The sequence below is a fragment of the Shewanella canadensis genome (assembly GCF_003966225.1).
Taxonomy (GTDB): Bacteria; Pseudomonadota; Gammaproteobacteria; order Enterobacterales; family Shewanellaceae; genus Shewanella; species Shewanella canadensis.
Genome location: NZ_RXNU01000004.1, coordinates 1 through 57,671 on the forward strand (window position 1 = coordinate 1; position 57,671 = coordinate 57,671).

At 46.9% G+C, this 57,671-nt stretch carries 47 protein-coding genes, 1 tRNA gene and 1 pseudogene (1 of these 49 running past the window's edge); 17 read left to right on the forward strand and 32 right to left on the reverse strand.

From position 1 onward, the window contains the following. Window positions 1-287 precede the first annotated feature (287 nt). The 5 genes from EKG38_RS08510 to rpsU all read right to left on the reverse strand — a co-directional run bounded on the left by EKG38_RS08510 (window position 288) and on the right by rpsU (window position 5,015). A tRNA-Ile gene (locus EKG38_RS08510) sits at window positions 288-364 on the reverse strand. A 205-nt stretch (window positions 365-569) separates the two neighbouring features. Then, a complete protein-coding gene (gene rpoD / locus EKG38_RS08515) occupies window positions 570-2,399 on the reverse strand; it encodes an RNA polymerase sigma factor RpoD (protein ID WP_185826818.1) in 1,830 nt (609 codons plus the stop codon). Window positions 2,400-2,530: 131 nt separating this feature from the next. After that, window positions 2,531-4,252, reverse strand: a complete 1,722-nt coding sequence (gene dnaG / locus EKG38_RS08520; protein ID WP_126519851.1) for a DNA primase — start codon at window positions 4,250-4,252, stop codon at window positions 2,531-2,533. Window positions 4,253-4,349: 97 nt separating this feature from the next. Continuing rightward, complete coding sequence (locus EKG38_RS08525) at window positions 4,350-4,793, reverse strand: GatB/YqeY domain-containing protein (RefSeq protein ID WP_126519852.1); 444 nt, start codon at window positions 4,791-4,793, stop codon at window positions 4,350-4,352. A gap of 6 nt (window positions 4,794-4,799) precedes the next feature. Continuing rightward, entirely contained in the window at window positions 4,800-5,015 is a 216-nt protein-coding gene (rpsU, locus tag EKG38_RS08530; protein WP_012141422.1) for a 30S ribosomal protein S21, read from the reverse strand. Between the two features lie 388 nt (window positions 5,016-5,403). Here rpsU and tsaD point away from each other — a divergent pair, with 388 nt between their 5' ends. Beyond that, window positions 5,404-6,417: a tRNA (adenosine(37)-N6)-threonylcarbamoyltransferase complex transferase subunit TsaD gene (gene tsaD / locus EKG38_RS08535; RefSeq protein ID WP_126520228.1), complete on the forward strand. Its 1,014-nt coding sequence runs from the start codon at window positions 5,404-5,406 to the stop codon at window positions 6,415-6,417. 292 nt (window positions 6,418-6,709) lie between these two features. Here the strand turns inward: tsaD and plsY are convergent, their stop codons facing one another. Continuing rightward, entirely contained in the window at window positions 6,710-7,312 is a 603-nt protein-coding gene (plsY, locus tag EKG38_RS08540) for a glycerol-3-phosphate 1-O-acyltransferase PlsY (RefSeq protein WP_126519853.1), read from the reverse strand. A 308-nt stretch (window positions 7,313-7,620) separates the two neighbouring features. On the opposite strand from plsY, the gene folB reads away from it, so the two are divergent. The 7 genes from folB to EKG38_RS08580 all read left to right on the forward strand — a co-directional run bounded on the left by folB (window position 7,621) and on the right by EKG38_RS08580 (window position 14,404). After that, on the forward strand, window positions 7,621-7,974 hold the full coding sequence (folB, locus tag EKG38_RS08545; RefSeq protein WP_126519854.1) for a dihydroneopterin aldolase: 354 nt from the start codon (window positions 7,621-7,623) through the stop codon (window positions 7,972-7,974). Further along, complete coding sequence (gene folK, locus EKG38_RS08550; protein ID WP_126519855.1) at window positions 7,975-8,472, forward strand: 2-amino-4-hydroxy-6-hydroxymethyldihydropteridine diphosphokinase; 498 nt, start codon at window positions 7,975-7,977, stop codon at window positions 8,470-8,472. Between the two features lie 100 nt (window positions 8,473-8,572). Further along, window positions 8,573-9,373: an undecaprenyl-diphosphate phosphatase gene (locus EKG38_RS08555; RefSeq protein WP_126519856.1), complete on the forward strand. Its 801-nt coding sequence runs from the start codon at window positions 8,573-8,575 to the stop codon at window positions 9,371-9,373. Window positions 9,374-9,424: 51 nt separating this feature from the next. After that, on the forward strand, window positions 9,425-10,321 hold the full coding sequence (locus EKG38_RS08560) for a putative RNA methyltransferase (protein ID WP_126519857.1): 897 nt from the start codon (window positions 9,425-9,427) through the stop codon (window positions 10,319-10,321). Window positions 10,322-10,487: 166 nt separating this feature from the next. Continuing rightward, on the forward strand, window positions 10,488-11,489 hold the full coding sequence (locus EKG38_RS08565) for a L,D-transpeptidase family protein (RefSeq protein ID WP_126519858.1): 1,002 nt from the start codon (window positions 10,488-10,490) through the stop codon (window positions 11,487-11,489). Window positions 11,490-12,012: 523 nt separating this feature from the next. Then, entirely contained in the window at window positions 12,013-12,369 is a 357-nt protein-coding gene (locus tag EKG38_RS08570) for an Arm DNA-binding domain-containing protein (protein ID WP_185826819.1), read from the forward strand. Between the two features lie 1,111 nt (window positions 12,370-13,480). Further along, a complete protein-coding gene (locus EKG38_RS08580) occupies window positions 13,481-14,404 on the forward strand; it encodes a hypothetical protein (RefSeq protein ID WP_148103760.1) in 924 nt (307 codons plus the stop codon). 73 nt (window positions 14,405-14,477) lie between these two features. Here the strand turns inward: EKG38_RS08580 and EKG38_RS08585 are convergent, their stop codons facing one another. The 3 genes from EKG38_RS08585 to EKG38_RS08595 all read right to left on the reverse strand — a co-directional run bounded on the left by EKG38_RS08585 (window position 14,478) and on the right by EKG38_RS08595 (window position 16,808). Then, window positions 14,478-14,687, reverse strand: coding sequence for a hypothetical protein (locus EKG38_RS08585; protein ID WP_126519861.1), 210 nt, complete (start codon window positions 14,685-14,687; stop codon window positions 14,478-14,480). Window positions 14,688-15,089: 402 nt separating this feature from the next. Next, complete coding sequence (locus tag EKG38_RS08590; protein WP_126519862.1) at window positions 15,090-15,356, reverse strand: Lpp/OprI family alanine-zipper lipoprotein; 267 nt, start codon at window positions 15,354-15,356, stop codon at window positions 15,090-15,092. A 210-nt stretch (window positions 15,357-15,566) separates the two neighbouring features. Further along, window positions 15,567-16,808: a multifunctional CCA addition/repair protein gene (locus tag EKG38_RS08595; RefSeq protein WP_126519863.1), complete on the reverse strand. Its 1,242-nt coding sequence runs from the start codon at window positions 16,806-16,808 to the stop codon at window positions 15,567-15,569. Window positions 16,809-17,043: 235 nt separating this feature from the next. On the opposite strand from EKG38_RS08595, the gene EKG38_RS08600 reads away from it, so the two are divergent. Then, window positions 17,044-18,657: an ExeA family protein gene (locus EKG38_RS08600; RefSeq protein WP_126519864.1), complete on the forward strand. Its 1,614-nt coding sequence runs from the start codon at window positions 17,044-17,046 to the stop codon at window positions 18,655-18,657. Beyond that, a complete protein-coding gene (locus EKG38_RS08605; protein ID WP_126519865.1) occupies window positions 18,657-19,673 on the forward strand; it encodes a general secretion pathway protein GspB in 1,017 nt (338 codons plus the stop codon). The genes EKG38_RS08600 and EKG38_RS08605 overlap by 1 nt, the downstream gene beginning before the upstream one ends. A gap of 73 nt (window positions 19,674-19,746) precedes the next feature. Here the strand turns inward: EKG38_RS08605 and nhaD are convergent, their stop codons facing one another. From nhaD to EKG38_RS08620, 3 genes and pseudogenes are all read right to left on the reverse strand, one after another. Then, window positions 19,747-20,994 carry a sodium:proton antiporter NhaD gene (gene nhaD, locus EKG38_RS08610; RefSeq protein ID WP_126519866.1) on the reverse strand — a complete coding sequence of 416 codons (1,248 nt, stop codon included), beginning with the start codon at window positions 20,992-20,994 and terminating at the stop codon, window positions 19,747-19,749. 467 nt (window positions 20,995-21,461) lie between these two features. Then, the gene (hemL, locus tag EKG38_RS08615; RefSeq protein WP_126519867.1) at window positions 21,462-22,748 is read right to left on the reverse strand and encodes a glutamate-1-semialdehyde 2,1-aminomutase; all 1,287 of its coding nucleotides are present in this window, start codon (window positions 22,746-22,748) and stop codon (window positions 21,462-21,464) included. Window positions 22,749-22,775: 27 nt separating this feature from the next. After that, window positions 22,776-23,291, reverse strand: a pseudogene (locus EKG38_RS08620) (aspartate carbamoyltransferase); the annotation flags it as partial. A 332-nt stretch (window positions 23,292-23,623) separates the two neighbouring features. Between EKG38_RS08620 and EKG38_RS08625 the strand changes: the two are divergent. Together EKG38_RS08625 and aspA are read left to right on the forward strand one after the other, a co-directional pair. Next, a complete protein-coding gene (locus EKG38_RS08625) occupies window positions 23,624-24,127 on the forward strand; it encodes a hypothetical protein (protein WP_126519868.1) in 504 nt (167 codons plus the stop codon). 259 nt (window positions 24,128-24,386) lie between these two features. Further along, entirely contained in the window at window positions 24,387-25,844 is a 1,458-nt protein-coding gene (gene aspA / locus EKG38_RS08630) for an aspartate ammonia-lyase (RefSeq protein ID WP_126519869.1), read from the forward strand. Between the two features lie 130 nt (window positions 25,845-25,974). On the opposite strand, the gene EKG38_RS08635 is transcribed toward aspA, so the two are convergent. Both EKG38_RS08635 and EKG38_RS08640 read right to left on the reverse strand, forming a co-directional pair. Next, window positions 25,975-26,535 (reverse strand): NAD(P)H-dependent oxidoreductase, encoded by a 561-nt coding sequence (locus EKG38_RS08635; RefSeq protein WP_126519870.1) that lies wholly within the window; start codon window positions 26,533-26,535, stop codon window positions 25,975-25,977. Between the two features lie 154 nt (window positions 26,536-26,689). After that, entirely contained in the window at window positions 26,690-28,399 is a 1,710-nt protein-coding gene (locus EKG38_RS08640) for a chloride channel protein (RefSeq protein ID WP_126519871.1), read from the reverse strand. Between the two features lie 96 nt (window positions 28,400-28,495). Between EKG38_RS08640 and EKG38_RS08645 the strand changes: the two genes are divergently transcribed. Further along, window positions 28,496-29,344, forward strand: a complete 849-nt coding sequence (locus EKG38_RS08645; RefSeq protein ID WP_126519872.1) for a DUF6776 family protein — start codon at window positions 28,496-28,498, stop codon at window positions 29,342-29,344. Between the two features lie 126 nt (window positions 29,345-29,470). Continuing rightward, the gene (erpA, locus tag EKG38_RS08650; protein ID WP_012141442.1) at window positions 29,471-29,833 is read left to right on the forward strand and encodes an iron-sulfur cluster insertion protein ErpA; all 363 of its coding nucleotides are present in this window, start codon (window positions 29,471-29,473) and stop codon (window positions 29,831-29,833) included. Window positions 29,834-29,923: 90 nt separating this feature from the next. Here erpA and EKG38_RS08655 read toward each other — a convergent pair whose 3' ends face one another. From EKG38_RS08655 to EKG38_RS08675, 5 genes are all read right to left on the reverse strand, one after another. Then, window positions 29,924-30,328 carry a hypothetical protein gene (locus EKG38_RS08655; protein ID WP_185826826.1) on the reverse strand — a complete coding sequence of 135 codons (405 nt, stop codon included), beginning with the start codon at window positions 30,326-30,328 and terminating at the stop codon, window positions 29,924-29,926. Window positions 30,329-30,453: 125 nt separating this feature from the next. Continuing rightward, window positions 30,454-30,825 carry a DUF2750 domain-containing protein gene (locus tag EKG38_RS08660; protein ID WP_126519874.1) on the reverse strand — a complete coding sequence of 124 codons (372 nt, stop codon included), beginning with the start codon at window positions 30,823-30,825 and terminating at the stop codon, window positions 30,454-30,456. 300 nt (window positions 30,826-31,125) lie between these two features. After that, window positions 31,126-32,547 carry an alkaline phosphatase gene (locus tag EKG38_RS08665; protein ID WP_126519875.1) on the reverse strand — a complete coding sequence of 474 codons (1,422 nt, stop codon included), beginning with the start codon at window positions 32,545-32,547 and terminating at the stop codon, window positions 31,126-31,128. A 23-nt stretch (window positions 32,548-32,570) separates the two neighbouring features. Continuing rightward, window positions 32,571-35,174: an alpha/beta hydrolase family protein gene (locus EKG38_RS08670; RefSeq protein ID WP_126519876.1), complete on the reverse strand. Its 2,604-nt coding sequence runs from the start codon at window positions 35,172-35,174 to the stop codon at window positions 32,571-32,573. Between the two features lie 117 nt (window positions 35,175-35,291). Further along, the gene (locus EKG38_RS08675; RefSeq protein WP_126519877.1) at window positions 35,292-38,060 is read right to left on the reverse strand and encodes a TonB-dependent receptor plug domain-containing protein; all 2,769 of its coding nucleotides are present in this window, start codon (window positions 38,058-38,060) and stop codon (window positions 35,292-35,294) included. Between the two features lie 355 nt (window positions 38,061-38,415). Between EKG38_RS08675 and EKG38_RS08680 the strand changes: the two genes are divergently transcribed. Next, window positions 38,416-40,557, forward strand: coding sequence for a winged helix-turn-helix domain-containing protein (locus tag EKG38_RS08680; protein ID WP_126519878.1), 2,142 nt, complete (start codon window positions 38,416-38,418; stop codon window positions 40,555-40,557). A gap of 46 nt (window positions 40,558-40,603) precedes the next feature. On the opposite strand, the gene EKG38_RS08685 is transcribed toward EKG38_RS08680, so the two are convergent. Together EKG38_RS08685 and EKG38_RS08690 are read right to left on the reverse strand one after the other, a co-directional pair. Continuing rightward, complete coding sequence (locus EKG38_RS08685; protein ID WP_126519879.1) at window positions 40,604-41,713, reverse strand: anhydro-N-acetylmuramic acid kinase; 1,110 nt, start codon at window positions 41,711-41,713, stop codon at window positions 40,604-40,606. A gap of 163 nt (window positions 41,714-41,876) precedes the next feature. Continuing rightward, entirely contained in the window at window positions 41,877-43,304 is a 1,428-nt protein-coding gene (locus tag EKG38_RS08690) for a peptidoglycan DD-metalloendopeptidase family protein (RefSeq protein WP_126519880.1), read from the reverse strand. Between the two features lie 140 nt (window positions 43,305-43,444). Here EKG38_RS08690 and tyrS point away from each other — a divergent pair, with 140 nt between their 5' ends. Then, the gene (gene tyrS, locus EKG38_RS08695) at window positions 43,445-44,641 is read left to right on the forward strand and encodes a tyrosine--tRNA ligase (protein WP_126519881.1); all 1,197 of its coding nucleotides are present in this window, start codon (window positions 43,445-43,447) and stop codon (window positions 44,639-44,641) included. A gap of 114 nt (window positions 44,642-44,755) precedes the next feature. Here tyrS and EKG38_RS08700 read toward each other — a convergent pair whose 3' ends face one another. From EKG38_RS08700 to EKG38_RS08725, 6 genes are all read right to left on the reverse strand, one after another. After that, window positions 44,756-46,390: a peptide MFS transporter gene (locus tag EKG38_RS08700; RefSeq protein WP_126519882.1), complete on the reverse strand. Its 1,635-nt coding sequence runs from the start codon at window positions 46,388-46,390 to the stop codon at window positions 44,756-44,758. Between the two features lie 210 nt (window positions 46,391-46,600). Next, the gene (locus tag EKG38_RS08705; protein ID WP_126519883.1) at window positions 46,601-47,080 is read right to left on the reverse strand and encodes a nuclear transport factor 2 family protein; all 480 of its coding nucleotides are present in this window, start codon (window positions 47,078-47,080) and stop codon (window positions 46,601-46,603) included. Next, a complete protein-coding gene (locus tag EKG38_RS08710) occupies window positions 47,077-47,703 on the reverse strand; it encodes a trimeric intracellular cation channel family protein (protein WP_126519884.1) in 627 nt (208 codons plus the stop codon). The genes EKG38_RS08705 and EKG38_RS08710 overlap by 4 nt, the downstream gene beginning before the upstream one ends. Further along, window positions 47,700-48,077, reverse strand: coding sequence for a DUF2721 domain-containing protein (locus EKG38_RS08715; protein ID WP_126520229.1), 378 nt, complete (start codon window positions 48,075-48,077; stop codon window positions 47,700-47,702). The genes EKG38_RS08710 and EKG38_RS08715 overlap by 4 nt, the downstream gene beginning before the upstream one ends. A 129-nt stretch (window positions 48,078-48,206) precedes the next feature. Continuing rightward, complete coding sequence (locus tag EKG38_RS08720; protein WP_126519885.1) at window positions 48,207-49,190, reverse strand: cobalamin biosynthesis protein CobD/CbiB; 984 nt, start codon at window positions 49,188-49,190, stop codon at window positions 48,207-48,209. 27 nt (window positions 49,191-49,217) lie between these two features. Next, on the reverse strand, window positions 49,218-49,910 hold the full coding sequence (locus EKG38_RS08725) for a 5'-methylthioadenosine/adenosylhomocysteine nucleosidase (protein WP_126519886.1): 693 nt from the start codon (window positions 49,908-49,910) through the stop codon (window positions 49,218-49,220). Window positions 49,911-50,264: 354 nt separating this feature from the next. Between EKG38_RS08725 and EKG38_RS08730 the strand changes: the two genes are divergently transcribed. Next, window positions 50,265-51,572, forward strand: coding sequence for a diguanylate cyclase domain-containing protein (locus EKG38_RS08730; protein ID WP_126519887.1), 1,308 nt, complete (start codon window positions 50,265-50,267; stop codon window positions 51,570-51,572). A 241-nt stretch (window positions 51,573-51,813) separates the two neighbouring features. Here EKG38_RS08730 and EKG38_RS08735 read toward each other — a convergent pair whose 3' ends face one another. From EKG38_RS08735 to betI, 5 genes are all read right to left on the reverse strand, one after another. Further along, window positions 51,814-52,518, reverse strand: a complete 705-nt coding sequence (locus tag EKG38_RS08735; RefSeq protein WP_126520230.1) for a TorF family putative porin — start codon at window positions 52,516-52,518, stop codon at window positions 51,814-51,816. Window positions 52,519-52,534: 16 nt separating this feature from the next. Continuing rightward, window positions 52,535-53,752 (reverse strand): BCCT family transporter, encoded by a 1,218-nt coding sequence (locus EKG38_RS08740; RefSeq protein WP_126519888.1) that lies wholly within the window; start codon window positions 53,750-53,752, stop codon window positions 52,535-52,537. A gap of 230 nt (window positions 53,753-53,982) precedes the next feature. After that, window positions 53,983-55,677, reverse strand: a complete 1,695-nt coding sequence (gene betA, locus EKG38_RS08745; protein WP_126519889.1) for a choline dehydrogenase — start codon at window positions 55,675-55,677, stop codon at window positions 53,983-53,985. 9 nt (window positions 55,678-55,686) lie between these two features. After that, window positions 55,687-57,150, reverse strand: a complete 1,464-nt coding sequence (gene betB, locus EKG38_RS08750) for a betaine-aldehyde dehydrogenase (RefSeq protein ID WP_126519890.1) — start codon at window positions 57,148-57,150, stop codon at window positions 55,687-55,689. Continuing rightward, a protein-coding gene (gene betI / locus EKG38_RS08755) for a transcriptional regulator BetI (RefSeq protein ID WP_126519891.1) crosses the window boundary here: on the reverse strand, window positions 57,141-57,671 show its 3' portion. Its footprint extends 75 nt past the window's final position; only the last 531 of its 606 coding nucleotides appear in the window; the start codon falls outside the window, past its right edge; the stop codon is at window positions 57,141-57,143. Before betI ends, betB begins: the two co-directional genes overlap by 10 nt.

Below are 57,671 nucleotides of genomic sequence, written 5' to 3' on the forward strand. Positions count from 1 at the left end.
ATCCGATCATGTATTCCGGAGTTATGCCTAAAATGACCGGATTATCGCGGAATGTGTGATCGGATTAAACCGAAACAGGTGATCGGTTTATCCCGGAATCGGTGATCGGATTACTCCGAAACATGCAGTATAGAGATAGTTAGCAAACTTAAATCAGTGAATCGTTCCAAATTTCCTCTCGTAACAATGTCTATTTTAGTAACCATCATCTGCTACATATTTGCTACACAGAACTCCAGATACGAAAAAACCGTAGTAGGTACTAACCTACTACGGCTTATCTGTATTGGTGGCCCCTCCCAGACTCGAACTGGGGACCTGACGATTATGAGTCGTATGCTCTAACCAACTGAGCTAAGGGGCCTACTTAAGGAAGTCGTCACTACCGAAAGCGAACAGAAGTATACGAGGTTTAAATGCCGTTGTCACCCGTGATCTTATAAGAAATCACAACTTTGAATTCAACTGCTTATCTGTTAATCAATAAGCCTTAGGTTTAGCCGAATTTCAATCAAAAAAAACCTGCCAGTTAGGCAGGTTTCATTATCACGTGATCTAGCAACTAAGAGTTACTCGTCCAGGAAGGACTTCAATATCTCTGAGCGTGAAGGGTGGCGTAATTTACGCAGTGCCTTCGCTTCAATCTGACGAATACGCTCACGAGTAACGTCAAATTGCTTACCAACCTCTTCAAGAGTGTGGTCAGTGTTCATATCGATACCGAAACGCATACGCAGTACCTTAGCTTCACGGGCTGTTAGGCCTGCAAGTACTTCATGAGTCGCGTTTTTCAAGCTTTCGCCCGTCGCCGAATCCAATGGTAGTTCGAGGGTTGTATCCTCGATGAAGTCACCTAAGTGCGAATCTTCGTCATCACCAATCGGCGTCTCCATGGAGATAGGCTCTTTGGCAATCTTCAATACCTTACGGATCTTATCTTCAGGCATCAGCATACGCTCAGCCAACTCTTCAGGTGTAGGTTCGCGACCCATCTCTTGAAGCATTTGACGAGAGATACGGTTAAGCTTGTTGATAGTCTCAATCATATGAACCGGAATACGGATCGTTCTTGCCTGATCGGCAATTGAGCGAGTGATCGCCTGACGAATCCACCAAGTTGCATAGGTCGAGAACTTATAACCACGACGGTATTCAAACTTATCAACCGCTTTCATCAAGCCGATGTTACCTTCTTGGATAAGATCCAGGAACTGTAGACCACGGTTGGTGTATTTCTTAGCGATGGAGATAACCAGACGTAAGTTAGCTTCAACCATCTCTTTCTTCGCACGACGAGCCTTAGCTTCACCGATTGACATACGACGGTTAATATCTTTGATTGAAGCAATCGCAAGCCCGGTTTCCTTTTCAATCGCATCAAGTTTTGCGCGACAACGACGAACATCCGGCTCAACCATCTCTAAACCTTCGACATAAGGCTTCTTAGAGGCGAGTTCTTCGTTAAACCATTCGATGCTACTCTCGTTACTGGTATATACCTTAACGAAATTTTTCTTTGGCATCTTAGCTTGTTCAACACAAAGTTTCATGATGAGACGTTCTTGAACACGTACCTTGTCCATCATAGCGCGCATACTTTTGACTAAGCGGTCGAACTGCTTAGGCATTAAGCGGAACTCTTTAAAAAGCTCGCCAATTTCGAATAGCGCTAAGGTAGACTCTGGATGGCCGCGTCCCTTAAGAGCGATGACCTTCAGCGTATTTTCATGTACTTCTCTTAGCTGAGTGAAGCGTTCTTTAGCTTCTTCAGGATCCGGACCTTTTGGACCTTCCTCTTCTTCATCTTCATCATCTTCTTCGTCTTCATCATCTAACTCTTCATCAGAGAGCTCCGAACCGACGTGAGTTGCCGTAGGGGCTACATCATCGGCATTAGGATCGACAAAGCCTGAGATGATATCAGACAATCTTACTTCTTCAGCTTCATAGCGATCGAATTGATCAAGGATCATGGAGATCGCTTGTGGGTACTCGGCAACTGAGGCTTGAACCGTGTTAATCCCCTCTTCAATACGCTTGGCGATAACAATTTCGCCTTCACGGGTAAGAAGTTCAACGGTACCCATTTCACGCATATACATACGAACCGGGTCAGTTGTACGGCCTAATTCGGCTTCTACCGTGGCAAGTGCAGCGGCAGCTTCTTCGGCAGCATCTTCATCGGTGCTGTCTTCAGACATCATGATTTCATCAGCATCCGGCGCCTGTTCGTAGACGCGAATACCCATGTCATTTATCATCTGGACAATATCTTCGATCTGGTCGGCATCGACCATATCTGCAGGCAAGTGATCGTTCACTTCTGCATAGGTTAAGTAACCTTGCTCTTTACCTTTGGCTAGCAACAATTTAAGTTGCGACTGAGGAGTGTGCTCCATAGATATCATCCAAGTTGGGTAACTGTTAAAACGACGCGCAAAACGTTGCCGCGCAAATCGTCAATTATAGCCTTGTGCGCTTCCTTGTGCCAGTCAAAGAGCTTACTTTTGAGACAGAAACTGCCTTAAATTTAGCCTTTTATGACTGAGATTAGCTTAGTCAGCTGAATCCTTTCTTCTTTAGTATGGTTCTGTTTTAGACTCAACTCCTGATAACGTTGTTCAATATATTGGTTGTTCAACCAAATCAGGGTCTTTCTAAACTCTTGCTGCAAGTTTTCATCCGCCACTTGATGATCCCATTGGGTCAGTTTTTTCAGGGTGCTGAGCTGTTTGTCGCCCCTGAACTGTTCAAGTAGTTGTGCGCTGTGTTTCACTTTCACACGAGTTTCGTCTAACAAGAGGATCAGCAGTTCAATGCCGGCCATCTTTAGGTGTTTAAGCGCTGGCTGTTCTGGCAGTCCTTCACCAAGACTAGGATGTTGTACCAGCAATGCGATGGCTAATCGCAATGGGGTTCCACGTCCTTTTAACGCTTTATTTTGAAGAGGCTTTACTTGTATTTTTGAAGAAAAACCAAGTTTCCGCTTTAGCTCTTCCGCACTGTTCATACCCAGTTTATAGGCTAGGTTTTCGAGCAATATACTTTGTAGAACAGTATCTTGTATCTTCTCTGTCAGAGTAATGGCTTGCTTGGCCAACGTCCCTTTATCTGAGCCATATCGCTTGGCTAAGGTTTCAAAAAGAAACTCGGGTAGTTCCTGCGCCTCATTAACCTGACTTTCGAATACTTCTTTGCCTACCTGACGAACCATAGTATCCGGGTCTTCACCTTCAGGTAGGAACATAAATTTGACTTGGTTACCAGGCTTAAGCAAGGGTAATGCCGTTTCAAGAGCACGCCACGCTGCTTCTACGCCTGCTTTATCTCCGTCATAACAACAGATCACTTCTTTAGCACTGCGCAGTAGTAGCTGAAATTGCTCTGCTGTGGTTGAGGTGCCTAGTGAAGCAACCGCATAGTCGACGCCAAATTGTGCCAGTGCCACCACATCCATATAGCCTTCAACAATGAGTACTTGCTTGGGATCTCTATGGCGTTGTTTTAGCTCATAGAGTCCATATAACTCATTGCCCTTATGAAATATGGGCGTTTCCGGAGAATTCAAGTACTTTGGTGTGCCATCGCCTAAAACTCGGCCACCGAAACCGATAACCCGGCCTCTTCTGTCACGAATGGGGAACATAAGCCTGTCACGAAATCTATCGTAACGTTTGCCATTATCGTTCTCTATCACCATTCCGGCAGTAAGTAACTTGTCTTGTGCATCCTGATTTTGACGGTAACGGCTTAATAAGCCATCCCATCCATCGGGAGCAAATCCAATATTGAAGTGTTCAACCACTTCATTGGATAGTCCGCGATGTGTTAGATAATCGAGGACCTTTTGTTTGTCATTATGTTGTCTTAACTGGTTCTGAAAATAGAGGCTTGCCTCTTCCATTAACTGATAGAGGTCGCGACTTAAACCTTCATCGCGTTTTGGACCAGTACCTTGCTCTCTTGGGACTTCAACACCCAATTGGCCAGCGAGATCTTCAATCGCATCGATAAAATCGAGTCGGTCGTACTCCATGACAAAGTCGATGACATTTCCATGGGCACCACAGCCGAAGCAATGATAAAACTGCTTATCTCGACTAACGGTAAAAGAGGGCGATTTTTCGCTGTGAAACGGACAACAGGCAGAATGATTCTTACCCGCCTTTTTCAGGGGTACTTTTGCGTCGATAAGATCGACAATATCGATTCGAGCTACTAGCTCATTGATAAAATCACGAGGTATCGCCATTAGTTTGGTAAATGCCGCCTTTCGCGAAGATAAAACAGAAACAATATAAACAAACAAGCCGTGCAAGAGCACGGCTTATTCACGCATCAAATTCTAATTACTTAAGTTTAGCTCTGATCATAGCGCCAATTGCCGCCATATCAGCTCTTCCTAAGACCTTAGGTTTTAACGCTCCCATTACTTTACCCATATCCGCCATGGAGGATGCGCCCATTTCAACAATGCTTGCATCAACTAGCGCGACAACTTCCTCTTCGGAAAGAGGCTTAGGCAGGAAGTGTTCAATAACTTGAATCTCCGCTGCTTCAATTGCTGCTAGTTCATCACGTCCGGCTGCACTATATTGTGCAATCGAATCGCGACGCTGTTTAACCATTTTGGTTAAGACCGCTATAGCTTGGTCGTCAGTCAGAGTTTCGCGGGTATCCACTTCAATCTGCTTAACGGCGGCTAGTGCCATACGAATAGTCCCCAAGCGCACCTTTTCTTTGGCACGCATGGCGTCTTTCATTTGGTCTTTTAGCTGATCAACTAGGCTCATAAGAGATTAGTATAAACGTACGCGACGCGCATTTTCGCGAGAAAGCTTCTTAGCAAGACGCTTAATTGCAGCGGCTTTAGCACGTTTACGTGCAGTAGTTGGCTTCTCGTAGAATTCACGAGCGCGAACATCAGCTAAGATACCGGCTTTTTCACAAGAGCGCTTAAAACGACGTAGAGCTACGTCAAATGGTTCGTTATCGCGTACTTTAATTATTGGCATACGCCATCACCCCTTAGGTGTAGTTGTTGGAGTCAATTACTCGACTCTAGTTTATTTAAAAATGGTGCGGAATTCTATACCGAGTTAGACCACTTTGTAAAGCCCATATTTTGATCCAAATTAAGATCTTTCCGGCCTGCTTTTGATCTTATTTAAGACTAGTCGAAGTTTTAAGGAGAATAAACCCTGATTTTATCGGCATTTTGTGGGTGTAACTTGGTATGAATGCTGGTTAAATTATTGAGCCTAGCTCACTATAATATTGCTTTTTAACTAATTAAGCTGTCATTTGGGCTTTTTAAACTAAAAATGTGGCGGGATTATATTGGTATAAGCCTGTAACAGCAGGTAGAATTAGCGCCCTATTTTGACTGCGTGACGGGATATGATGCGGGTTTTAGGTATTGAAACATCTTGCGATGAAACAGGGGTTGCTGTCTATGATGACGAGCAGGGCTTGTTGTCTCATACATTATATAGTCAGGTAAAGCTTCATGCCGATTACGGCGGAGTGGTCCCTGAACTGGCTTCCAGAGATCATGTAAGAAAGATAGTTCCATTGGTTAAGCAAGCGCTGGCCGATGCCAATTGTACCTTAGATGATATTGATGGTGTTGCATATACCAAGGGGCCCGGATTGGTTGGTGCTCTGCTTGTCGGGGCTTGCATGGGAAGAGCGTTAGCCTATTCCTGGGGGAAACCCGCTGTCGGTGTGCATCATATGGAAGGGCACTTGTTAGCCCCAATGCTGGAAGATGATGTGCCTGAGTTTCCTTTCTTAGCACTGCTTGTTTCCGGCGGACACTCGATGCTGGTCGGCGTAGAGGGTATTGGTCGATATGAAGTGCTTGGTGAGTCTGTTGATGACGCTGCCGGCGAAGCATTCGATAAAACAGCAAAATTGATGGGACTCGATTATCCGGGCGGGCCGCGTTTGTCAAAGCTCGCAGCAAAGGGAGAGACAGGCCATTATCGTTTTCCTCGCCCTATGACCGACAGACCCGGACTCGATTTCAGTTTCTCGGGGCTTAAGACATTTGCGGCTAATACCATTGCCAAAGAACCCGATGATGAGCAGACGCGCGCTAACATTGCCCGTGCCTTTGAAGAGGCTGTGGTAGATACCCTGTCCATTAAGTGTCGCCGCGCACTGAAGCAGACGGGTTATAAGCGTTTAGTCGTTGCCGGTGGTGTGAGCGCCAATACTCGTTTACGTACGACCTTAGCCGAGACCATGCAGGCTCAAGGCGGTCAAGTCTACTATCCTCGCGGTGAGTTCTGTACCGATAACGGTGCCATGATTGCTTATGCAGGTTTACAAAGACTTAAGGCCGGTCATATAGAAGACTTAGGCGTAAAAGGTGAACCTCGCTGGCCTCTGGATACGCTTCCACCTGTATAATCCTGAGGAGCTAGGAGCTAGGAGTTAGGAGCTAGGAGCTAGGAGCTAGGAGCTAGGAGCTAGGAGCTAGGAGCTAGGAGTTGTAAGTGATAAGTAAACACCTCATCTTTATCAAGTGGGGTGTTTTTTTATAGCAGTTGGTTTAAAGAGGGAAGAGTGCTTAAATGCCCTGACCGTCATTCTGAACTTGTTTCAGAATCCAGCTATTGGACTGAATTTTATAAAAAGAGTCTTTCGGCTTTCCTTGTCATCTCTTGTACCGCATTCTTTTGGGTCGCAACTCGTTACTAGCTCAACTCTTTCTTTTCCGCGAGACTTTAGACTCTTCGCCTTTGAGCAACCTGTGTATGTTATCCCTGTGACGAATAACTATTAAGGTCGATAGCATGGCGACAGGAATGGTAAATCTCTCGTCTAAAAACCAGGTATAGATGGGGGCGAGTATTGCCGTAGTGATGGCTGCCAGGGACGAATAACGGCTGATGAGTACCATTACTATCCAAGTTACCATCAAGGCCAGCGCAAGTTCATGGCCGATGGGGGCCATGGCACCGAATGCGGTTGCGACCCCTTTTCCGCCCTTAAACTTAAAGAAGATGGGAAAAATATGGCCTAAGCAGGCAGCGATAGCGATAGCACCGAGTGCGACCTGATCTATGCCTAACCTAAATGCGATGTAAGCGGGCAGTGCCCCTTTGAGCATATCAAAAAAGAGCACCATGGCGGCTGAGCTTGCGCCACCTATTCGTAGAACATTCGTGGCGCCAGGGTTGCCGGAGCCCGCTGTTCTGGGGTCGGGTAAGCCACGCAATCGACACACAAGCACTGCACTGGAGATCGAACCTGCCAAATAGGCGGCTAAAATCATTCCCAGAGTGAGTGTTGTTATGGTCAAATTGGTTTCCTTACCCTTCTTAAGGTATCATCGCGCCACAATTATTTTTACCCGATATTTACCGTTTATTACTCGTGAGTAATTCAGGGGATATCCGGGCAGTAAAATCTCTCTATAGCAGCTTATCCTACTTGGGTTTAAGCCTGTTAGAAAGAGAGAACGAACAATATCACTGATTAGATTCGGATTATAACCTCTTTATTCGATTTAGCTTATCTGACCTCAGTGATAAATGACCAATAATCTATGACTTCAATGAAATAAAAAATCAGAAACCGTCATAGACAGAATTCACATTCGGAGAAGTCATGGACAGGGTTTTAATACGACAGTTAAAGATAGAAACTGTTATCGGAGTTTATGAGTGGGAAAAAAAGATCCATCAAAGCTTACTCATCGATCTCGATATGGCTTGGGATAATAAACCCGCTGCGGCGAGTGATGATTACCAACATGCACTCTGCTATGAAACGGTTTCGAATCGACTCACAGCGTTAATCACCGAAAAGCCGATTGAATTGATAGAAACAGTAGCCGAAATGACCGCTAACTGTTTAATGACTGAGTTCGATGTACCTTGGGTAAAAGTGACGGTAATGAAGCCTGGGGCTGTACCTAGCGCCGCTGCGGTGGGTGTCGAAATTGAGCGGGGTCAATATTAAATGTCCGCGCGAGTCTTTATCAGCTTAGGCAGTAATATTGAACCTCAGCGTTACCTTAAGGCTGCCTTAAATGAGCTTAGCTATCATTTTGGGGCGCTCACACTCTCATCAGTTTATGACAGTGAAGCCGTAGGCTTCGATGGCAGTAACTTCTTGAATATGGTTGTCGCTGTCGATACCCATTTGAGTATTGCTGAGGTCGTTACTCTGTTTAAACGAATAGAGCGGGATAATGGTCGTCTGGTTGGGGCCAAAAAGTTTGCACCCAGGACATTAGATCTCGATCTGCTGCTTTATGATGATGTTGTGACTCAGGAACCTGTCGAGCTTCCAAGAGCCGAAATCACCAAAAATGCATTTGTGCTTTGGCCTATGGCTGAGATTGCCCCGGATTTGTTACATCCCCTGTTAGAGCGAAGCTACCAAGCTCTGTGGGATGAATATGATAAATCGGAGCAAAAACTTTGGCTGGTTCCGTTTGCCTGGTCACCGTCTTAAGTCTTAAGTTTCTGCTTAAACTCTGATTTTACTTTTCAGAGGCAGTTTTATTTTTCAGAAGTGTTTTTAACGTTTCAGATAGTATTTTTAAAGGATAACTATGGATACCTTTCAGGTCATCGTCTTGGCCCTTATTCAGGGCTTGACCGAGTTTTTACCGATCTCTAGCTCTGCACATCTCATTTTACCGTCGCAACTTCTGGGCTGGGAAGATCAAGGTTTGTCATTCGATGTGGCGGTTAATACAGGCTCCCTGTTTGCCGTTGTGATGTATTTCAGGCATGAGCTGTGGTCTATGTTCAGAGCCTGGACCGACAGTATTATTACTCGAAAGCAGACCGATGAGAGTAAACTTTCCTGGTGGATCATCTTAGCGACTATACCGGCCGTTATTGTCGGGTTTACCGCGAAAGACTTTATTGAAACTTACTTAAGAAATACCGCTGTCATAGCGACAACGACGATAGTGTTCGGCTTGCTTCTATGGTGGGCGGATAGGATGTTCAGGCCGGGATTTACTGAATTTCAGGTCGGTTGGAAAAAGGCACTGGTGATAGGTTTAGCTCAAGCAATGGCGTTAATTCCCGGAACATCACGTTCGGGAGCAACGATCACCGCCGCTTTAATGTTGGGACTCAGTCGTGAGGCCGCCGCTCGATTTTCATTCTTGATGTCTGTCCCTATAAGTTTAGGTGCAGCCATTTTGGTGACTAAAGATCTGTTATCCAGTGGCCAGGCGATAGATTATCAGGCGCTGTCTTTGGGCATTATCGTGTCGTTCGTGGCGGCTTATATTTGTATTCATCTGTTTTTGAAACTTATCAGCCGCATGGGGATGACCCCCTTTGTTATCTACCGTTTGGCATTAGGTGCAATCCTGTGTGCATTTATGTTTGCGTAAGCTGACTATTCTGCGAAGAGCCCTGTGCTCATCGTCATTGAAAGAGAAATTATGAAAAGTATCTATTTATGCCCGGTGTGTGACCAACCTCTGTTAATTCACGAGGCATCCCAGGGGCTGCATTGCTGTAAGAAACACCACTTTGATAAAAGTGAAAATGGGTATTGGATTTTTAGCCAGGCCAAGAAACCGCAGATCGACTCCAGACAGACAATGCGAGCCAAGCGATTCCTGCTTGAGTCGGGGGTGTTTCAGCCGGTTGTAGACAAGATTGAGGCGATGATCACCGCGGCAGACTTGGTTGAAGGAGAGGTTAATTACCTCGACTATGATTGTGGTGAAGGTTACTACCTACGTGAGATCAAAGCTAAGCTTGCCCAGAGTGTCGAAGGAAAAGATATTGCCAATAGACTGACATCCTATGGGATCACTGAAGCTGAGAATGCGATCTTTTCTGCCGCTAAGATTCAGTCGGAGGCGAGGGCCGGGTTTGATGCTGAAGATGCTGGCGTTGAATGTGATACAGGGTTGGATACGACCTTTATTGTCAGTACCTTGAAAAAGCTACCTCTTGCCAGTGAGAGTTTAGATCTGGTGACTCTGATTGATAAACAACTCAAAGGTAAAGAGTTGCATAGGGTACTAAAGTCTGGGGGCTTTCTGGTTCAGGTGTCACCGGCTCCCCGTCACCTATGGCAGATCAAAGAGTATGTTTATCCTGATATGAAGGAGAAAGCGCTTAATATCCCTCAATCGAGTGAACTGGAGCTACTTCATACCGAGCGAGTCAGCTTTAAACTCGCTATAGATGGTAATCAGGCTTTAGCGCTACTGGAGATGACGCCTTATGCGTGGCGAGCCAATGACAAGGTACGCAAGCAGATAGCGGATAATACCTTTGAGGCCTTAGAGATCGACTTTGTTATCACCCTGTCGAAGAAGAAATAATGACAGTGGGCGTTTTCTCCTAGGCTTTAGCGAGCGCTCAGGTTAATCTTTAAGCTCGGGCAATGCTAAAGACTAGGTCTTGCTTTAACGCTTCATTTCAGTGACGCGTAACCAACGACCCAAGATAGACAAACTTTTTTAAACAGAACAGGAAGTAGAAACACCGATGATGCGAGTAATGATGTGGTTCATCTTAAGCTTAATTCCTGCAGTGACCCTGGCTAATGTGTATCCGCTGCCAGAAAAGGGAAGCCGTCTTATCGGTGAGGTTCAGGAGCATGTGGTAGAGCAGGGCGACTATTTTCAAACCATAGCGAAAGAGTACAACATAGGTATTCTGGAGTTGATGGAGACGAACCCGGGTGTCGATCCGTTTCTTCCGACCGTGGGCTCAAAGCTTGTTATTCCAACTCAGATGTTGCTTCCCGATGTTCCCAGAAAAGGCATAGTGATTAACCTGCCTGAATTGCGTCTCTACTATTTTCCGAGAAATGGCAAAGAGGTACATGTCTTCCCCGTAGGGATTGGGCGTGTCGGTCGTGAAACGCCGGAGATGGTGACTAAGATTAAGTCGAGGATCCCTAATCCTAGCTGGACGCCACCGGCGAGTATACGTCGTGATCACCTCAGAGAGCGTGGGGAGGTGTTACCGCGCGTTGTGCCTGCAGGCCCCGACAATCCGCTAGGTAAATATGCTATGCAGCTCTCTCACGGAGATGGCAGTTACCTCATTCATGGCACCAATAAAGATTTTGGTGTCGGCATGCGTGTCAGCTCCGGCTGTGTTCGTCTGAATCCTGACGATATCGAATGGTTGTTCTACCAGGCTAAATATGGTGACTCGGTGAGAGTGATCAACGAAACCGTTAAGATCTCCTCTGAGCCTGATGGCAGCCAGATCATCGAGGTGCATTCAGCTCTGTCTAAATCTGAGTCAGATGTCGAGCGGGAGAAGGTGGTTTCGATGAAGGCGGGAGTAGTGAAATTTATTAGCCAGGACGGGATTGATAACTTCAAGGCAAATGATGCGCTATTAACTCAAAATGGCCTACCGGTGAATATTCGCTCAATGGATGATTCAGACAGTATCACACTATCTTCAAGTATTGAATCCGCGGCAAGCTCAGAATCTGCAACAAATGAGAGTGAACCCTCAGCCAGCTTATAGTCTTTGTTGATTGTTATTAATAAGCTTACGTGAAGAGAGCGTCCCAAGTGGGCGCTTTTTTATTGGCTTAAAACGGGTAAATATTTGAGGCGACGATCGTCATTCTGAGCTCATTTATTAGAGAGTTGGAACTAGCTTGAGTGCTTAGATTGTAAGCGAGAAGTTTTGAGTGGTAAGAGATACTTGAGAGTTATTGCTTTGGTTGGAAATGCGGTGTTGCAGGTTAGGATTGAGGGAGTAATTAAAGGAGGGGGGGGAGATATCGGCAACACTAATGCATTGCCGATACAGACAAATTACTTCTTGTAAAAAATCCAAAATGATGGTTTTTTAAAGTTTTATGTTGATTCTAATAAACTTTTATAACCCATATTTTTCATGGGCTTACATCATTTTAATGTTCCTTGTTCCTTGTTCCTTGTTCCTTGTTCCTTGTTCCTTGTTCCTTGTTCCTTGTTCCTTGTTGGTTGCATGGATCGCCCTAGGTATACTCAGTTGCGTGTCACTAAAAGGGGGAGTAGTCATGGCAGAGAACAAGCTGACAGCAGCAAAAATTAATAAGTTGAGAAAAGAGATCAAGGGGGAAGCCACGATCAATAGGATAGGTGTTCGCACCACCAGCCCCAAGCAACTAACATTTGGTCGATATCCTGACCTTAGTGTTGCTGAAGCACGCAAAAAGCGAGATAACTGTCGCCAGTGGCTTGCAGAAGGAAGCGATCCAGCAATTGAGTTAAAGCTCGGTGAAGCTAAAACACCCAAGCCGATTAGCCTTTGGGATGCCGTGAATTACTGGATTGAAAATTATGCTATTGATAATCGAAAAAATGTGTTAATTAACGAACAGCAACTCGATAAGTGGATACCTGACAAAGTATAACTACTGCCTGTTGACCGACTCCAAACACACAACATTATAGATATCTTTACTAGAAGCCGCGTAAAAGCCTATCCAGTTGCCGCATTCACCGTGTTATCCAATCTGAAGTTAATCCTTAGGTACTGTGCTAAACGGGGATACGTTAGAGCTAGCATTGAGCTATATGAGATTGATGTTGAAACGATTGGCGCTGGAACTCCGGAGAGTAAAGACAGAACGTTAATACAAGATGGCAATTGGCAAGAGCTGTTAGACCTGATCAGGTGGGTTGAAGCTGGGGGCATTGCTTACCTTATTACCAGCACCTTCTAAAGCTACTTTATACTTTTGGTTGCCGCACAAATGAAGTGAGGTTATCCAGAGTAACTGAGTGGGACTTAGATAAAAGGCTGTGGACAGTGCCAAGGGCAATTAGTAAGACTAAAACAGAAATTAAGCGCAGCATACCAAGAAGATATATTCCCTGGATTAGAGCACTGATCAAAAATGCCCAAGCTCAGGGAAGTGATTACCTGTTAGGCGAGGTAAAAACTGATAAGGCTGTTGCTGTGTGAGGTGGTTCTTTATATAAGAAACTAGGGCATGAACGTAAGTGGAGTCTTCACGATATTCGACGAACCGTTGCTACAGGGTTAGCCGACTTGGGAGTTATGCCGCATGTGATTGAATAACAGCGAGGTCATATCTTGAAGGGAGTGGCAGGGATCTACAATCGAAGTGATTACTTACCCGAAAAAGACACCGCTATCGAACTCTGGTTAGAGTGGCTCGAATATTTGATGCTACAAGAGGGGGAATGTTGTGTCGCTAGATAGGTCTTTAGGTAGCTGAAGAGCCAGCTTTATAACTTAATTATGCCTGCTAACTACTCCAATTAGCTTATCCCCATAATGTCCTTCAGGTAAGTCCAAGAAAATTAGAAGCTTACTACATGGCGGGCATTATAAGCTGCGTTTGCTGTTATATTTGATTTTTAACTACTAAACTTAGCCTTAAGTTCAGTCTTTTATGCTTACCATCTTTATTGTTTCAAAGTAATTAACTAAATATCTGTGGGGCATTTAAAATGCAAAATATCAAAGTAACTAAAGCTTTAAGAGGAGTTGAGTGTATGAATATTAAAGGCATAGTCGTAATGCTGGGTTTAGCTATTTTTTGTACATCTGCTGTTGGTGCTCCAGGAGGAAAAGGAAAAGATAAGAATTGGGCGATAACATTATTTGATGAAGCAAGTATAACTTGTGTAGAAGCTCCCGTTGATGCTGAAGTACCCGCTACAGGAACTATCATTGTCGGTCATACCTTTCCTCAGTGTTACAAGTACTCATTAGCTATTCCTGATGCAGCAAATCCAGGGGATAAAGCATTAGAGCAATTAACCTCCACTTTTAATTTAGATAAAGACGCGGAAAATGAGGTAAATGATTGCTCTATTGATGATTCCGAGGTATGTGATGGGGTCATAAACCATGATCCAGATGAATGTTCGGTCTTTGTTTCGCGTCCTGATAGTGCGGTTAAGCTTAACTCAGGGAATATTCCAGCACATCAGGATGAATTAATAGTTGTATCTGCTGATACGGGGGACGCTTGCACAGTAACCATTTTCGCCATTACCGATGGCGCTCAAGAAGGTGCAGTTCTTGTTGAAGTAGGCGACGGTGTGTTCGAGGTCGATCATTACGAGCTATTCTTACCAACTAAGTGTACGCCATTAAGAGAACATACCCGCTACGATTCCGATGGAGATGGCTCAGCAGATATAGTTGATGATGTATTACTGACCGGAAAGCTAGACGGTATTATTACAAACATCGAAGGCCTACCATTTGTTGAGTATGTTGGTCTCAACACAGGAACTCGAGCTTTCAGAGGTACAGATACGACTATGTATCGTGACACTGGAAATCGTAATGGTTCTGGCGCTTTTGCTATATTCCGGTCATTACAGTTAAAGCCAGATGGTTGTGATACGGACGGTGACACCGTTGAAGATATCGAAGACAACTTCCCGCTAGATCCAACTTTAAATTAGGCTTGAGTGTACAAATATGTAATGAAAATCGGCATTAACTCAGATGAAATCTAAGTCTTATGCCGATTTTTTACTATAACTGTAAATCTATTTTTTGTTGTTCTTCTTCCCAGTCGTTAATTATCTGCCCGTTGATATCATAATACTTTGGCGTTGGCCTGATATTAGGGTTCGATCCTGGCTCAGAAAATAAATTACCGTTATTCTCACAACTAGGATGAGCAAATTTAGGCGCAGCACCGTTGAAGATAGCCTCCTTATCTTCATCAGTGAAAGCCTTCACCTTCACCTTCTGGCTTCGACACTTTAGGCAAACTTCGAATTGTCGAAACGGAAAACGAATGACACGATTATTTTAAATGGTGTTGGTTAACCATTTGTTTTATCTATATAATATTATCTTATAGATAAGGGTGAGTTATCTTTTTTGGATCACAAAATGGATCACTCAATAAAAATGGGCTTTGGGGTTTACCAATAGGATGTGTTCAGCTATCAGTTAGCTCATAGGTGCATTCTTAAGTAGAGCAGAAGCTGGTGGCAGATATGGATAAACGAGATCTTCTAATGCGGAGAAAGTTTAAGGCTTGGTTTGGTGTGTGTCACTATGCGTGTCACATTTAGTCACCTTTAACCAAGCCTTTGGAACTAACTTAGTGGAAACTAAGAGTAATTCCCAGACAAATTACTTCTTGTAAGAAGAAGCAACGTTGTCAAGACGATCGTTTGCGCGCTTAGCTTCTGCTTGTGCGTCCATAGCAGCTGCTTTTGCATCTTTAACGTTTGCAGAAAGAGCACCTTGCTCTGACTTCAAAGAGCTAACTTCAGATGATAGTTGGTCAACTTTGTTGCCAAGGTTAGCTACGCTTTCTTCAAGAGCAGTCGTGTTTGCACAGCCACCTAGAAGGGCAGTCATTGCTACACCAGCAATCATCAGTACTTTTTTGTTCATTGGGAAATCCCTTTATATTAGGTTGGATTGGAATGAAGCAGTCGTAAAATACAACTGCAACTTGTTAATTATGTCATAGCTATTTTATTTTGCTATGAATTTTCACCCTTAGGTTTGAATACATTAGCGAATATTGGCTTAAATGCAAGCTGATCGAGCGTTTTTCGAACATTGACCCGAAGTTTTATGCAAATAAGCCAGAGATTGTATTCAGGGTGAAATCGTTTGATTAAGGTTTTGTTTTATTTCTGCAATAGCTTCAATACGTTTTAACTGCAACTGAGCTTTAATCTCTGCCCCTTTAAAGCCTGCTTCTATGATGGGTTTTACCGCAACCTTGTTCGCAGCCAGAAAACATTGCTTGAAGTAACCGGCTTGTGGGTAGGTTCTATCTTCCAGCCCCAATCTTCCTTTGGCATCGGCTTCACAGGCGATCGTTATCTGTTCTAGTCGTTCGGGTTTGCGCCACAGATCGGCCTTATCGAATAGCCTGACTAAGGTATCGGCTCTCAATTCCTCTATCTGATGAATGTTCTGATGAAGGTCACTGACCAGCAGGCCCAGATCTCTATATTCATTTGGCACTCGTACCCGAGCGCACAACGCCTTAATGGGGGCTAACCCTTTTTGACCATGGCCGTGATGTTTCGGCAGATGCTCTTTAGGGCTTAAGGCCTTACCCAGATCGTGAACCAGGGCGGCAAATCGAACCGAATTATCGTCAGAAAGTTTAGCGACCTGCTCTAACACCATAAGAGTATGAATGCCCGTATCTATCTCGGGGTGCCACTTTTCAGGTTGAGGGACACCGAACAGGGCATGGAGCTCCGGGAATAGTATGGCCAGCGCATCGCATCGATTGAGGACATCGATAAACACATGGGGGCTATCGGTTGCCAGGGCCTTGTCTAATTCCAGAAAAACACGCTCGGCAGTCAGGGCCTCGAGCTCTCCGCTGTGGCTGATTTGAGTCATCAGGGAGAGGGTTTCATCTGCGATGGTGAACCCTTGTTGGTGAAAGCGTGCGGCAAAGCGCGCCACTCTGAGCACTCTTAAGGGATCTTCGATGAAAGCATCGGAGACATGTCTTAATATCTTGTTGTGAATATCATCGACGCCGCCATAGGGATCGTATAACTGCCCCTCCTCATCTTGAGCGATGGCGTTGATGGTGAGATCGCGCCTGATCAGGTCCTCCTCCAGGGTGACTTCCGGGCTTGCGTGGCAGCTGAATCCACCATAGCCTACGCCGGTTTTGCGCTCTGTACGGGCCAGTGCGTATTCCTGTTGAGTCTTGGGGTGTAAGAATACAGGGAAGTCTTTACCGACCTGCCGATACCCCAGCTTGAGCATCTGCTCCGGGGTGGCACCGACGACCATATGATCGCGGTCTTTGACTGTAAGGTTGAGCAGGTTATCGCGAACGGCGCCGCCGACGAGGTAGAATTTCACTTTTGTAATTCACTATTCTTGTACTGGTAAGACTAATTTAAGATTATCACGCATTGTCTATCGAGCCGCAACAAAACCCGATTTAGGGACTCTCATTTATCGCTATTGGTAGAATATGCGTCTATTCCCCTCATATTTTCCTGCATTTTTTGACATGATGGACCGTTAGCTTTAGTTTGAACTGATTTTTTTATTCTCTAGTATTAGCCGGATCGGTATAAGGATAGATAACTGCATGTACAAGGCGTTTTTTGGATTAAGCGATAACCCTTTTTCTATCGCACCTAACCCACATTATCTCTTCCTCAGTGACAGGCATCGCGAGGCGTTGGCACACCTGACTTATGGGCTGGGAGAAACGGGTGGCTTTGTACTCTTGACCGGCGAAGTCGGTACCGGTAAAACAACGGTTTCTCGTTGTCTGCTCAACCAATTACCGGAAAACACCGACACGGCGTTTATTCTCAACCCTTCTCTCACCGAACTCGAGCTTCTGGCCACCCTGTGCGATGAACTCTCTATCGAGTATGAGAAGGATCCCAGCCTGAAGCAGCTGACGGATCGATTGAGTCACTTCCTGCTGGCCAATCACGAGAAAGGACGCAATACCGTTCTGATCATCGATGAAGCGCAGCATCTGCGCGCTGAAGTGCTTGAGCAGCTGCGTCTTCTGACAAATTTAGAAACGGACACGAAGAAATTACTCCAGGTTATCCTCATCGGTCAGCCTGAATTGCAACAGTTGTTAAGGCGACAAGAGCTACGTCAACTGGCGCAGAGGATCACTGCCCGTTATCACCTCCTGCCTCTGACGCTTGAAGAGGTTGGCCTGTATGTACAGCACAGGCTGCAAGTTGCCGGCCGTCATGAGCCCCTGTTCAACAGTCGCTCTATCAAGGCATTGCATAAATACAGTGGTGGTATTCCGAGACTGATTAACCTTCTGTGTGAGCGTGCATTGATGGCGGGTTATGCCCAGTCAAAAGTCCCTATCGATCATAAAATGGTAGCTTCTGCTTCGGCCGAAGTCTTGGGCGAAGATATTAAGGAGACTAACTACCTGCTTCCGTTGGGTGTGGCTACCGCTATTGGCCTGACTTGCGTGCTGGGTTACCTGATATTTAATCAGGTGAGTTTTACTCCAGAGAAAAGAGTCGAAGATCTGCAAGCTTCTCAAACGGCCCAACAGCAGGAGGCTGGTCAGAAAACAAGCCCGGCTAAGCTGAGTTCGAGTCAGCGGGTACTTAACGGTGCGATAGACAGCAGCCGAAGTATAGACTCCGCCTATGCCAGTATCCTTGGTCTGTGGGGCAAGGTGCCCTATATCGGGCTGACAGCCTGTCAGTCGGCTGAGCAGCAGGGATTGTCCTGTTTTCAGCAGCAGGGAAACTGGAATTCATTGATACGGTTAAATTTCCCCGCGGTTGTTTACCTTGTTGACGCTCAACAGCGAGCCTTTTACGGAACGGTCGTATCCAGACAGGGAGAGCAACTGTTATTGCAGCTCAATGAGCAACAACTTTGGGTCGAGCGAGACTGGTTTACCCGCCACTTCAGTGGCACCTTTGAGATCCTTTGGCAGGCGCCTTCGACTCAACCCAGAGAGATTGGTCAGGGATCTAACCCGGTACAAATCCAGTGGCTGGAGAATAGCTTGGCCCATATTGATAATGCGGTTCCCAGACTGGTCAACCGCTTCGACAGCCAATTAGAGGAGCAGCTTAAGCGCTTTCAACGTGAACATGGTTTAAGAGCGGATGCGATTGCCGGCAGCCAAACCTTAGTGCAGCTTAATCTTTATTTGAGCGCTCAAGGCCCAAGGCTGGTAGAAAGTAAGGGGCAATACTGATGTCCATATTACTCGAGGCCGTCACGCGAGCGAAACAACAGGAACTGGAGTCGGAACTCGATCCGGTATTAACGCCCAGGGCTCAGTACGATAATTTTTCTAAACCCAAAAATAACACACTGATGTTGTCGCTCATCGTGATTATATTGAGCCTGTTGGTCGTCATTGTCTGGCTGGCAACGAGTCACTTCTCGTCAGACAATACTCTCTCTGCTCAAGTGTCGAGTGAAGCCCAAGCCCCGGTGACTCGCTCCTCTGCACCGTTAAGCATCGATAGGGCATCTGTGGATGTAAAGACAAGTACGCCTGCCTCAGCTGATAATGACGTTAAATTAGCCGGAAAGGTTGCTCTGCCGTTAGCTATGGCTCTTCCTACCAAGCCTGTGGTCATTGATAATCGTTATCCTAAGGTTGCACCTGTTCAACAAGAGTCGGTGCAGCAAGAAAAGGTTAACGCTCTCGAATCGGTGCAGTTAAGTGTTAATCATAAAAGGGATCCAGCCCCTATGGCTGAAGAGCCGATTATATTAGGCGCGAATAGCAACCACAAAGGGCAAGAGGTGCTCGATGCGCTGAAGTACCAGGTGGATACGGCGGCATCGGAGCTTGGTATGAATAAGGCTTCTTCTCCGGCTGAGGCCGTGGAACAGAAGAACCAGTACCAGAATAAGAATAACTTATTAGCGGCATTTGAAGCCGCGCTTAAAGAGGTTGAGGTCCAAAAGTCTGTAGCAAGCCCGGTGACAGAGCCTAAACTCGACCCTATTCCGACCCCAAAAGCGGATGATTTACCTAAATACGGTCAGTTACCGGCGGGATTACAACTACAAGTGCCAGAATTTAATATTAACGCTCATGTGTATTCGAGCGATCCCATTAATCGTTGGCTTAATGTCGATGGCGCCGAGTTACAACAAGGCGATATGATTGGCGGCAAGTTAGAGGTTATAGAGATACGCCCCAGAGATGTGGTGTTGGCGATTGAGGGAACTCACTTTAAGGTACCCGCTATTTAGAAGCGATTACGAGGTTTGATATCTTAGTTTTAAGTTATCGCACCTCGCACCTCGCACCTAATAACTTGTACACCTATCCATAAAATTTATACGACAGCAGCAGGGTTAAGCCGTAACCTAAGCTATAACATAGCAACAGTGCAGGGACGTATCTAAGGTAGCTGACAAACGTCAGCTCTTTTACCTTACTCATGGCGATAATCCCCGCCGCCGAGCCAATCACCAGCAAAGAGCCGCCAACGCCAACCGAATAGGTCAATCCTAACCACTCAGGTGTATTGAGTATCGGCTCGGCCTTTAATAGTGCAGCGGTCAGAGGCACGTTATCCAGCAGCGCAGAGCCAATACCGGTAACAAAGTTTGAGATATTAGGGTCGAACTGGGCGTAGACCTGAGTCAGGAGATCCAGGGTGCCTATCTCTTTCAGCATACCGACTAGTAAGAGTATTCCGAGGAAGAAGAGCAAGGTGTCGTACTCGACCTGTCGTATGTATTCGAGGATCTGTAACTCCTCCGTATTACTTCGGGAGCTATGGCCAACGAGGAACATCACAGAGAGGCCTGTCAAAAATGTCAGCACCGGGGGAATTCTAAAGAGTACGTTTAATGCCATGGTCGCAACAATGGTTGAGAAAAAGATTACCGCAATCACCACATCGACCCTGTGATACTCCCGCTTTACCGGTGTCGTGCTGACATGGCCCTCGGCTTTCAATGAAAATAGCACGGCGAGTAACATTACACTGACGGCAGCCGGGACAAATAACAGCAGAAGCTCAGACATTTGAACATGTCCGCCGAGGAAGATCATTAAGGTCGTGACGTCACCGGTAATCAACGCCACTCCGCCGGAGTTAACCGCAAAAATAATCAGCACCGCCATGCGACGACGCATCTGACTATCGAGTTTGAATGTGGTCAACAGACCCAGTGATACCAGTGTGGCGGTGACGTTGTCACAAATGGCAGATAAGACCAGAGAGAAGAGCGCCACCTGCAACATCAGCATTCTTACCGATACTTTCTGGGGGAATAGCTTCTGCACTAAGATCTGAATCATGCCTTTGGCATTGAGATAGGCAACGAATGTCATTGTCGACATAAGAAACAACCAAAGGGTGGCGATTTCTAATAAGTTTTCGTTAAGTTCTGCTTCAACTATTTTTTCGTGAGCGGGATCTCCGGCACTCATAAACAGGACGACCCAAGAGATACAACCAAAAAACAGTGTGGTCTTGGCTTTATTCAGATGGGTAACTTCTTCGAATATGATACTTAAAAGGGCTAAAACGGCGAGAGATATCAGGAATAGGTAGAGCATAGATCAGTTCCTACAGCAGATTAATCGTTTACCCTAAAAGGTAAACAATAACTAAAATCAAGGTTTGATTAAGCTTGGTGTGTTAACGCTGCGGATTAGGCCATAGAGAAGATTAGAAAACAAGTGTTAACTGGTTCTTGTTTTAAGGAAAAGTGTGAGCCGGATCATTGCGGTTGTTTGCTAAGGGGTTTGAGTAAGGATTACCAGCTAAGTGTCATGTCTCGATTTCAGTTAGCTAGATGTTAGCCTGATATCAATGCTTATTTAGCCATCTTAGCAAACACGCGATCGGCAGCCGCTAATGTTTCTTCAAGCTCTTTCTCACCGTGTGTTATCGATAGGAGGAAGCCTGCTTCTGCCGGCACGGTTCAGGCAGCAATTAACGACAAGTAACAGGCAATAAAAAAGGACGCGAGATGCGTCCTTTTTCGATTTCAGCTAGCTAGATGTTAGCCTGATATCAATGCTTACTTAGCCATCTTAGCAAACACACGATCGGCAGCCGCTAATGTTTCTTCAAGCTCTTTTTCACCATGGGCCATAGACAGGAAGCCTGCTTCATAGGCGCTAGGAGCAAGGTATATACCTTCATCTAACATGCCGTGATAGAAGATAGGGAACTTGTCAGCATCACATTTAGTGACTTGCTCAAACGACGTGACTTTTTCCTCTTCGGTGAAGAAGAGTCCGAACATGCCGCCAACGTAGTTAATTGACATCGGGATGCCGTGCTTATTAGCCGCAGATTTAAAGCCTTCGGCAATACGCTTCGTCTTAGCGGCAAGTTCTTCATAGACGCCATCAGCACACAGCTCTTCCATCTGAGCAAGACCTGCTGACATAGCAATAGGGTTACCTGACAGAGTACCTGCCTGATAAACAGGGCCAGTTGGTGCGATAAATTGCATCACATCTTTACGACCACCGAATGCGCCTACTGGCATGCCGCCACCGATGACCTTACCAAGTGTAGTCAAGTCAGGAGTCACGCCGTAGTAGCCTTGTGCGCCGCTCTTAGATACGCGGAAGCCAGTCATCACTTCATCGATAATCATCAATGCGCCGTACTGATCACAGATTGCACGCAGGCCTTGTAAGAAACCATCTACCGGTGGAATGCAGTTCATGTTGCCGGCAACCGGCTCAAGAATGATACAAGAGATCTCTTCAGGGTACTGCTCGAATAGCGCCTTAACAGACTCTAGGTCGTTATAAGTTGCAGTTAGAGTGTGCTTAGCAAAATCTTCCGGAATACCTGGAGAGCTTGGCTGACCTAAAGTTAGTGCACCAGAACCGGCTTTAACCAGTAGGCAGTCAGCGTGGCCGTGGTAGCAGCCTTCAAATTTCAGGATTTTGTCACGGCTAGTGAAACCACGTGCCAGACGAATCGCACTCATGGTTGCTTCAGTACCTGAGCTCACCATACGAACTTGTTCCATCGAAGGTACCATCTCAATGACTTTTTCAGCCATCGTGACTTCAAGTTCAGTCGGGGCACCAAATGAAAGGCCATTTTCAACGGCAGCCAATACTGCTTCACGAATTTTCGGGTGGTTATGACCTAAGATCATAGGGCCCCAAGAGCCAACGTAGTCGATGTATGCATTACCGTCGGCATCATAGATATACGCGCCATCGGCTTTTTCGATAAAACGTGGTGAACCACCTACACTGCTGAAAGCACGTACTGGTGAGTTAACACCACCTGGGATGGTTTTTTTAGCCTGTTCAAATAGGGTGTCGGAACGGGTCATTATCAATCCTTAAAGTCAGTCGCCAAATTAAAAATCGGCTTTTCGTGAATACCAATTAACCGGACACTCGTATTTTTCTAGTTGCGTGTCAACGCCGAGTGTCAGTGCAAACAGTGCCATGCGGATCAGGAGTCCGTTATCTGCCTGTCTAAAGATGGCCAAATTAGGATGACTATTAAGGTCATTGTCTAGTTCGTTGGCCTGCTTGCGCGAGTCTCTAGGTAGCGGATGCATGATCACAGTGTTTGACTTGCAATGCTTTGTGTAAATATTGCGATTAAGACGAAACTTACCGCGATACTTGTTCGCTTCTTCTTGTGAAGGAAAACGCTCTTCTTGAATGCGAGTCAGGTAGAGTATATCAGCCTGATCTAAATTGCCTTCAAGTTGGTCTGTTATTGTGATCTTATGCCCAGCATTTTCAATGTCACTGATCACATAGTCAGGCATTGCTAACTCTTTCGGCGATACCAGTGTAAAACTTACGTTTTTATACATACATAGCAGACGAGAGAGCGAGTGAACCGTACGGCAGAATTTTACCAGAATGGCCGTTACAGTGGAATAAGTGGCTGAGTTATTTCTGCTCGCTTTTTGAGTGTTTCAGTGAAAATCATCCTCATGTGAAACTCTTAAGTTAAACTGTATCTGAAGTCTTTACGTTAAACTCTGGCTTTTAGCTCTGGTTTTAGTTCTGACGCTCTGCAATGGTTCAGTGGCGCTGATAAATAAGAGTTAGGACCATTTCTGCACTAATGTTTTCAGCCGTTATGGGGTCAACTCTGGTGTTAAATGCAGGGTGACAAGCTTGGGTGACAAACCAGAGCGATAAGTCAGGGTGACACTTATTGTTGAGAAAGAGGAAGGAGTGTCTTGTGCAATTTTTCTATATCTTAATACCTTTGGCTCTGGTGCTGATTATATACCTGGAGCGGAAATACATTAAAGAGCATGATGAGAAGTACTCAGGATTGAGTTTTGTGACTATGTCGCTCTTTGTTTCCGGGATCACCTGGTTCGCATCTGTCGTCGCCTTGTTATTGCTGGCGCAAACTTTTGTCGACCCCCCCAATAGCATCGTAGGCCATCTGGCGTTCGCGGCTTTCTTTGTTCTATGTGTCATCATTGCGGTACAAAACCGAACATACCGCCTTTATTTTGACGAGGCCAAAATAGTACGCACACGCTTCATAGGGGCACCTATGATATCGACACTAGCCGAACTGAAACGGGTCGAGCTTAAGTCATATTCAGACTCAAGCTCCGAGACCTACATTCTGACCTTCACTGCGGGTAAGCCGGTTAAGATCCCGATAGGCATGATGGAGGGCGAGCAGGTAGCTAAATTGAAGACACTGCTTGGGCGGTACATCAGGTAGTCGTGTCTATTTTTTGCTTCATCGCTGATCGTCTCTTTACGATTCATTTTACTCCTGTCATTTGAGTCTCTTACCCTAAGTGACTCGTGAGGCCATGGGATGGTGTTTTCTCGGGAACGAGACCCGAGAATTCGGTTAAATTATATCTATTCTAAAAAAGCCCAATCTTTAGCTGCTTTACCCTTGAAGTGCCCGCCATGACTCATGTATAACCTGTACTTCAGATTTTCTTATCGCAATTAAAAAGTAGAACTCATCAATGACGGTAATGTATCCAAATCTCACCGAAAACACGCGCTCAGAAACCGACCTATTGGGAAGTAAATCCATCCCCAGTGATGCCTATTATGGGATCCATACTTTAAGAGCTATGGAGAACTTTGAGATCAGCAATGAAAAGATTGGTGATTGTGTCGAGTTTGTCCGTGGCATGGTGAAGACTAAAAAAGCAGCCGCGATGGCCAATGGGCAGTTAGGTACCATTTCTCAAGATATTGCCGGTGCCATTGTCAGAGCCTGCGACACCCTGTTAGCCAGTGACCGCTTTTACGATCAGTTTCCTATCGATGCTTTTCAGGGCGGTGCCGGGACATCGGTGAATATGAACACCAACGAAGTGATTGCTAACATTGCATTGGAGCAGATGGGACATGTAAAGGGAGATTATCAATATATTAACCCTAACGATCATGTGAACAAGAGCCAGAGTACTAACGATGCCTATCCTACAGGATTCCGGGTTGCGCTGTTTGAACGGACTAATACTTTGCTATCCGCGCTGACGTTGTTAATCGATCTCTTTATGGCTAAATCTGAAGAGTTTAGTGATGTACTTAAGATGGGGCGTACTCAGTTGCAAGACGCGGTCCCTATGACTTTGGGCCAGGAATTTCGTGCCTTTGGTATTACGTTGCGAGAAGAGATTAAAAGCATCAAGCGCTGTCAGGAGTTGCTGTTGGAGATCAACTTAGGGGCCACGGCGATTGGCACCGGTTTAAATGCGCCAGCCGGATATTCAGAGTTGGCCATTGCAAAGTTAGCCGAGATCACCGGTCATCCCTTCGTTCCTGCAGAAGATCTTGTTGAAGCGACCTCAGATTGTGGCGCCTATGTGATGCTATCCAGTGCGTTGAAGCGATTCGCGGTCAAGTTATCTAAGATCTGTAACGATCTTCGCCTGTTATCCTCCGGGCCACGTACGGGCTTAAATGAGATTAACTTGCCTGAGATGCAGGCAGGTTCATCTATCATGCCTGCTAAAGTGAATCCGGTTATTCCAGAGGTGGTGAATCAGGTGGCCTTCAAGGTATGCGGTAACGATCTCACCATCACCATGGCTGCCGAAGCGGGACAGTTGCAACTTAACGTGATGGAGCCTGTGATAGGTCAATGCCTGTTCGAGTCTTTGTCATTGCTCGAAAATGCCTGTGTGACGCTAAAATCTAAGTGTATCGAAGGGATCACCGCAAACCGTCAGGTGTGTCAGGATTTCGTGCTTAACTCAATCGGGATTATCACCTATCTGAACCCATTTATTGGTCATCATGAGGGAGATATCATAGGTAGAATTTGCGCCGAAACGGGCAAGAGTGTTCGCGAAGTGGTATTAGAGCGTGGCTTATTATCACCGGAGCAACTCGATGAGATCTTCTCTATAGAAAATCTGATGAACCCTAAGTATAAGGCGCAACGTTTCGCACAGGTTACATCCGGTTAATCCTGATTCGTCGCTTCGAAGTTAGAAAACCGTTCACGTCGCGGGTAATATCCCGCGACACTTAGTCCGGTTTGACCGCTTGGCCAGCTTGTTTTCTCAGCTTCAATTGTCGAATAGTAAACTGACAGGATCAGCGATTAATCGTGTGGGATATCGCTGCTTTGACTCTATCGGCGTGTTCGACCACAAGGTGGTTGACGGTATCGACATTCCCCCCCTCGTTGGCATCTGAATTCATATTAAACGTGACGATGCTGTCAACTATGTTTACTTGAGCTGCCTTGAGTGGGTGAAGTGCAGATTCTAGGTAATCGTCCAGAGGCATAAAGTTAAACCCCTCTTCACTATAAGATTCTGCCGTTGCGCCAGCCGTTATTGAGAGTATCACTTTCTTGTTTTTTAACTTATCTCCTTCGGGGCCGAAGGCGAAATTATAGGTGAATACATCATCAAACCATTTTTTCATTATGGCCGGATAAGTCGACCAGTAGAGCGGGAATTGAAAAATTATCAGATCGGCGTCGATTAGCGCGGCTTGTTCCGTTGGAATATCAATCTTGTAATCCGGATATAAGTCATCGAGACAGCGGATATGAGTGTTATTTAATGCGCCGAGTATATGGATTATTTTTGAATTTGCCATCGACTCATTATGATTGGGATGACCTGAAATTACGACGATTTTACTCATGAACTTCCTCTGTATTGAACTGTTGCTGGCTTAGCTGGAATGATAACCGAAAATGTCAGATTTATGGATTGAGGAAGTTGCGATCGCTCACACTCTCGGCATTGAGATCAGCCCAGCCGATCACATCGACAGTGTTTTTATTGTTATCCAGGGATCACACCTGTCCGGACCGTATCTCTTGTTGCAAAGAGGTCCAACTGATCACGCCGACTATATTCTCGCTGTTGTCTTGATAGACATATACCTCACCGCGCCGATCTCGGGAGAGGATGCTGTAGACTTCATTTAGCGTTGCCGTATCGGGGAGTCCCTCGATGGGATGCCGAGTCAGGGCACTTACACTATCATAGCGCTGCATTTCGAGTTGTAGCATCTCCATCTGACCCTGAGCATTTCGGACTAATACTGAACGACCCGCGGCGCGCTTGAGGACCTCGAGTAGCAGTTCATCGTCATCCTTTACGATAACCAGCCTCTTATCCATCAATGCCCTGACGCCACGTTTCTGCAACCCCAGCTCGAGGGGGGAGACCTTATAGCCTAAACCCATTATCTCTAACTGTTGCAGGAAGAGTGATTTTGACTTAAAGCCTTGATGAGCGATGAGAAAGGCCGGGATGCTAACGAACATAGCAGGCAATATGATAGCGGGATTGTTTGTCATCTCGAGCAGGGCGACTAAGGCTGCAAGGGGGGCGCTGAGACAGACTCCCATGATAGCGGTCATACCTATGATGGTATAGAGGCCGATATAGGGAGCGACAGACGGGAATACGGCCGCGCTGGCAAGGGCCAAAATGGCACCTAGCAGTGCACCTATTCCAAAAATAGGTCCGATGATCCCACCCGGGATCCCAAGACCTATGGCGGCGATGGTAGCGATGATTTTACCAATCAACAGCGCGATTAAAAATAAAATGCTGGGGTGCTCGCTTATCGCTTGTTCGATGGCGAGCTCGCCACTGCCCAGCGACTCGGGCAGGAAGATACCGACGATAGTGGTGATAATCCCCGCCAGTAATACCCGGTTTAGCAGCGGCCAGTGTTGACCCGTGGCCGTAACCTTGAGTAAAGAGAAGTTAAATAGGGCGGCAACACAACCTAAAAGCACACCACTTATCGCCAGAACCGGGTATTGGGAGAGCGGAATATGGATAACGCCAATCTGCTCGTATTCGTGAATGTTGCCAAAGACGAGTTGCGATGATACTGCCCCGCAGATAGCGGCAAGTATGATGGGAAAGAAATAGTGAACCTTGTACTCGCGCAAGATCACCTCGAAAACGAAGATGACTGCAGCAAGCGGTGTATTGAAGGTGGCAGCGATACCTGCAGCAATACCACTGGCACACATGATGCGAACACTGTTATCTGGCAGTTTAAATTTTTCAGCTAATACGCTGGCGGTAACGGCGCCTAAATGGATCACCGGGCCTTCCCGGCCGACGGAAAAGTTAGTGACCAGAGCAAACAGGGCTTGGAAAAACTGACTGGGTGCCGATTGCAGAGGCAACTTACCGTGGTGAAGTTTAATTCTGTGTAAAACATAGGCGATACCCATCCGCCTATAGCGTTTAGATCCCATTCGTGCGACTAACCAGATTAAAATTGAGCCAATCAGTGGTAATAACACTCGCCAGTCGTCGATGATCTCAGTAAAATCCAGCTCACTGGTTTCTGTGTAGGTGTTTATCCAGATAAGTAATAGCCTGAACAGCAAGATCACACCCGAGGCCATCAGGGCAAATAACAGAGCGAGCAGAGAGAGTTGCAGACTGATCTTAGCTTGAGAGAGAGTATCTTTAAGTTCCGTTCTCTGGTATCTCAACCATTGGGTATGTGTCTTCTTTAATCTGTGTCGCACCTGAGCCTTCTATATATTGGGTTGCCCATTGCTGAAATGAGTCAGGGTTAAAATATAAGAAACTATTCAAACTATAAGAGAAGAGGTTGTTAGTTAATGCCAAATTATCATCGTTGGATCGATCGCATGCAAGTGATTGAGCGGAAGTTCCGGCCATCCAGTTTGTACCTGTGCCTGTTGGTGTTAGTCGCTTTTACCTTAGGTGGGGTGAGCTACAATCTGTGGTCTGAACATAATCAGCCTGTAGTAAAGAGTAACACAGAACAGACAGATACATTGGTTAAACAGTTGAAAAGTCAGGCTCAAGTCATGGCTTCTAAAAATCTCGAACTTACGATTGAGAAAGAAGCGAATGACAAGATGCAACAGCTGTTTTCCGTCCAGCATCAAAAGCAGCGTGAACTCGAGAGAGAGCTCTCTTTTTATCGCAGTATTATGGCACCTGAAAATAACGCCGATGGTGTGTCTATCAATGGGCTAGAGCTAACGCCAAACCTTTTGCCAAGGCAATATCGGGTGAAACTGATTTTAACGCAACTGCAAAAGCGTAAACAGTCACTCAAGGGGAGGGCTGAGATCAAGCTTGTGGGTGTGCTGGATGGTGAAGCGGTAGAGTTAGATTTGGCTAAGCTTGCCAATGTGCAACTCAACTTTAAATTCCGTTATTTTCAAATCTTAGATGCCGCCTTTACCCTGCCAGAAGGGTTTGAGTTATCTCATCTTAAGACTAAGGTTATTGTCCCTTCGAGCCGCTGGACCAAGGGATCACAGGCGGAAGTCGAGTTTGCTGCTGTGGATCTGTTACCGTCAAAAGCTTCCTCGGTTAAGCCATTTTCTGAACTTCAGGAAGCGGTTGTAGAAGAGAAGCTCGAAGAGGTCACTGAAGGTGAATCTGAAATCAGTGCGCCTTTATCGACCGGAGAAGCGGTAAAAACGGTAAAGTAAAACCATAAATTAATAGCCAGCACAGCGCGGTTTTATCACAGAAATCAGATCGGGTGCGCATATTACTTGAACAAAATGGTCAGGTATTGGATAATCCCGCTCAGCCAACAGATGTAAGAGGTACTCATGACTGAACAAACTACTGAACAAGCTGAAGATGCAATGCCAATCCAATTCACGGATGCCGCCGCTTCAAAAGTAAAAACCTTGCTTGAAGAAGAGGAAAATGATGCGTTAAAGCTACGCGTGTATGTGACCGGTGGTGGTTGTTCTGGTTTTCAGTATGGCTTTACCTTCGACGAAAAAGTTAATGAAGGCGATTTCACCGTTGAAAAACAAGGCGTTCAGTTAGTGGTTGACCCAATGAGCTTGCAATACCTTGTAGGCGGCGAAGTGGATTACACCTCTGGACTGGAAGGGTCTCGTTTTTTCGTGAAAAACCCTAACGCTACCACTACCTGTGGTTGTGGTGCCAGCTTCTCGGTATAAGCCCGATTTCAAAAAACTGATTCAAAAAAAGCCAGTTGTGTTAGCAACTGGCTTTTTTAATGCTTACCTATTACGGTTTATACCAATCGGTTAACTCATAATGTTCATATTTATCTTAGTGTTAAAGTAGGCTTTGACCTTCGGAGTGAAGGCTATCCATACCTGTAACATAGAGAACAGAATTAATAGCGCGAAGATGATGTAGTCGGGGATCTTCCCTTGCAGCTCACCGATTTGAAAGCTAGAAGGGTTACCCACAACTAAGTTACCGGGATCGTACAAGATCACTGGCAGCATACTCACTAAGGCAAGTTGGATTAGGGTATAGCCCCGCAGCATATACATCGCCGTTCTTTGGCGTCCAAGAATAGCCACGACCATCAACAAGGTGATAATACAAAAGAGTACCCCCTGTTTAGCTATGATGCCGCTGACTGATGCTACGGCGAGTATGGCACACAAGGCAGCGAGTCGTTTGGGTAGCTTAGGCTTCATAGGTTTAGTCGTTACCTGACTTTCTGAGGCTGCTGCATGTTGCTCATTTGCTTTAGCTGCCTCTTCAGTTGTGGAATTGGCAGAATTCGTAGGCTTAGCGGCTTGGTTCTCCACCCTGGTTCTCCTTAGTGACGTTGTTTTGGTGCCAGTCGCTGCTCAACTTCATAGGGTTCGATAACGACACCCAAATCTTCCTGAACCGGGAAGACTGCAACGAAAAGGTCATCATCTTGCATGCCTGGAACCCAACGTTCAAGCCACTCTGCCAGAGGGATCGACAAGGTAGTGCAATCTTTCCAATCATCGACTGCCCATAGCTTTGCAGCTTCTTCACTAGGCCACATAGGAATACAGTCTTCCTCTTCGGTGGTTAGCATGACACAACCATCATTGTCTTGTAGCGTCCAAAGGGTCTTATGCTCTTTAGCCTGCTCAATAAAATAGTCGTAGCGAGCTTCTGGAGTCATCTTGCTTGCATCTTTTGGGCTTTTGCTCATGGTGTCGTCTCTTTGGTTTGTTTGGCTATTGGCCGATTGCTGCAGATAATAGCATTTCGGGCGATGGAAATTAAAAGATTTTGGCTGGTAAGGCGTTTTGGAGGGGGGAAGTCGGTGAAAACTCCCATGTGAGAGTTGGGGTAATGGGGGCGTCGAGCTGTGGATCGGTTATCCGAAACTCGACGTTCATAGGGGGAAACCAGCGAATGAGTTAATTTTCACCCTAGTAACCATCCAATATGTTACTAGGGTGAGAAGGCGAGTGTTGAACACTTTTGCCTGCGAAACAGCCTGCTAAACCTAAATTCTGGGCTCCAGTAACAGCACGCTATGGCTGGCTTTCTCGGTATTGATCATCTCGATTAAGTTTGCCGCTATCTCAGTATTATCCATATGCCCGGCGAAGTAGTGACTGCCTCTGCCGTAGGCAAAAATTTGTACGTCGATGCCATCGTGACCCGAGGTTGTCCATCCTGTGTGAGTCAGGGTGTCTATGGCTGTCTTTATAAGTGTTTCAACTTTGTCCTTGGCTGTTTGAAGATCGCCCTTGTCTTGTTGAAGGTTGGCCAGGATCTGCTGCCTTAACTTGGTTTGAGCCTCAACGGATTGGGTTATGCCGATATAGTTAGACCAGAAAGTATTGAAGCTGTCAGGTTTATCCAAAACCTTTGGTGAAGTAATTAATATGTCTGCAATATCTTCGGGAAGCATAGTAATTGACTGTAATTGTTTACCTTTCCACTGGTACACCCCATTTCTACCGAGTGTCAGCCCGCCGGTGGAGTGATCTGCGGTCGCGACCAATAAGGTATCGGGATGATTGTCGATATAACGCTTTACCCTTTCTAAGGTGTTAGCGAAGTCGTGCATCTCGGTCATGGCGCAGACGATATCATTGCTATGACCACACCAGTCTATCTGACTGCCTTCAATCATCATCACAAATGGTTCAGATTGCGATGATAGCAGCCTCAATGCACTGTCGGTCATGGTGGTGAGTCTGAGAGGGTCGTCGCTGCCCAATGCGCCAGGCAGTCCCGATGGCGCAAACAGGCCCAATGCGGGTAGCGTCTCAATACTGTCTAGCTCGCCGAGCTTATCGATATACTGATAACCGAGTGCTTCGAACTCAGATGTCAGGTCTCGCTGCTGCCGAACGAAATACTTAGTACCGCCACCCAGCATAAGATCCGCTACGGGTTTACCCTTGATTAGATTTGTAAGGTAACTATCGGCGATAGCGTTGTAATTTCCTCGGCTCTCGTTGTGGGCCAGAAAGCTGGCTGGGGTGGCGTGATTTATCTGTGATGTCACCACTACCGCCGTTGTTTTTCCCTTGTGCTTAGCTATCTCTAGTAGGGTCGGTAGTGCATGGTGCTGATGATCGACCGAGATGGCGCCATTATAGCTCTTGGTGCTGGTGGCCAGCGCAGTTGCCGCCGCGGCCGAGTCGGTGACATAGGTATCATCGTCCGGGTAGGTACTTGCCATGCCTACGAGCAGGTCATCGAATATTGTTTTCTCGACAGCTTTAGTATCGGGCTTGTCAGAATAATATCGGTAAGCTGAGGTGTACGCCGGGCCCATACCATCACCGATCAGGTAGATGATATTTCTGGGAAGATGCTCATCTTCTATGACTATCTCTCTTGCTGTTGCTTGAGCCGTAAAGATGCCACTACTCAATATTGAGAGCGTTAAACAGGCTGTTAAAGCACGCATATTTATGTCCTATTACTCTGTCTTCAATGAAATGAGACGCTGGTTTCCAAAGCCGTCTCATCTTTATTTTTAGTTTTAGTTTTACTTTTAATCCGCAGGTGCTGTTCTAACCAGTTTTCCTGTTCCCATAGCATATGCATCAGAGACTCTTTGGCCTGATAGCTGTGACTCTCGAAGGGGAAGGTGACCAGTCTGGCATTGCCGCCCAGGCCCCTAATCGCTTTAAACAGTCTGGCCGATTGCATGGGGTAAGTGCCCGAGTTGGCATCCATCTCGCCGTGCATCAGTAGTAGTGGCTCATCAATTTTATCGGCATGGGTGAAAGGGGATATCTGCTGATACAGGCTCGGGGCCTCCCAGAAGTTACGCTTCTCATTTTGAAAGCCAAATGGGGTTAAGGTGCGGTTATAGGCACCACTTCTGGCGATGCCTGCGGCAAACAGGTCAGAGTGAGCAAGCAAGTTGGCGACCATGAAGGCGCCATAGGAGTGACCGCCGATGGCGATCTTGTCTCTGTCTGCGACGCCCATCTCGACTAAGGTGTCGATTGCCGCTTTTGCATTCGCGATGAGTTGACTGCGGAAGTTATCGTTAGGCTTCTCTTTTCCTTCGCCTACGATGGGCATTGCTACCCGATCGAAAATGGCAAATCCATTGGCAACGAAGGGTATCGGCCCCTTAGCGCTGATATAGTTGTATTGGTTGGGAGAGTAGTTGACCTGACTGGCCACCTCCGCATTCTTGTATTCTCTGGGGTAAGCCCACATCAAAACCGGGAGTGGACCATCTTTGGGTGTGTAGCCTGCAGGCAGGTAGAGTTTACCCGACAGGGGCAAACCATCATCTCTCGTGTAGGTCACCAGTTGTCGGCTGACTCCTTTAAACGCGGTTATCGAGGCTTTCTTCTGTTGCAATACCCGCTCCGTATTGCTTTGTACATCGAGCAGAACTAAGTGTGATGGGGTATCGCTCGATTGCCTATTGATGATGAGCCTGAGCGGATCGAGGTTGAGTATATAGCGAACACTTTCCAGCTGGTCACTTGCCGAACGCCAGAGCGTAGTAGAGTGTGTTGTAGATAGTTCAGTAGAGAGCTCTGTAGAAGGAGTTGTAACGCGCGTCGACGTCGCCTGGCTCACCGTCACTTGGCTTGGCTTCTCTTCAAGAAGAGTGCCCGCACTGACTGTTTCTGACGGGATCTTCGTCGATTTAAGGAAAGGTTGATAGCCTTCAGGGGAGGCCCCTAATCCATAGTGAAACACTCTTCCATTATCTAGGGCGAAAAGATGTCCTAGCCCTGATGGGCGGGGGTGCTTATAGAGACGACCGGGATCACTGTAGCTGTCTCTGAGTGCCTTTTGATACCAGAGTCGCATCGCTGTGCTCTTATTGGCTAAAAGTTTGTCAGAAACGGCTGCTGTGTCCAGGAAGCTGACTCTCATCTGCTTATTCGTCGAGTGCCGCTCTGTGATGAGTGCGAGTCGATTCTCGCCCCATTGAACGTTTGCAATTCGCCACGGGGTTTTCACTAAGGCTTTTGGCGCAAGGTTAAAGGGAGCGGTGATCTGTCTTAGTTGATCCCGGAACTGCACTTTTTTGTTGCTGTCTCCACCGTCGAGAGCCTCGACATAGGCCAGAGTATTGGGTTTATCGCTGCGCCAGTGAATTAATCTGGGGCCCTTTCTGACGGAGTCGCTGCCCGATGGGCGAAATTCACCACTTTCCAGCTCGGCCAGAGTCGCGAGTTTTTTCCCGGAGTTATGGAACATCTCCACCGATTGGGCAAAATCGCGGTACTTTACCATATGAGAGAAGGGGGGCTTGATGCGCTTCACCAGCAGGTACTTATCATCGGGAGAAAGACTAAAGCCGATGTTAATTGCAGGCTTACCGATTTTTATTACCTCACCATCGAGCATTATGATGCTCAGTTGACTGGTGGTCAGTTGACTGAATTGTGCTTCGTCCTGTGCATTCTTCAATAGATCTTGATAGGTTCGTCTTGGCGCTTTTTTACCAAGAGTCACACTTATATTTGGTCCGTGAAATTGAGGTGTTTGAGGTAAGTGTTCACTATCAACAGCAATGCTTGTCGCTAGGCCTTGGCTGTTATGCAGCCATTGGTATTTCAGCCCCAGACTGGCGTTGATGCGGGTCTTGTTTAGTTTGACACTTTGGCGAGTCGCTATCTCATATAGGTAGAGATCGGCACTATGATTTGATATTCCAATATAGCTGAGGAAACGGCTGTCGGGAGAAAATTTAACCTTAGTGACGGTCAGATCCGCTTGCGTGATTATGGTGTCCGGCTTTACCGAGTTATTGTTTAAATTGACCAACTCAATGCTACGATACTTGGCCTTGATACGGCTTGGAGTCAGTCGATTGGGTGATAACCTCAGGCCCGCTAATTTGAGCTCTTTTCTGGCTAAGTTTTCGATATCGGTATGTGACTCTGGCGTGAGTATCGCCAGCCATTGCTTATTATTCGATAAGCGGGTGCTCACTTTTTTGTTTTGTTCTACGATATCTTGTAATGGTTGAGAGGGGCGTTGGTATTGTGCAGCAATGCTAGATGCGCTAAAAAAAGCTATCAGGGCAAACATAAAGATGGGGTGAACCGGCATTTTCATCTCCTGATAAAAGGGATAGCAAGTTGTCAGGGAAAATAGCGCCCGGTATGGGCGCTGTTGTTGAGGCTTTAATCAACCCGGTAGTTTGACCACCGGGTGTCTTGGCCGAGTTTAGAACTTCTGTGAGTAACCTAAGAACAGGCTACGACCCTTTGCATTGTAGCTGCTGTTATCGTCTTCATAGAATGGCCAGTCGTTGTGCTTGTCGTTACGCACATCGTAAAGTGGTGGCATCTCATCGGTCAGGTTTTTAACGCCTGCGGTGAACTGACCCTCCCAAGGCGTATAATAAGATAGCGTGATGTTGATAGTCTGATAAGCATCTAATGTATCAGTCTCAATTGACTCTACATCCTCACCATCTGCGTCTGTGTACTCAAACAGATCGGTACCTACAGCTTCACCTGTGTAGTAATAAACAATGGTTGCCTTGAAGTCTTCATAGCTCCAGCTTAGGCTGGCATTACCCTTCCACTTAGGGAAGTAATCAGTTTCAGTCTGTTCCTCAACCTCATCTCCCTCTTTTTCCAGATACTCTTTCTTGAGGAGGTAAGAGGCTGCAAGTTTAAACTTAAACTCACCCGCCGCGGTTTCCGGGAATAGGTAGTTGAAGCTGGCATCGATACCCTCCGACGCTTCATAGGCGCTGTTGATAGGCCCTTTCTTCATACATTTAATGTTTTCAATACCATCATCATCGAATTCGTTGAGATAACCAACTTCAGACATCTCAGTACATTCGTTGAATTGACCTGTCATGTTGTAGGCTGGATCTTCTAACATCTCATAGCTCGAGATTGTTTTTACCGCGCCCTCTAGCTCGATATTCCACCAGTCGACAGTTAGATCTGCATTATCAGAGAGGTTTGCAACAATACCCACATTCCAGAATTCACCCTCTTCCTCGGTCAGGTTTAAGTTACCCGAGTTGTAAGAGATGTAATCATCTTCATAGATCTCATTAGGATCATTTGGATGTGGAACATCTACACTGCTAAATCCACGGGTTTGACCTGCATATAGACGATGCATATCAGGGGCTCTAAAACTCTTACCCCAGTTGGTACGAAGTAACACCTCATCGATTGGACGGTAGGTTAGACCTACCTGGGGAGTCGTTGCTCCGCCTACATCTGAATCGTCTAAGTATTGGTCATAACGAAGCGCAGCAGAAAGATCTAAAGATTTTATACCTGTCATATCGGCAAGTAGTGGGATCTGCAGCTCACCAGCAACGGCAACGCGGTCACGGTCGCCCTCACCACCCGTACCACCCATACCGATAAAACCGCCGCGCATGGTGGTTTCGTCTAAGGTATCTTCATAGCTTTCACGTGCCCACTCTGCAGTGGTTGCAAAACCAACAGTACCCGCTTCTAGTTCCATTAAGTCACCGGTAAATACGGCTTGGAACTGATGCATGCTAGAATCAGACTTCTTCGTTGAGTCCCCCATGAGCGCACTCGCTTGCTCTGAGGTCAATTCATTATTTGGGTACCATTTTGAAGGATCTGCGCTGTTTGGATCCATAGTGACGATATCGAGTAGAGCATCGGCGCTGACCATGTGGTGGTTCTGCTTCTCATACAGTGCATAACCACTTGACCAAGATATATCCAATTCGTAGTCACCGATAGTGCCGTTAGCACCGAAGGCTAGAGAGGCTTTCGTGTTCTGAGTATCGTAAGTACGTGGCCCAGGAAACTCCTCCATTCTGCGAGCTAGATAATATTTATTATCATCTTCAAACTCATACTTATCGTAGCTGTATGCACCCGAGTCCTCATCTTCATAAAGGTAGGTACCAAAGCCTTTCTCATCTTTATACTTAGTCGATTCTTTGTATGAGGCATTAAGCATTCCGTACAGCTGCCAATCATCATTAAGATCGAAGGTGCTGTTAACCACCAGGTTGATTCTGTCATATTCTGACTGAAGCCCGCGGTCGGCATACTTATCGTAATAACAGTCATATTTCCATGTTGGAATATACACACCCTTTTCGCCAAAACGCTCGCTACACTGCTCCTCGCTTAGGTTGACATATTTATCGTCATGGTAAACTTTTGAATAGTCAGTGACACGTGATGACCAACTTGATGGGGATGCATCACCGTATGGGCCTGCTCCCCAGCGAAGGTCACCATCTTCATTTTCATAATAGGCTGGGCTGTATAGGTCATCACGCTGATAGGTCTGGATTGCGCCAACCTGCTTGTATTCGAGCATGATCAAGGTTTGGCTGTTTTCAGTGTTGATGCCCTGAAGGTAAGAGAGGTCAAACTGCTCACCACCACCTTGGGTAGTATCTGAGTATTTTGCAGCTACTTTAGCGCCATCATATTGCTTCTTGAGGATGATATTGACTACACCACCAACGGCATCTGAACCGTAAATCGCCGATGCACCACCGGTAAGAATTTCGATGCGTTCAACTGCGGCAGTCGGGATATCAGAGGTATCGACGAAGTTTGAAGTACCACCTGCCGCCGATGGGAATGCTGCCTGGCGACGACCATTAATTAGGACGAGTGTTCTGTTTGCGCCCATACCGCGCAGGTTGACTGAGCTTGCGCTATCGGTGAAACCATCGCTGTCACCATTGAGTGAGCCACCATTATTCGCCACTGATGATTGAAGGACTTCAGAGATAGAAGATAGGCCGCTATTGGCGATATCATCTGCCGTGATCACCGTTACTGGAGCTACCCCCTCAAAGTCGGCACGCTTAATACGGGAACCCGTTACCTCAATTTTCTCAATCTTACTGTTTGCGCCGTCTGTCGCGGCAGAATCTTCTGCAGCGAGTAGCGACGATGGCGTCAATGCCGCCATGGTTATGGCTAATGTTAATGCCGATAATTTCATCTGTGGTTTCATCTGATTGCTGTCCTTATTTTTATAATTTACCTAAAGGTTTCACTCTACGGTTCGCAGTAACCGTCACAGAGAAACAGGCTTTTCTGGGGAGAACGGTGTCGATAAGCAATACAAGAAGTCGCAAGCTGTCAACTGACTCCAGTTGTAATTAATTTGTTACTCGCCAGCAATGCTTGGTGTGTCGTTTCTTTGTTGTTTATATATCTATTTAATATCTATTCTTTTTTAAATTAACTGGTTACATTATGTTTCATGCCTGCGTGGTTACTTGTGGTTCCGTGTTGGTTAGATGTAAAATGTTAGGGGTGAAGTTGAACTGCATTAAAAATTAGAATCAATGCCTTCCGGAGAGTGGATGATAAAGATAAGAAAAGAGGCTGTATTTAAGTTGGAAGGCTGTGAAGTCATGCCCGGTGAGAATAGCCTTAACTTCTGTGAACCTGTTCCGGATAGCGTGATACCGGGAAAGGTCTCTATTCAACCCAAGTTTATCGAGTTGCTGAGTTATCTGGCACGAAAACACCCAAATGTAGTGACCCGTGATGAACTCATCGACAACATCTGGGAAGGGAATGCCTATGTCGGTGCTAAGGCATTAACGAATGCTATCTGGCATTTGAGGAAACATCTCAATCCTCTGCTTAATGGCGAACAAGCGATAGAAACCGTAAGAAAAACCGGTTATCGATTATTGATTGAGCCCATATTTGATGCCTCAGATCTGGTGGATGACCCCCAAGTATTGCAAGTAGAGCAGGCTAAGGTTGAGCGCTTAAGTAAGCAGTTACGATTGGGGACGTATGCCATGCTTTTACTCCTGCTCTTTGTCGCTGGCTCCGCCGGTTTGCACCTGTATCAGGATAGTCAGCAATTGCGTCAAACTGAAATGGTGCAATTGACCCGTGCTGCGGGGGCTGAGTTGTATCCGGCCGTTTCGCCGGACGGACGCTGGCTGGTTTATGGTAAGAGTTCTAACTTGTATCTGAAAGACTTAGCGTCACCGACGCAGACACCCAAGCGACTGACATCGAAACGGACTCGTGAACTAAGGGCTATCTGGTCGCCTGATGGTAAGTCGCTGATATACCCCAGCCAAGATAGGGAAACCCGTGAGTGCCATATGAATCGCCTCATGTTGGAGACGAATGAAGTGAGCCATCTGTCTGAGTGTTACAGTTATACCTCTGCGTTAGATATCTCCATGGACGGTCACTCTCTTATCTATATATGGAAAGAGGAAGAGAGGGAGGATCTCGATGCAGGCCTATACCAGCTCGATCTCGATGCTGCTGAGCCTACTCCGGTCAGAGTCTCATGTGAGCGTGATTGTGGTTACCGGGATAGAGATGTTGCCTTTAGCCCCGATGGGAAGTGGATTGCCATAGCGAGGCGATATGGCACTATCTCTGAAGATATTTTTATACGGGATATTTTAACCGGCGAAGAGATACGCCTGACTCAAGGTTTAGAGGATATTCGTGGTTTGAGTTGGGGGCCGGATAGTCGGAAGCTGGTTTTCAGTACCGAAAACTCGGGATTCAGAGATGGCTTTGTTGTCAATATCGAGTCTAAAGACTTACTGCCGCTGTCGGTTTCAGGCTTCAGCTATCCGAAATTTATCCCTCACCGGGATGAGCTGGTCTATTCCAACTATATCAAAGATTTTAGTCTTGCCTATCTGGCTCTGGATCAAGATATTCCTTCGACCATATTTCCCATATCCCAGTCGGAATACAGTTATCGTAACCCCGATTACTCTTCGAAAGCCAAACGTATCGCCTATGTGTCTAACGAGACCGGGTTCAATGAGATATGGACGTCAGATCATAATGGATTAAACAGGGTGCAGCTTACCGATCTTAAAAGAAGGGTCGCCTTTCCGACATGGTCTCATGATGGCAGTAAAATTGCGTTTCTGGCTCCGGACGATAAGAATGAAGGGAATAAGATCCATATTGTAGACCTCTCCAGCGGCGGTATCAGCATATTACCTTCAAGGTCTTCAGATCATAGGAGGCCGAGCTGGGCGTGGGGAGATGAATGGGTGCTATCATCGACCAATGATGGCTTAACCGCCTTCTCACTGCACAACCATTCGCCCAAGCATCTGAGTACTATCGATGTACGTTTAGGCAAGATGACCGATGCAAATACCTTAGTATTTACCCGCTATGATGAATATGGCCTCTGGTCTATGGATATTTCGAATCCTCTACAAGTGGAGCCCTTGATTGCCATAGAAGACTTTAACGAGAGTTACAACTGGGTCGTGACCGACAAAGGGGTCTATTTTCGCGAGGTCAATTCAGGGTATCAGCTGATTAATTTCTGGAGCTTTAATACCGATCTCACCACGCCAATCTTAAAATTGCCCGCGAGCAGTTTGAGCTCTTTTGGGGCCATGAGCTATATTCCCGGCGAGAGACGGCTACTGATGACCCTGTCTGAGTATTCAAAACGTGATGTAATTAAACTTAAACATAAACTATTGCATTGATTCTGTTTAAAGGCTGGAGGCTCGTGCCGTGCCCCAGCCAAAAATATTATGCCGCGGGAAAGAGTGAGCCCAGTACACCTTCTCGGGAGGCGCCTGTCACGGCGGGTAGGTTACCAGAGAGACCTTGATGATGACGCATGGCAAGCCAGGCAAATGCGATTCCTTCGACCCACTGAGGGGCAATACCCAGATCCGAGGTTGTGCTGAGCCTATATCCGGGAAGTAACTTGTCCAGACGTGACATCAGTTCGGTATTAAACGCCCCCCCTCCGCAGACAAACATCTCCCCTCTGGGTGATAAGCCAAGGGTCTCTTTCGCTATGCTGTGGCAAGTGACATCGAGCAGGGTGGATTGAATGTCGGCTTCATTCAAGTAGCCGAATTCGGCGGCCTGTTGCTCAAGCCAGGCCTGATTGAATAGCTCTCGTCCCGTACTCTTAGGAAAGGGTTGAGAGAAGTAGGTATGAGAAAGCAGATGTTTCAGTAGCTTTTCATCGGTCGTTCCGCTTGCAGCCCAGGTACCACCTTCATCATAGGCTTGATCTTTTACCTGCTGTATCCAGGCATCGACTAAGGTGTTACCCGGTCCGGTATCGAATCCAATCACATCGTCAGTATTACCGGGCAGGTAGGTAAGGTTAGCTATCCCGCCGATATTGAGAATTATGCGCGGTGTGTCCGGACTGGTAAACATCTGCTGGTGGAAGGCGGGAACCAGAGGGGCACCTTGCCCGCCCAGAGCGATATCTTTACGCCTGAAGTCGGCGATAACATTTATGCCGGTTTCGACGGCGATGGTATTAGGATCGCCAATCTGAAGTGTAAATCCCATATCCAGATTCGGCATATGCCTGACTGTCTGACCGTGGCTGCCTATGGCTATGACTTGCTCTTTGGATACTCCGGCTTTGGCCAGGAGTTCTTTGACGGCGGCACCAAATAACAGGCCTACACTGCGGTCCAATTGACCCAAGAGGTTTATCTCATCGCTACCGGGCAAGCAGAGGCGTTGAAGATTTCGTAAGGTGTGTTTGGGGATGACTTGACTGTGTTTAGCGACGAGCTTTGGACTTGACGAGCTAAAATCGACCAGAACGGCATCGATGCCATCCATGCTGGTGCCCGACATTAAACCTATAAAATAGTTTGTATTCATTATTGTTATCCGTAATAGCCGGACTGATCTACTCGCTTTGCGACTATTGCGAGCAGGAGTCTGAACTGAAATTTTGAAATCGGCACCTGACATCGGCTCCGGGTCGAGTTGACCCGGGGTTGCCTAACGGGCGTGACCGACGTATTAGATCTTCTTAGTGTGGTTATTGAGATGCCAGGTAAACCTGTTTGTTACGTTGAAGTTTAGTCATGATCTGTTTGCTAAGCGCCATAAACTTAGGTTTATCTTTACTGGCAATAGGCAATGATTTGGGAAGTTTTATTGTTCTCGGGTTACGGTGAACGCCGTTGACGATAAATTCGTAATGCAGGTGTGCTCCAGTGACACGTCCGGTAGAACCTAAGGTTCCGATGACTTGGCCCTGCTTTACGGTCGCGCCCTGCTTCACTTTACGCTTCTTCAGGTGCAGATACTTAGTGGTATAGGTGTCATTATGTTTAATGAACACATAGTTTCCATTGTATTGGTTATAGGCTGACTTGATGACGCGTCCTTTACCCGCGGCTTTAATCGGCGTGCCCACCTTCGCCACGTAATCTACACCTCTATGTGCTCTGACCTTTCCCGTGACCGGATGAAGTCGTTTGGGGTTGAAGCTTGAGCTTACGTATTTAAAGTCGACAGGGGAGCGCAAGAAGGCCTTACGCATACTACGGCCCTCTTCAGAGTAGTAGTTACCATCGGTATAACGCACCGCCGTGTAGCGGTCACCCTGGTTACTGAACTCGGCCGCGAGAATATTCCCGTTTCTTAAGAACTCACCGTCGGCATACTCCTCTTCGAAGATGAGTGCGAAGTGATCGTCTTTTCTGAGATCCAGCGCGAAATCGATGTCCCAGCCGAAAATCGTGGCCAGTTGCATGATCTGGTTTGGCGTTAATCCTGCGCCGACTCCGGCATTCCAGAAGTTACTGCTTATGGTGGCACTGGCAAATTTGTTACGACTCTCTACCTGCTTGTCTGAGATGAGCTCTTTATAGCCAGCTTCATTTTTAGTGATGATGAGAGTAGAGATCGGGTTGAGCTGGTATTTAAGTTCGGCTAATTCACCCGCCGAATCTTTCGCGATAATGAGCTCCTCACCCGGCATGATTTTGAGCAGGTTCTTCTTTGCCTTAGGTAGCAAGGTTATCTCATAGACATCTCTGGAGCTGAGGCCTGCCCGAATGAAGAGAGCGGCTAAGGTATCTCCGCTTTTTACCTGAAAACGTTCAACATCTAAATTTTCTGCTTGCTTAGCCTTTAGTTTCGCCATTGAACCGTCAACTAGAGGTTCTATATCACCAGATTCGGTGGTTGAAGCGGAACGGCTCCCCGATGGCGGTGTGGGCTTGCGAAATGCCAGTGGGAGCTTTAATTGCTGAGCATTACGGGCTTCAGTATTTGATACTGAGTCGGTTGAGTTATTGCCGAGATCGATACTGCCTGAAAGCTGAGTATTGGTGTTTTTGGATGCCTGAGCATCATCGGCCGGGATAAGAAGAATGGTCAGTGTGACCAAAACCAGAAGTGTCAGCAGCATTTGATGCAATCTAGGCAGTAATTTTAATAACGTAATAACCTTTCCCATCGACCCCTTTCCCGTCACACTAAATAGCAATTTTTGTCGCTTATACCGATCCCCTTAGTGTACACACTTTCATTTGTGCTGGCTAACAAGTAACATGACTCTCTTTATTTATTCATAGGCTCTTTGGAGTAGCTGGCGAGATGGCTGATTTAGACCAAGCATTAGCAGAAATTAAACGTGGTACCGATGAGATTTTACTCGAAGCGGATCTGCTGGAAAAATTAAAAGAGGGACGTCCCTTACGTATCAAGCTTGGAGCCGATCCTACCGCGCCTGATATTCATTTAGGTCATACCGTTATCTTAAATAAGATGCGTACCTTTCAGGAGCTGGGTCATGAAGTTATCTTCTTGATCGGTGACTTTACCGGTATGGTCGGTGACCCAAGCGGTAAGAACAGTACTCGTCCTCCTTTGACGCGCGAGCAAGTGTTGGCCAATGCCGAAACCTATAAGCAGCAGGTCTATAAAATCTTAGACCCAGCCAAGACGCGTATCGAGTTTAACTCCAGCTGGCTTGAGCCACTGGGCGCCGCTGGTATGATCCGTTTGGCATCGAAGCAGACGGTTGCACGTATGATGGAGCGTGACGACTTTAAGAAGCGTTATGGTTCGGGTCAATCTATTGCGATTCACGAATTTATGTACCCACTGCTACAGGGTTATGACTCGGTGGCACTGAAGGCGGATGTTGAGCTCGGTGGTACAGATCAGAAGTTTAACTTGCTGATGGGGCGTGAGCTGCAAAAGTCAGAAGGCCAGAAACCGCAAACCGTGATCATGATGCCTCTGCTTGAAGGCCTCGATGGTGTCAAGAAGATGTCTAAGTCTGCCCATAACTATATTGGTGTGAGTGAGCCTGCCGGTGAGATGTTTGGCAAGATCATGTCTATCTCTGATGAGTTGATGTGGCGCTACTTCGAGCTGTTATCATTCCGTCCACTCGGTGAAATTGAACAGTTCAAGGCCGATGTTGACGCCGGTGCTAACCCTCGTGACATCAAGATTGCGCTAGCCAAGGAGATCATTGCACGTTTCCATGATGAAGCCGCAGCCGATGCTGCTCATCAGGAGTTTATCAATCGCTTCCAAAAAGGCGCCATCCCTACCGATATTCAAGAGTTAGAGATCGCAGTCGGTGAAGGGATAGCTATCGCTAACCTGCTTAAAGAAGCGGGTCTTGTTAACTCTACCTCAGATGCGATGCGCATGATCAAGCAAGGTGCCGCCAAGATTGATGGCACTAAGATTGAAGATACACGTCTTCAGTTAAGCGCCGGGACTACGGGCGTGTTCCAGGTGGGTAAGCGTAAGTTTGCCAAGATCACCCTGGTTTAAAGATTTGGGTTTAACGTCCTGGTTTAAAGAGCTGGGGCTAAGTCCTTAGCCGCTACAGCTTGAAAACCGTTAAAACGGCCTGTCTCTACAGGCCGTTTTTGATCCCGCCCTTGGTTAACGGACTCCATGCATCCCCCGCGTGAGTAACGGTGAGATAATAATGATGAAAGCGCCAAAGATGATGCCGGTCCACATTAAGAATTCAAATAGCTGTATGTAAGTCACTGTCGTCTGAGCTATGTCCATGCCTTGAGGGCTGGACATATCGATGGCCGTGAGTTGTCCTAAGCGCATCGCTAAGGTTTCCGATAGTGCCATAGCTAAAAACCAGACCCCCATAGATAGGCCGACCACCTTATGGATAGCCAGTTTTGTCACCGCAGAGAGTCCCACCGGCGACAGACAGAGTTCACCCGTTGTATGGAGCAGGTAGGCCAGTACCAGCCACCACAAGCTCATTTTTCCCGCTTCATCGGGGAAATGAGAGCCCAGGACGAGTACACCGAAACCTAATCCAGCCTGAATGATCCCTAAGCCAAACTTTACCGGGATATTGGGGTTTAACTTGAACTTGTCGAGCCAGACCCAAAATGCCGCAAAGGGTAGGGCCAGTAGCATGATAAATCCGGCATTGAGGGAGCCAAACTGACCCGCCGCTATCTCAATATTCAGGATATTGCGGTCGATGACCCTATCGGCGAACAGGGTCATCGAGCCGGCTGCCTGCTCAAACAGTGCCCAGAAGACGATCGTCGATGCGATGAGCACCATGAGTACGCTCATCTGGTGCATCTCTTCCCGGGAGCCTTTGAACGCGGCGTAGCCAATTAACCCTATGCCGGCTACCACTAAGACGACCTGCTGAGCGGCAAAGACCAGGGTTTCATGTTGGATCAACAGCCAGATCAGCCCCAGACTCAGCAAGGCTATGAGGTAGATCAGCTGTTCCTTATTGATGGGCCCCAGCACTTTCTCTGTCAGAAGTTGCGGATCGCCGGGTTCGGCTAACCCCTTAAGGTATTTTTGCCCCTTGAGGAAGGTAAACAAACCGAACAACATACCGATCCCCGCACTGCCGAAGCCATAGCCCCAGCCGAATGTCTCGCCCAGATAGACACAAATAATCGTCGCGGCGAAGGCACCGATATTGATCCCCATATAGAAAATCGTGAAGCCGGAGTCTCGACGGATATCGTCTTTATCGTAGAGCTGACCCACTATGGTGGAGATATTCGGTTTTAAAAAACCGACACCGACAACAATCAAGGCTAAGGCCAGATAAAAGATGTTAAGGGCGGCTAAATCACGAATTTGAATCGTTTCGGTCAACACCGTTCCGGCCACCAGAGTTGTGCCGTTGCTGAGTGTGATATCTGAGATGAGCTCTGTGCCGGCGGCGTACTGTATGGCCTGATGACCTTCAACCGCCATCAAAAAGTGCCCCATGCAGAGTAACACTCCGCCGAATATGACAGCCTTACGCATCCCTAAATATCGATCGGCCAACATGCCACCTATCACAGGCAATGAGTAAACCAGTCCGGCATAGGCCCCTAAGACCTCTAGGCCAGCACCATCGGAAAACAGGTGATACTTGGTCAGATAGAGGAGTAGCAGATACTTCATGCCGTAGAAAGAAAACCGCTCCCACATCTCGGTGGTAAAACAGATATACAAGCCTTTGGGGTGGCCAAATAGCTCGTCATTAGCTAGCGGACTTTTTTCGGGAAGCTCTGGAGCTGACGCCATAAACAGATCCTTGAACCATGAGTACAGAAAATGGCTGTAGTACTAATACTAGTCGATGGTTATGGCCGTGCGCTGTTTAGCGGACAGGTCGCGTGCTTATCTTGGGCTGGAAAAGGTCATTGGAAGGGAAGGGAAGGGAGGGGGAGAGGATATTTCTTGGCTGACGACAGGCCCAAGAGGGGCCTGCCATCGCTTGGGGAGCTAACCTTGTTACTGAACCGCTAACTGATCCGCCATGGTTTGGTAATCCATTAGATCTTCGTGTTCTTTGACTCTATGAGTATCCATATCTAGCTTCACGGTGGTGATCCCCGGAATGGCCAGATCGATAATTTTTCCGGGTTTGCCAAATTGATCACCGGGGCCCTTATAGTGATAGTTGCCGATCATCACGACCAGAGAGCCTGAGTTAAACATATGTTCAATATTGAACCCATATTCGAGTACGCCTTGATGAGCACGTTTCAGAAAGCTAAGTATATGACGTCTGCCGGTGTACTTTTTATTCGCGGTTCTGTCATTGAAAACGCTCTCCCGGTTGTAAAAATTGAACAAGGTTTTGTAGTCGTGATCGGTTAATGCCTGAATATACTTCACGGCCAGTTGCTGCTCGATGGGCATCTCCCCGGTGTTGGCCATCGAAGGTGCGCTGAAAAAAATAAAAATTAACCAGAGATATCGCAAGTTCATTGTTTGTTCGTCTTCAGATCAAATGCTGGTAGAGAAAGGTGCCATTTTATCGCGGCTAGCCTGATGGCCAAAGCTACGATTATTGCCAACACCAAGGCTTGTTTGTCGACAGCCCCTAAGTGAATACTCAGGCTGTAGCAGATCCCGCCTACGATAGATGCGGTTGCATATATTTCAGTCCTTAAGATCATAGGGATCTGGCGACATAACAGATCTCGAATCATGCCTCCTCCCACACCAGTTATCAAGCCCATAACGACAGCAATCATGCCACCCAACTCAAGACTGATGGCCTTCTCGGCACCTATTACGGTAAAGAGCGCGAGCCCTAATGCATCGGCTATGGGTAAGGTATGCTGTGGGACTTTCTTTGGTTTTCGCACAAATATCATGGTCAAAAGCACGGTAATTAATATGACGATGATGTAGTTGGGGTCACGGATCCAGAAAACCGGAGTCGTTCCCAAAAGGGCGTCACGTATACTGCCGCCGCCCACAGCAGTGACGGAGGCTAAGACTATCACGCCGAAGGGATCCATCCGATGGCGGCCCGCAGCGAGTGCACCGGAGAGTGCAAATACGGCGGTACCACACAGATCGAAAAAGTAGATCCACTCGCTCATTGATCCATCTCTTCAAGGTGGTAATTGAGTGCATCGACAGAGATACGGATCTCCCTGACCGATAAGAGCAAAGAGTAGAGCAGCAGTAACAGGCTACAACCGAAAATAAGTGAGCCTATCTTGTTGAGCCCGACATAGATGAAGATCATGCACACGACACATAGCGCGAAGCTCAATACGCCGGACTCCTGCATGCGTCTGATTATAATGATCCTTTGACGCAGATTTTTGAGCTGCTCACTATGAACCGGCTTACCGTTGTTGCTCAGGCTTCTGATCAGCGCCGCTAATGAGAAAAAACGGTTGGTATACGCCAGAAGCAGCAGTGAGATAGCCGGAAACAGGAGCGCTGGAGTGGTTAAAGATACATGAATATGTTCAAACAAAGTTGACTGCCTATAGCGGAAACTGGGAGTTAATAAGGTGAATAATACCAATGGATTTTGTGAATACCAAACAGATTAATTTGTAAATAAGAAGTAACGGGTCATTTGGCCGTCATACTATATGTGGAAATAGCGTAAACCAGCCCAGATAAGTGGCATTGATATCACGAAGAAGATCCAGATCCCATAGGTGGTATTGGCCAGGCTGATGGCCGATGTTATCGACTGTGCATCAGGTTTGGGGCCGTAGCTTAGCTTTACTGTATTGATCTTTACCCCGTTGAACTTAATCGGTCCCCCCAGCTCTATTTTCAGCACTCTCGCTGCAATGGCACAGGTATTGATGCAGTTATAGAAGGGCTGGGTATTAGGCAGTGGTTTAACCAGGCTTAGGATACTTTTAGGCCCCCCCTGAATCGCGATGCTGATATTCCATAACCAGCTGGGCACGATAAATAGCAGGGTACTCAAGAGGTAAACAGGTTTCCCGAAGTGGGCAAATTTGGGATTGATGGGAGGCCAGCAAAGTTCTAGTTGTTTAAGCATTCTGGTGATGAGTACCAAAGGAGCACCCCCTATACCGAAGAAGATGATCGTCGATACCGTGCCATATACCGGGGTGGTGACTAGCTTCTCTATGGTCGCCTTGGCAATACCCACTTCACTAAGCTCCTTGGTATCCCGGTAGAGCCAGGGAGAGAGGATGGATCTCGCTCTGTTTTTGTCTTCTTGGTATAACGCCTGTTTCACCTCGACGGCTGTCTGCTTAAAGTTCTCATCGTTCAGACAGATGTACAGGGTGATAAATTCAAAAAACCAAGGAAAAGCGGCGAGTTGCATCAGAAAGGTCATAATTGCCGAAAAGGGCAAGACCAATAAGATACAGGCTAAGGCACCGGCGATGAGTTGCTGAGATGGCGCTCGACCAGGACGGTTGACCTTGGCAGCGAGTTCTTTTGCCAGCAGCCCAAACCAGACGATAGGTTGATAGTCACGGGGGAGAGGCGCAATTTTCGATAACAGCAAGCTGATAATAAGGATCATGGCCCCTTGATAAAAAGGACTGTCATTGAGCAGTTGTGTAGCAAACTCAGGAACCATGATCTTTACCTAAATGGCATTAATAAATTATAACTGCTCTAGCAGTGCTATCACCATTAACGCTGAATGATGGCCCGCCTTAACCAGGTATTCGTCGAAATCGACTGGTGAGTCATTGTTCGCATTATCAGAAAGTGAGCGGATCACAACAAAGGGGACGTTGAACTGATGACACACTTGAGCTATCGCCGCGCCTTCCATCTCGCATGCAGCCATGGTTGGGAAGTGCTCTAACATGGTCTTAGTACGGACAGGGTCACAAATAAAGCTGTCACCGGTACAGATCAACCCTTCGATGGCTTTAACTTCGCCCAGGCTCGCGACGGCTTTTTGTGCAGCGGTGACGAGTGCGGCATCCGGAATAAAGGCGGCGGGCTGTTGTGCCATCTGGCCAATCTCATAACCAAATGCTGTGACGTCTACATCGTGGTGACGCACTTCAGATGAGATAACGATATCGCCGATAGCAAGCTCATCGGCGAATCCGCCAGCAGAGCCTGTGTTAATTATCGCGTCAGGCGCGTACTTTTCGATAAGTAATGTGGTTGCGATACTGGCGGTGACCTTGCCTATACCGGAACGAGTGACAACCACTTCTTTGCCTGCAAGCTGGCCCGCAACAAACTCGATACCCGCAATCGTTGTAGAGCTTGGGTTTTCCATTGACTCAACTAAATGCGCAACTTCTGGCTCCATAGCGCCAATAATACCGATTTTCATTTAATAACCTTTTTGACTACCTGACTGAATATGGGCGCTAATATAACATGGGGTATCGGGTTTAGTGAAAAACAACGGCATTGCGGTTTGTTACAGTTAAACAAGCTAAGTCTGGTACTGAGTGAATCGGCTAGCGGGTTCAGATCGGGTACTTAATCAGTTATTGTAGTGATATAGTCAATATTACCTGATGCTTCAGACGTTTGTGAGGTGACGGGCTATAATATCTATGGGACATACTTACAGGTCATAACGACTAAGCTCGCTATTATTTATCCATAATAGTTGTAGTTAGATAGAGATATCATGAATCGCTTTAAGTTTTAGTATTTTGGAGATGAAGGGAGAGTCAGATTGAGTATTCGCTTAAAGCTATCACTATTACTGGGCTTGCTTTTTTTTGCCGCAATTTTCAACTCAATTCTTACCTTCCAGTTAGAGAGCTACGGCGAGGAGAAGCTGAAGTGGGTGATCCATACGCACGAGGTGTTGAATGAAACACAGACGTTGTCGGGTGCGATGAAAGATGCTGAAACCGGCCAACGAGGGTATTTACTGACAGCTAGCTCGGCTTATTTAGAGCCCTATCATAATGGGGTATTAATCGCTAAGGAGAGCTTTATCAGGTTAAAAGCCCTCACCTCAGATAACCCCGCTCAGCAAGATACTTTGAACTTAATTGAAAGCCAGATGTTGCTCAAATTTGAGGAGATGGAGGAGACGATAGAGCTGGTTCAGGGTGATAATAACGAGATGGCCGTTCAAATCGTGTCCGACAACCGGGGTAAGCAATATATGGACAATATCCGAAGCCTCTTCGCTACGTTTATTAATGCAGAAACCCTGTTACTGGAGCAGAGAAAGGGAGATTTCAGAGAAAACAGAGCGCAGATAACTACCCTTATCATCGTTGAGATTGTCCTGTTTATTGGCTTGTTCTTCGTGACTATTAGTTTTTTACGGCGGAGCTTCTTCCATCCCCTGGAGCTACTGCTTTCCAGCGTAAAAAAATTAGAGGATGGGCATAAGATTGAAGTGAGTGACGTGGTTAAAAACGATGAGATGGGACACTTACTTTCAACTTTCTTTGTTATGAGTGAAAAGGTCTATCAAAGAGAGCAAGATCTCGGCTTCAAGGCTCACCATGATGAGCTAACGGGATTAAAAAACAGACTCACTATGCCCGAAGAGATAGAGACTGTGATTGGTGAATTACAACAAACCGGAGGTATGGTTGCCGTCCTGTTCATCGATCTCGACCGATTTAAGCAGATCAATGACCAGTATGGACACCATGTTGGTGATTTAGTGATTAAAGAAGCCGCTTATCGTATTAAGTATGCTGTACGCGATAGCGATACGGTATTTAGGGTCGGGGGGGATGAGTTTTTAGTTATCGTAAAAAGCATCAAAAACATTACCGATGTACATAATGTGGTCAATAACATTGTTGGTGAATTTAAGTCTCCGGCGAGTATCGAGGGGAAGGAAGTCGATATATCAATCAGTGTCGGTGTTGCGGTATCTCCTGAGGATTCGATGGACAGGAAAGAGATAATAAAATTTGCCGACGTTGCCATGTATGCGGCTAAGCAGGACATCGCAGCCTGTTACAGAATGTTCGATAAAGGCATGTTAAGACGTGGGAGCGATTCCGGATAAATAGCCAGGGCCTTCATATATCAAATAGAGACCCTGTATAGCCAATACCCGCCACAAAACTACATGAAACTTGTTATCTGGCGACCTCTACTCTTGTCACCTCTTGAGCTCTCTCTCTTTAGTCTGGGGGTGTTGAGTAAGACAATTTTTACAATCACCATTAAATAAAAAGCGGTATAACGCAGGAGCGTTATACCGCTTTATTTAAGTGCTTAGTAATACCAACCGATATAAGGCGTGCTTAGAAAGCAAAGGTGCGTGCCACAGATAATACCGCTCGGGTATCACTGGCATCGGTATCCATGGTGGTATCTTCCACTGCGAGATTAAAGTCGAAGCCTTTCCAGCTTGTCATATACTCGGCGCGGTAATGGTTATAGGCCTTATCACCATCCCATGCCCACTTGTCTTCATCGAGCGATGTTGAACGATCGAAACTGACGCGAATATCATGACCTTCGGCGACGCTGAAGGTGTGCGCCGCCATCATGATGTAGTGACCTGCATCTACACCGAAGTAATCCCAGGTGTACCAGAAGTTCAGTTCACTCTGCCCGACAGACGATGCATAGCCAAACTTGGTATACAGCTCCGGATATTGGTACTCATCCGAGAACGAGTCGCCATGGTAGGTGTAATATGCAATACCTGCATCCAGTGATACACGCTCCGTAAGCTGGAGGAAGTGACCGCCGTAAAAATCCAACTCCAGCCAGGTATCATCCCCCGAACCAAAATCGACGTTTGACGCCCAGGTTCCCACATACCAACCAGCATCGGCAGCATAATCCAGGCTGGCCTGTATTGCCGGGCTATTGTCTGTCTGGCTCACACCGTTGAAGGTATAATCAGAGACTGCTGTGACGGTTGAGCTAACCCCGGCCATCGCCGTAGTCGGCAAGGCTATCAATCCAAGTATGGCGAGTCGCTTCATTGTGTTATTCATCATTTCCCTTTTGTTTTTAGTTAGCTAATTCAATTTTACTGAAATCAATTTTGTTTTCTGTCGGTGAGTGCTCGATGGCCGCCACCTTGCGGTATTTCTTCGCCAGGATATAACCGAAGCAGCCTAAGATCAGGCTGATAGCCAAGGCGCCTACCCACTGAATTTGTAAGAAGTCCAACTTAAACAGCAGGGTTAATCCGCTCATCAGGGCTATGTTGCCAATGATGTATCGGGTCTTGCCGAAACGCTCTACCGTGAGGTTGAGGTTGTCGGTATAGAGTCGGATTAACGAATCCAGTGAGTTGATCACGAAGGTGATCCCCACAATGACCATAGCCAGATTATAGAAGCCCGCTGTGGCGATCTCGTTGGCACTGTAATAATAGAGCACAGTAAACCAGACCGCGATTGGTAGCGACGGGAATACCATCATGGCGATTAACACCTGGTAGGTTCTCATTCCACCGACAAAGCGTGCGGTAAACTGTCCGATCATAATGCTCCATGCAAACCACCAGAACAGGTAGAACTCATGGTAATCATTCATAGGTAATACGAAATGGTGCAGATTGCCAAAGTAATCGCCAATCAAGGCAAAGGTAGTCACAAACTCACCGATCCCCGAACCGTCAGACAAAAATGCGCCTGCCCACATTAATGCAATTAAGCCGATGAACATCCAGGTCGTTGCCAAGCTCAGGATACGTACGTAGCGAATGCTGGTGCTGGAGTAGACGGCAACGGCAATAGCGACAAATACGATAAGATAGAAGCTGCTGACAATGGTTTCACCGTCGCCCATCTCAGGCAGGTACCAAGGTAAGTTGGTGAGTAGCAGGTAAGCGGTAAAGGCACAGGTGCCGATAATCACTAAGTTATTAATGAACTTAATCAATGGGATCTCGAAGAATTTTACTCTTGGCTCGACTACACAGAAGTAGAAGCAGGTTAAAAAGTAAAATGCCCAGATCAGAAATGCCCAGAAGCCAAACTCGATAGCCAACGGGTTGCTAAAGCCGTATTCGGGACTCGCTGCTATATCTGCATAGCCACCAAATTCGGTTAGCGGGAACATTATCAATCCCACGTCTAATCCCGAGGTAAATAAAATGGCGATAAAGGTAAAGGTACGAACCGGCGTGACGCCGATACATTTCACATTACCCCAGCGATAAATCACAAAGGCGATGGCGGCGAAGGTGAATAATATCCCTATTGTAAGCCAAGTAGTCATTATTGAACTCCCGACTTAATCTTTCCGTAAAACATAGGTTTAGTTCCTTATTTTCGTTCTTTTTATGCCTGCAAGCAGCAAATTTTGGCTGCAAAAATCCCTCAAGCCTTAATTGCCGCTTTAACGACAGTTAAGGTTTGATAAATTAAACGTGGCGATTAGGGCCATTTAGCCTTATTGGCTTAGGCTGGCCTTAAGCCCAGGTGCCCGTTCTGTCTATTAAAAACAGATCAGGCGTGTTCTCTTTTGGGGGCGTGTAACCGCTGTTTCTGTTGCCATTGCTCTGCATAGGTCACCGTCGCACTGCTGGCTGGCAGTGGCGTCTTGCCCAAGATGAGATCGGCTGCTCGCTCTGCCAGCATGATGGTCGGCGAGTTAAGGTTGCCATTAGGTATGGTGGGGAAAATAGATGAATCAACCACCCTAAGTCCTTCAATACCATGCACTCTGGTTTCTGAGTCAACCACTGCCATCGCATCTTCTCCCATCTTGCACGAACAAGAGGGGTGATAGGCGCTCTCGACCGAACTTCTGACGAAGGCATCGATCTCTTCATCGGTTTGAACCGAAATCCCGGGCTGTATCTCTTCACCTCGGTATTCATCCAATGCCGGCTGATTGATGATCTCTCGGGTTAAACGAACGCAGGCACGAAAGCCTTCGATATCATCCTTATGGGACAGATAATTAAACTGAATACTCGGGGCAATATGAGCATCGCTCGATACCACTTTCACCGCGCCGCGACTCTTTGGCTTGTTGTGGCCAATATGGACCTGGAAGCCGTGTCCCGCGAAGGCCTCTTTTCCGTCGTAGCGCATGGCGGCAGGCAAGAAATGATATTGCAGATCCGGCCACTCCAGGCCCGCTTTAGAGCGAATAAATCCACAAGACTCGAAGTGGTTCGTCGCCCCAAGGCCTGTTTTGTTCAAGATCCAGCGAGTACCGATAAAGAGCTTGTTTAACGGGTCTATCTTGCCATTGAGCGAAATGGGCTTAAGGCACTTAAATTGAAAGTAGAACTCGAGATGGTCCTGCAGGTTCTCACCCACACCCGGCAACTCATGCACCTGCTCAATACCAGCCTTAGCTAAGGTGTTGGCCTCACCGATACCCGATAACTGCAGTATGTGCGGCGAGCCGATAGAGCCTGCCGATAACACCACTTCCTTGTTGCATTGCACATTGGTCAGCTTGCCCTTGCGCTCGAAACACACACCCACGGTTTTCTTACCCTCAAACAACACCTTGTGTACTAAGGCGTGAGTTATCACGGTTAGGTTTGCTCGCTTCATTGCAGGTCTTAGGTAGGCGTTAGATGTTGACCAACGCACGCCGTTTTTTATTGTCATATGCATAGGGCCAAAGCCCTCTTGCTGCGCGCCGTTATAATCACTGGTCGCCAAATACCCAGCATCGACCCCTGCATCGACAAAGGCTTGATATAACGGATTTTTCATTTCGTTACCGTTATTTACCGCGAGTGGACCTTCGACTCCACGATAGTCATCTGAGCCAAAGGCCCAAGTTTCCGCTTTCTTGAAATAGGGCAAACAGTGGGCATAATCCCAATCCTTGGCCCCTGCTTGCTGCCACTCATCAAAATCTCGGGCATGACCTCTGACGTAGACCATGCCATTGATCGATGAGGAGCCGCCCAAGACCTTTCCGCGAGGGCAATGCATGCGGCGATTGTCTAGATGAGGCTCGGCTTCGGTCTCAAACTGCCATGCATATTTTGGGGTATTCATGGGAATAGAGAGGGCCGTCGGCATCTGAATGAAGATGCTCCTATCGCTGCCGCCAGTTTCAAGTAATAACACTTTATTACTTGAGTCGGCAGATAAACGGTTGGCAAGTACGCAGCCTGCACTACCTGCACCAACGATAATATAGTCGTACTTTTCTGTTGTTGATTGTGTCATGTCAGCTCCTTAAAACGGACTTTCAAGAGGCTGCATACCAACGTATACGGCTTTGATTTGGGTATAGGCTTTTAATGTTTCGCTGCCATTTTCACGGCCAATGCCTGACATCTTGTAGCCGCCAACCGGCATCTCTGCAGGAGAGGCACCATAGGCATTGATCCAGCAGATCCCCGCTTCCATTCGATGAATAACGCGATGGGCGCGAGTAATATCTTGGGTAAAGACGCCGGCGGCTAAGCCTAAACGGGTATCGTTGGCACGAACGATCACTTCCTCTTCGCCTGTGAAGGTCAGTACCGACATCACAGGACCAAAGATCTCCTCTCTGCACAATGTCATTTCGTCATGGCAGTGGGTAAAGATAGTGGGCGCGACGAAGAAGCCGTCGGGGGCATTATCAGGTTGCAGGGCATGGCCACCGGTAAGTAAGTGCGCGCCTTCTGCTTTTCCTATCTCAATATAGCTGAGCACCTTGTCTTGATGGGCTTTGGAGATGAGCGCGCCAAAGTTAGTGGCAGGATCCATTGGATCGCCGCAGACGATGTTGTCTTGTGTCCGCTCAAGCAGTTTCTCAATAAAGCGAGGGTAAATCTCTTCTTGAACAAATACCCGGGTGCCATTGGTACAGACTTCACCTTGGGTGTAGAAGTTGGCTAGCATGGCTGCAGAGACGGCGTTGTCGACATCGGCATCGTTAAAGATAATCAGCGGTGACTTGCCACCGAGCTCCATGGTCACCTCTTTCAGTGAGCCCGCAGCGGCGGCCATCACTTTCTTGCCCGTACCTACTTCGCCGGTGAACGAGACTTTAGCTATATCATCATGAGTGGTCAGCCAGGCGCCTACGCGGCCATCGCCCTGGACGACATTAAAGACGCCATCGGGCACGCCTGCCTGAGTAAATATTTCGGCCAGTTTTAAGGCGCCAAGTGGCGTCTCTTCCGATGGCTTAAAGATCATCACGTTACCGCAAGCCAGCGCAGGCGCCGATTTCCAGCAGGCTATCTGCAGCGGGTAGTTCCATGCGCCAATCCCCGCACAGATCCCTAAGGGCTCTCGGCGGGTGTAATAGAAATCATCGCCAACTTGTTGCTGGTTGCCTTCGATACTAGGGGCAAGGCCAGCGAAAAACTCAATGGAATCTGCGCCGGTTACGACATCGACCACAGAGGCTTCCTGCCAGGGTTTACCTGTATCTTGCACCTCAATGGCAGCTAACTCGTCATTTTTCTCACGCAGGAGTGCGACGGCTTTTAATAGGATGCGACCGCGTTCGAACGTGGTCATTTTTGACCAGATGGCAAAACCTGTTTTGGCACTTTCTATGGTCGCGTTCTGAACACTCGCATCAGCGACCTCGACTAAATAGCTGACTTTTCCGGTAGCCGGATTAACGACTTCGAAGGTTTCACCTGTGTCATTGGAGAGATACTGTCCATGGACATAATTTTGATAAACAACTAACGACATCGATTTTCTCCATACTGCATGATCACTGCCTCGATGAAGGCTTTACATAAAATTTGGGCCTGTTCGAACTCTTTCTCGGAGGAAGCGCTGAGTGCGCTGCGTAGCCAAAAGCCATCGATCATCGCTGCAGTCTGTTTAGCTGCGGTGATGGCTTGGGCTTGGGGAAGTAATTTTTTAAAAGAGAACAAAAGGTTGCTATACAATCGCTGACTATTGATGTGTTGCAGCCTTGCAAGTCCTTGCTCATGCATGGCTTGTGACCAGAAACTCAGCCAGGTTTTTGTTGCGGGTCTTGAGCGTTGCAGCTCGGTAAAATTGGCATCAACAATGGCATGTAATCTCTCAAGCGGGAGCATGCTTTTGCCCGCTGTACGACTCAATAACGCTTGTTTGAGTTGATCAAGCAGGTATTTTTGTGTCGCTTCTATTAAGCCTTGTTTGCCGCCGAAATAATGGCTAATTAGCCCTGATGATAATCCCGCTAAGCCACTAATGGTATTGATCGTTGTATTGTGCAAACC

Coding starts and splice junctions, on each gene's coding strand:
- EKG38_RS08555 (WP_126519856.1), top strand. CDS start 8,573: ATGGATACCTTTCAGGTCATCGTCTTGGCCCTTATTCAGGGCTTGACC.
- EKG38_RS08690 (WP_126519880.1), bottom strand. CDS start 43,304: ATGGGAAAGGTTATTACGTTATTAAAATTACTGCCTAGATTGCATCAA.
- EKG38_RS08525 (WP_126519852.1), bottom strand. CDS start 4,793: ATGAGCCTAGTTGATCAGCTAAAAGACCAAATGAAAGACGCCATGCGT.
- EKG38_RS08560 (WP_126519857.1), top strand. CDS start 9,425: ATGAAAAGTATCTATTTATGCCCGGTGTGTGACCAACCTCTGTTAATT.
- EKG38_RS08590 (WP_126519862.1), bottom strand. CDS start 15,356: ATGAACAAAAAAGTACTGATGATTGCTGGTGTAGCAATGACTGCCCTT.
- EKG38_RS08580 (WP_148103760.1), top strand. CDS start 13,481: ATGAATATTAAAGGCATAGTCGTAATGCTGGGTTTAGCTATTTTTTGT.
- betA (WP_126519889.1), bottom strand. CDS start 55,677: ATGACACAATCAACAACAGAAAAGTACGACTATATTATCGTTGGTGCA.
- EKG38_RS08740 (WP_126519888.1), bottom strand. CDS start 53,752: ATGACTACTTGGCTTACAATAGGGATATTATTCACCTTCGCCGCCATC.
- EKG38_RS08605 (WP_126519865.1), top strand. CDS start 18,657: ATGTCCATATTACTCGAGGCCGTCACGCGAGCGAAACAACAGGAACTG.
- EKG38_RS08675 (WP_126519877.1), bottom strand. CDS start 38,060: ATGAAACCACAGATGAAATTATCGGCATTAACATTAGCCATAACCATG.
- aspA (WP_126519869.1), top strand. CDS start 24,387: ATGACGGTAATGTATCCAAATCTCACCGAAAACACGCGCTCAGAAACC.
- rpoD (WP_185826818.1), bottom strand. CDS start 2,399: ATGGAGCACACTCCTCAGTCGCAACTTAAATTGTTGCTAGCCAAAGGT.
- folB (WP_126519854.1), top strand. CDS start 7,621: ATGGACAGGGTTTTAATACGACAGTTAAAGATAGAAACTGTTATCGGA.
- tsaD (WP_126520228.1), top strand. CDS start 5,404: ATGCGGGTTTTAGGTATTGAAACATCTTGCGATGAAACAGGGGTTGCT.
- EKG38_RS08700 (WP_126519882.1), bottom strand. CDS start 46,390: ATGGCGTCAGCTCCAGAGCTTCCCGAAAAAAGTCCGCTAGCTAATGAC.
- EKG38_RS08670 (WP_126519876.1), bottom strand. CDS start 35,174: ATGCCGGTTCACCCCATCTTTATGTTTGCCCTGATAGCTTTTTTTAGC.
- betB (WP_126519890.1), bottom strand. CDS start 57,150: ATGTCGTTAGTTGTTTATCAAAATTATGTCCATGGACAGTATCTCTCC.
- EKG38_RS08570 (WP_185826819.1), top strand. CDS start 12,013: ATGGCAGAGAACAAGCTGACAGCAGCAAAAATTAATAAGTTGAGAAAA.
- hemL (WP_126519867.1), bottom strand. CDS start 22,748: ATGACCCGTTCCGACACCCTATTTGAACAGGCTAAAAAAACCATCCCA.
- EKG38_RS08710 (WP_126519884.1), bottom strand. CDS start 47,703: ATGAGCGAGTGGATCTACTTTTTCGATCTGTGTGGTACCGCCGTATTT.
- erpA (WP_012141442.1), top strand. CDS start 29,471: ATGACTGAACAAACTACTGAACAAGCTGAAGATGCAATGCCAATCCAA.
- EKG38_RS08645 (WP_126519872.1), top strand. CDS start 28,496: ATGCCAAATTATCATCGTTGGATCGATCGCATGCAAGTGATTGAGCGG.
- folK (WP_126519855.1), top strand. CDS start 7,975: ATGTCCGCGCGAGTCTTTATCAGCTTAGGCAGTAATATTGAACCTCAG.
- EKG38_RS08600 (WP_126519864.1), top strand. CDS start 17,044: ATGTACAAGGCGTTTTTTGGATTAAGCGATAACCCTTTTTCTATCGCA.
- EKG38_RS08680 (WP_126519878.1), top strand. CDS start 38,416: ATGATAAAGATAAGAAAAGAGGCTGTATTTAAGTTGGAAGGCTGTGAA.
- EKG38_RS08720 (WP_126519885.1), bottom strand. CDS start 49,190: ATGGTTCCTGAGTTTGCTACACAACTGCTCAATGACAGTCCTTTTTAT.
- dnaG (WP_126519851.1), bottom strand. CDS start 4,252: ATGGCGATACCTCGTGATTTTATCAATGAGCTAGTAGCTCGAATCGAT.
- rpsU (WP_012141422.1), bottom strand. CDS start 5,015: ATGCCAATAATTAAAGTACGCGATAACGAACCATTTGACGTAGCTCTA.
- EKG38_RS08725 (WP_126519886.1), bottom strand. CDS start 49,910: ATGAAAATCGGTATTATTGGCGCTATGGAGCCAGAAGTTGCGCATTTA.
- EKG38_RS08660 (WP_126519874.1), bottom strand. CDS start 30,825: ATGAGCAAAAGCCCAAAAGATGCAAGCAAGATGACTCCAGAAGCTCGC.
- tyrS (WP_126519881.1), top strand. CDS start 43,445: ATGGCTGATTTAGACCAAGCATTAGCAGAAATTAAACGTGGTACCGAT.
- EKG38_RS08635 (WP_126519870.1), bottom strand. CDS start 26,535: ATGAGTAAAATCGTCGTAATTTCAGGTCATCCCAATCATAATGAGTCG.
- EKG38_RS08705 (WP_126519883.1), bottom strand. CDS start 47,080: ATGAACTTGCGATATCTCTGGTTAATTTTTATTTTTTTCAGCGCACCT.
- EKG38_RS08665 (WP_126519875.1), bottom strand. CDS start 32,547: ATGCGTGCTTTAACAGCCTGTTTAACGCTCTCAATATTGAGTAGTGGC.
- EKG38_RS08655 (WP_185826826.1), bottom strand. CDS start 30,328: ATGAAGCCTAAGCTACCCAAACGACTCGCTGCCTTGTGTGCCATACTC.
- EKG38_RS08565 (WP_126519858.1), top strand. CDS start 10,488: ATGATGCGAGTAATGATGTGGTTCATCTTAAGCTTAATTCCTGCAGTG.
- nhaD (WP_126519866.1), bottom strand. CDS start 20,994: ATGCTCTACCTATTCCTGATATCTCTCGCCGTTTTAGCCCTTTTAAGT.
- EKG38_RS08735 (WP_126520230.1), bottom strand. CDS start 52,518: ATGAATAACACAATGAAGCGACTCGCCATACTTGGATTGATAGCCTTG.
- EKG38_RS08685 (WP_126519879.1), bottom strand. CDS start 41,713: ATGAATACAAACTATTTTATAGGTTTAATGTCGGGCACCAGCATGGAT.